Here is a 57,671-nt window from a genome sequence, read left to right on the forward strand (position 1 = left end):
TCTCGCGCGCGGTGTTCTTCATGGGCGCGGGGATCAGTTTCGTGCTGCTCGCCGCCACGCGGCTGCCGATCACCTGGGTGGTGCGCGATGTGGTGGGCAAGCGCTTCATGCGGCGCGTGCTGGTGGTCGACGGGCGCGCGGTCGACCTGCCCGCGACCTTCGAGCTGATCGACGCGGAGCGGATCGGCCTCGTGCCCGATGTGCACAACCCGATCATGCTGCACAATTTCTCCAGCCTGATCGCCGGCGCCGATCGGGTGATCGTGTCCTGTCCGCCGGAGCGGCGCGAGCGCTGGTCAGTTTACCTGAAGGGCGCCGGCTGCTGGGGCGAACTGCTCGTGCCCGAACTCCACGGCGTGGCCCCGCTCCACGACGAGCCCGATCTGGGCCTGGTCGGCATCCAGGTCTCGGCCGGCCCGTTGTCCTTGCGCAACCGGGTGATCAAGCGCATGCTCGACCTGGCGCTGAGCGTACCGGTGATCGTGCTCCTGACCCCCATATTCCTGGTGGTCGCGATCGCGATCAAGCTCGACAGCCGCGGACCCGTGCTGTTCCGGCAGCGTCGGATGGGGCGCGGCAACCGCCTGTTCGATGTCTATAAATTCCGCAGCATGCGTGTGGAACTGGCCGATAGCGACGGTGCGCGTTCGGCCAGCCGCGGCGACGATCGCATCACGCGGGTGGGGCGCTTCATCCGCGCGACCTCGATCGACGAGCTGCCCCAGCTCTTCAATGTTCTGGAAGGCGATATGAGCCTGGTCGGTCCGCGCCCCCATGCGCTGGGGTCGCTGGCGGGAAGCCAGCTATTCTGGCAGATCGACCAGCGTTACTGGCTTCGACACGCGATCAAGCCGGGCATCACCGGTCTGGCGCAGGTCCGTGGGTATCGCGGCGCGACCGATCACGAGGACGATCTGGCCAATCGTCTGCGCTGCGACCTTGAATATGTGGCGAATTGGACGCTCGTGCGCGACCTCACAATTCTGATCCGTACCGCGCTGGTACTGGTGCACAAGAACGCGTATTGATCGACGCTGGCGGGGGCCGCGCTCGGCGCAGGTGGGGGTTTAACATGAATCGGTTGGCGTTCGCATCCTTGGCGTTCATGGCGCCATTGGCGGTGACGGGTTGCGCGACGGGCACGTCCGCCCCGGTTTTGAGCGCGGCGGAATTCCAGCGGCAGCAGCCGATATCGGCGGCGACGCTCGGGCCTGGGGACCGGATCCGCCTGTCGCTTTATGGCGAGGATTCGTTCACCGGCCAGCATGATGTGGCGGCCGACGGGACGGTGTCGTTGCCGCTTATCGGCGCGGTGCGCGCGGGCGGGCTGACGATCGGCGACTTCGCCCGCGCGGTCGAGGCGCGTCTGTCGGAGGGCTATTACCAGTCGCCGCGTATCGCCGCCGAGATCGTCAATCTCCAGCCGATCTACGTATTGGGCGAGGTCAACAAGCCCGGCTCCTTTCCTTATGCGCCCGACATGACGCTCAGCAAGGCGGCCGCGCTCGCGGGAGGCTATACCTACCGCGCCCGGATGAACGCCGTCGCGATCCGCCGCGCGCGCGCGGGCGCCGAAGCGATCGTCGAGGCCGACCAGGCCCTGCCGCTCGCCCCGGGCGACACGGTACGCGTGCTCGAGCGCTACTTCTGAGCGGGATGTTCAGCTCGGCCCGGTTGACGCTCCCTGCCGGTGTAGGGGCGGGGGTCGCGGCCGTGTTCCTGGCCCCCGCCGCTCGGGCGCAGGATGTTCCCGATCCGGTCTATGCCGCGCAGGACGCGTTCGAGGCACCGGACGTCGCCGATCCCTTTTTGCGGCCCCAGCGTCCCGAACTGGCGTCGGTGGGCGTTCGCCTGGGCAGCTTCACGCTGCGGCCAAGCGTCGAGCTGAGCGCGATCGGCAACAGCAATGTGCGCCTGCTGTCGGTCGATCAGGGCGCCGATATCGGGCTGGTGGTGCAGCCGTCGGCGACGTTGACGTCGGACAGCGGGCGCTACCGCCTGCGGGCCTTCGCGACCGGCACGGCCGTCCGCTATGCCGGCAAGGCGACCGAGAATGTCGAGCAGCTGTTCGGCGGCGTCAGGATCGATCGGCCGCTCGGCCCGACCGCCGCGATCCGGGCGAGCATCGAGGGCGGGCGCTTCATCGAGGATCGCGCGGCGCTGTTCAGCCCGCGCGACAGCCGCTCTCCCATCGCGTTCGAGCGTGTGCTCGCGACGGTGTCGGGCATCGCCACCCCGGGGCGGTTCGTGATCGCTCCCTCGATCGAGGTCGACCGGCTCGCCTATCACGACAATCGCCGCGCGAGCCTGCCGACGCTCCTGCTGGAGCAGCGGACGCGCAGCTTCACCCGAATCACCCCGGCCGTCCTCGCGGGGTACACGCTGAGCGCCGATACGGCGGTGTATGTCGGGGGAGAGGTCAATAGGCGTGACTTCGACGTCCGGCGAGATATCGACCGGGACTCCCAGGGTTGGAGGGTCTATGCGGGTGCGCGGTTCCGGCCGACGCCGCTTACGCGGGTGGAGTTCGCCGCCGGCTATCTGAAGCAGGAGTATCGCGCACCGCTGCGGGGTCCGAGCGTGCCGTATTTTCGCGCCTCGCTCGCCTGGGTGCCGACCGGGTTGACGACGTTGCGCTTCGATATCCGGCGCGACAGTGCGGAGACGGGCACCGTGCTCGCGGGTGGCGCGATCCGGACCCGGCTTCGCGGCGAGGTCACGCATGAACTGCTCCGCAACCTGAACCTGGCGGCGCGGGTCGAGCATGCGCGCTTCAGCTATTCCACGCTCGACCGCGTCGACGATCGTACCTCCGCCGGCGTCGATGCGCGCTATGTCGCCAGCCGCAGGTTCGACCTGTTCGCGCGCGCCGACCAGGTCTTCGTGAGCACGGGCGACCCGGCGGCGGCGTTGAACGAGTTCAGCCGCACGCAACTGATCGTGGGGCTGGCGTGGAAGCTCTGAGCGGAATGACCGGTCCCGTTGTTCCGCGTCGCCACCGTATAGAAAGGCCGTTTCCGTGACGCTCGAATATCTGAAGGCCGTGGCACGGCGCTCGCTTCCCTTTATGCTGATCGGAATGCTGCTTCTGGGGGGTGCCGGGCTGCTGTACAGCCTCCTGTCCCCGCGCATGTACCAGGCCACCGCGCGCGTGATCGTGGAACCCCGCACGCAGAGCTTCACCGCCAACCAGGACGTGATGTCGGGCCTGCCGACCCGCGACGAGACAATCGTCGACACCGAGGTGGAGTTCCTCGAGTCGCGCTCGGTCGCCGCCCGTGTCGCGCGCGATCGGGGGCTTCAGGCGGATCCCGAATTCGGTGCCGGCACCTTCGACGCGGCCGTCGGCAAGTTCGAGGACGCGCTCGACATCCGCCGGGTCGGGTTGACGTTCCTGATCGACATCGCGGTCGCCTCGCGCTCGCCCGAGCGGGCGGCCGCGCTCGCCAACGCCACCGCCGTCGCCTACACGGAAATGCAGCGCGAGCGGAAGCGCGCCGCCACGGAGAGCGTCAACCGGCTGCTGCGTCAGCGTGTCGCCGGCATGGCGGGCGAGGTGCGCGACGCCGAGGCGCAGGTGCAGCAATTCCGGATCGGCAACAACCTGTCCAGCGCCAACGGTTCGAACCTGGCGGAGCAGAGCGCCGCCACCATCAACGACCAGCTGGCCACGGCGCGCGCGTCCGAGGCCGCCGCCGCGGGCGAACTCGCCGCCGCGGAGCGTGCGGGCTACAGCCTCGACACCGCCAACACTCAGGGTTCGCTCGGTACGTTGCGTGCCCAGCAGGCGACCGCGATGCAGGACATGAGCGCGGCCCAGGCGCGTTACGGCGTGCGTCATCCCAGCTACATCGCCGCGCAGCAGCGGCTCGCGCAGATCAACCAGGCGATCTCCGGCGAGACCGGGCGCGCGCGCGAGGCGGTCGCGGCCGGTCGTCAGCAGCGCCTGGCCGATCTGCGCGCACGCGCCGCGGCGGCGTCCAACCTCCGTCGCTCGCTCGAGTCGAGTTCGGGGTCGAACGCGGCGGGGCTCGATCGCAACAGTCGGGCCGCGACCCAGCTCGCCGAACTCGAACGCCGCGCCGCGGCGCTTCGCACGACCTACGAGACCTATCTCAACCGATATCAGCAGACCCAGACCCAGCTGGGGACCGAGCAGGCGGATTCGAGCGTGGTATCGGCGGCGGCCGTGCCGGCCGCGCCGTTCAAGCCGAACACCAAGCTCAACGTCGCGCTCGGGCTGCTCGCGGGGTTGCTCGCGGGCGTGTCGGTGGCCACCGCGCTGGCGATGTTGTCGCCGCATCTCTCGACCGCGCAGGAGATCGAGGAGCAATATGACCTCGAAGCGCTGCCATCGCTGCCGACGGCGCGCTCGGCCGGCCTGGCCGGCGCCGACCAGCGGGCCGGGTCGGCCGAACTCGTTCAGCGGATGATCGCCTCGCCGACGACCGCTTTCGGCGAGATGCACAAGAACCTGCTCGCCGCGATCAGCCGACCGGTCGACGGCAAGCCCAACCAGGTGATCGCGGTCACGTCCGCCCTGCCCAAGGAGGGCAAGACGACCGCGGCTTTGTGCCTCGCGGCGATGGCGGCGCATACCGGCCGCCGGGTCGTGCTGGTCGATTGCGATCAGCGCCGCCGCTCGGCGACGCGGGCGATGATGGGCGATCCGGCGGAAGGACTGCGCGAGATCCTGGCGGGGGGACGCGACTGGCGTTCGGTCGTGCTCCACTCGCCGGTCGCGGGGCTGGACATTCTGCCAGCCTCGCTGGCGCGCGACGCCGATGTCGATATCTTCGGCGGCGCGTCGTTCGCCGCGTTGCTCGCCGATCTGCGCGGCGCCTATGATCTGGTGCTGCTCGACTCGGCGCCGGTGCTGCCGATCGCCGACACCCGGCTGCTGGCGCCGCAGGTCGACTCGGTGCTGTTCGTGGCACGGTGGCGATCCACGTCGCGTCGCGCGGTGGAGGCGGCGCTCGACATTCTGGGCAGGGTCGGCGCCCCGATCGCGGGCGTGTCGCTGACCATGGTCGACCTCGCCAAGCAATCGCGCTTCGGTTACGGCGATCCGGCCTTCTATTATGCAAAGTACAAGGACTATTACACGGCCGCGACCTGACGCGATGATCCGCGTGAAGCTGCTTGGCGCGCTGGCGCTAAGTCTTGGTGTGCTCGCCGTTAATCACCGCCTTCCATCAAGCGTTCCGATTCCCTCGACTAATCACCCTCATACGGTTTCGAGGGGGATTACGATGACCGATACAATTCGGGCATTCGCGGGTGCAGAGGGTTACGGAGCGGGTACGGTCGGTGGACGGGGCGGCGCGATCGTCCATGTCACCAGCTTGAACGACTCCGGCGAGGGTTCGCTTCGCTGGGCATTGGAGACGGTTAAGGGACCGCGGATCATCGTATTCGATGTCGGTGGAACGATCAGCCTCAAGTCGCAGATCCTGGTCGAACACGGCCAGGTCACGATCGCCGGGCAGAGTGCGCCGGGCGAGGGCATCGTGATCGAAGGCGCGCGCATCCGCATCAAGGCGAGCGAAGTGATCATGCGCGGGCTGCATATGCGCCCCGGTGACGCGGTACAGGGCGAAGGTCCCGACGATCGCGACGGATTGATGATCGGCACCACCGATTTCACGGTAAAGAACGTCGTCATCGACCATAACAGCTTCAGCTGGGGGATCGACGAGAACGTCTCGATCAATGGCCGCGTCAAGGATGTGAGCTTCACCAACAACATCGTCGCCGAGGGCCTGAGCAAGAGCCTTCATTCCAAGGGCGAACACAGCAAGGGCCTGCTGATCTCCAACTGGGAGGGCGCGGCCGACGACGCCGCGCGCATCACAGTCGCCAAGAACCTGTTTTCCGACAACATGCAGCGCAATCCCGAGGTCCGCGCCGGCCAGGACATCGAGATCGTCAACAACTTCATCTACAATTACGGCCTGGGCCATATCGGCACCTCGATCGGCGGCGGCAGCCTCGGGACGCTCCTGACCAGCGTCGACGTGATCGGCAATGTCTACACGCCGGGCCTGTCGACCGGCGGCGTCAAGAACCCCGTCTACCTGGCGGCGACGGCAGCCGGCAGCACGATCACGCTGGTCGATAACGTGCTCACCTCGCGCGCGACCGACAGCGCGGGCAATCAGGCGCAGACGACCTTGTGGCGCACCGACCTTAAAACCCCGACCCATTCGGTCGATTACGTCCGCACCGGCGGCAGCGGGATCGCGGTGCTCGACTCGTCGCTCGTCCGTGCGACCGTGCTCGCCAGCGCCGGCGCGATCAACGGCTCGGGCCATGACGCGGTCGACCAGCGCATCATCGCCGAAGCGACGAACGGCACCGGCAAGATCATCGACAAGACGTCCGACGTGGCGAGCGTTTCCGTCTCGAAGGCGGCCGTATCCGGCGCCGCCGACACCGACCGCGATGGCATGACCGACTGGTTCGAGGACCTGTACGGCTTCAACAAGCGCGCGGCCGATCAGAACGGCGACAACGACCGTGACGGCTACACCAATGTCGAGGAATATCTGAACGGCATCATCAGCGGGTTCGACCTGGGCGCGACCAAGCTGGCGGGAACGCGTGTCGCGGGAACGGGTGTCTGGGCGATCGAGGCCGCGGCGGCGAGCGCGCCGATCGCGGTGACGGGCCTGCGGTCGGGCGACTCGATCGATTTGAGCGCGGTCGTCAAGGCATTCAACCCCGCGACCGCCAAACTCGCCGACTTCGTCGAGATCGCCTATGCCGGCGGCGACACCTATGTGTCGGTCGACACGGACGGGCCGGGCGGCTCGGCGGTCAAGACCCTGGTCGCGGTCGCTCGGGGAGCGCATCTGACGATGGCCGATCTGCGCGTCGACCAAAGCCGCATGACCGGTGGCGATGGCGGCGCCGGGAAACCCGATGTGATCGTGAAGGTGGCCGAGCCGGTCTACGACCCCAACAGCTATCTGGTCGGCACGATCAACGCCGACACTCATACCATCCGCAATGCGACCACCCGCATCCGCGAGGCGGCGGACGGTGGGCTCGACCTGGCCGTGGCCTATGTCGACTATACGCTCGACACCAATGTCGAGAACCTCTCGTTGAAGGGGCCGACCGCGGTCGCCGGTGTGGGCAACGGCCTGGCGAACAAGATGTCGGGTAATGAACTCGCCAATCGGCTCGACGGGTTGGGCGGCGATGACCGGCTGACGGGCGGTGACGGCAATGACCGGCTTTCCGGCGGCGACGGCAATGACTGGGTCGAGGGCAGTAACGGCAACGATGTGCTGTTCGGCAATCTCGGGGCGGATACCCTGGTCGGTGGCGCGGGGCGCGATGCGTTCTGCTTCGGGGTCGGGGACACGCTGGCCAGCGCCGCGGGCTGTCAGGACCGGATCGTCGATTTCGGTGCGGGCGACCAGATCTTCATCGCCGGCGCGATGGTGGACCTGTCCACGCTCGCTACCGGCACGATCAAGGGCGCCAAATATGCCGACGCATTCGCGGCCGCGTCCAAGATCGTCGCGGGCTCGGCCGACATGGCGCTCGTCAACGGGACCAAGGAGAGCTGGCTGTTCTGGGACACCGATGGCGATCAGTTGATCGACGCGGGCGTCATGCTGAGCGGCGCGGCCCTGACCCACGCCGCGTGGAGCGCGCCGTCGAGCGACACGCCCCTGATCTGAGGTAAAACTAGCGCGTCGACGAGCGTGTCGGGAAGGCCGGGGGGGTGAAGACCGGCCGGGGCGGGGTCTTCCCGGTCAACGGCACGATCCCCTCGCTCGACAACGGACCGGCTGGATCACGGATCGGCCGGTCCGTCTCCACGTCGCGCGTCGTCAGGCCGTCGAGTCCGGCCAGCGCCGGCGTCAGGAGCGGAATGTCGGCGCTGCGCGCGACCCGGTCGAAATTGGCGGTCGGATCATAGGACCGGATGTCAGGCACCAGCAACGGCGCCTCCAGCCGTCCGATGGTCGCCAACAGCTGGGCACGCGCCAGATATTCATTGGCTTCAGCGATGATGAAATTGGTGCGGACGTTCAACAGGTCGCGCGCCAGATCGAGCACGTCGAGCGTGGTGCGCGCGCCCGCCCGCTCCTGCTCGAGCGCGCCCTCATAGGCCCGCCGCGCCGCCTCGCTAGCCCGCGCATAATGTTCCAGCGAGGCCCGCGACGCGGTAAGCTGGTTCCACGCGCTCGCGACCGCCTCGCGCGTGTCGCGCAGCGCCTGATCGATCAGCCGCCAATCGGCGTCATTGGCCTCCTTGGCGGCGCGCAATTGCGAATCGCGCAGGTTGGAATCGATCAACGGCTGGGTCAGCGTGACGTTCGCGCTCACGCTGGTGGTGCGCAGATTGTCCGAATAGGGGGTGACGGTCCCCAGACTCCCCACCCCACGCAGGTCGAGCCGCGGCCCCATCTCGGCGCGCGCGGCTTCGATGTTCGCGCGCGAGATCTTCTCGCGCGACTGCGCGGCGCGGACCAGCGGGCTGTTGACCTCGGCATAGGCATAGGCGCCCGCGATGTCGGGAGCGGCGATCGGCAGGGGCGAGGGTTCGGCCAGCAGCGGCCCCGCCGGGGCGCCGACCGAATTCAGGAACTGGCTGCGGCTGACGCCCAGCTGCCCCTGCGCCTGGAGCAGCTGGGCGCGACCGAACTCGACCCGCGTCTCGATCTGCTGGAGGTCCGACGAGGTGATCTCGCGCACGCGGAACCGTTCGGCGCTGTCGCCATATTGGCGGGTGAGGAGGTCGAGATTCTCCTGCGCGATCTGGACGGACAGCACGTCGCGCTGCACGGCCACGAAGCTGCTGACCACGTCGAGCAGCACCTGCGCCTCGGTCAGCCGGAGCGAGTCGCGCCCCAGCAGGATCTGCGCGCGCGCCCCGCCCTCGCGCGCGCGGTTGCGCCCGAACGTATAAAGCGGCTGGTTGAGGATCAGCGACGCCGTGTTCGAGAAGCCCTGATTACCCAGGAACCGGTTGGGCACCAGCTCCCGGCGATCACGCTGATAGCTCTGGCTGGCCTGCAGATCGAGTGTGGGGCCATAGGCCGAACGGGCGATCGGCAACTGGTTGTCGGTCGAGCGCAGATTGGCGCGCTCCGCCAGGAGCTGCGGGTTCGACCAATAAGCGAGCGCGATCGCCTCGCGCAACGTGCTGATCGCCTGGGCGGGCGCACGCGCGGCGACGGCGGCGTCGGCGCCGTAAGGGAAGCTCGGCCTATAGACCGGCAGGCGCGCGTCCCGCGCCGGCGGGGCCGGGGAAGGGGGCGTCGTCTGCGCGTTCAGGCCGGCTGCGGCCAGCATGGCGCAAGAGGCCGTCAGCGCCGCCCGACGCGATATGATCCCCATCATTCCGTCCCCCAATCCCTCATCGTCAGCCGTCGTTGAAGGCGCGCGCGAACTGATCGCGCAGCGGCTTGGTGATGTAGGACAGCATCGACCGGTTGCCCGTTTCGATGAAGACCTCGGCCGGCATGCCCGCCACCAGCTTCATCTGCCGCTCGCGCGACAGCGCGCGCTCGTCGATCTCGACGCGCACCGCGTAGAAGCTCTGCTGCGTTTCCTGCTGCGTGGTGCGTTCGGGCGCGACCACCGCGACGCTGCCCTCGATCTCGGGCGTCGCCGTCGAGCTGAACGCGGTGAAGCGGATACGGGCGCGCTGGCCCGCCTGGACCTGGTCGATATCGGCAGGGCTGACCGCGGTCTCGACGACCATCCGATCGTCATCGGGAACGATCTCCATGATCGTCTCGGCCGGGCGCACCACGTCGCCGATCGTGGCGAAGGCGACCTTGTCGACCGCCCCCGAATAGGGGGCGCGGATGACGCTGCGCTCGAACGTGTCGCCCGCCGACACCGAGCGTACCTGCTGCTGGTTGAGCGTGGCGTTGACCTGGGCGAGCTGGGTGCCCGCTTCCGAGCGCCGGGTATCGTTCAGCTGGAGCATCTGTTCGCGCGCTTCGCTGATCCGCGCCTCGGTTTGCGCGATCTGCGCCTGGAGCGCGCCGATATTGCCCTGGAAATCGACCTGGGTGCGCTCCAGCTGGTTCAGGCGGCTGATCGTGACCAGGTCCTTGTCCCACAATTCCTTGACGCCCTTGCGCTCGGGCTCGATCAGCGCCGTCTGCTTCTGCAGCGCGTCGATCTGTGCGCGATAGCCCGCGATCTGCTGGCCATATTGGCGGATGCGCGCATCGAGCTGGGCCCGCATGCCCGCCTGCTCGCCGCGTCTGATCGCGAACAGCTTCTGCTCGTCGGCGATCGCCTTGCGCGCGCCGGCGTCGGTGCTCCCGCGCAGCTCGGGCGGCAGCGCCATGCCCGCCACGCCGAGCCGCTCCGCCTCCAGCCGGGCGCGCTGCGCCAGGAGCTGGTCGACCGACAGCCCGGAAAGCTGCGCGTCGGCGCCCGTGACGGTGTCGTCCAGGCGCATCAGGATGTCGCCCTTCTTCACCCGGTCGCCATTCTTGACGTAGATCGCCGAGATGATGCCGCCCGTCGGATGGGCGACGCGCTTGACGCGCGACTCGACGCCCACCTGACCGCTGCCGACCACGGCGCCGCCCATCGGCACAAAGGCGGCCGCGGTGCCCAGCCCGAAGACCAGGACGGCGATGGCGATCAGCGACAGGCGCAGCTTGGACTTGATGTTGTGATCGGGGTCATAGGGCACGATGCCGTAACGGGACTGGTCGCCCAGCAACGCGGGAAGGTTGGTCGCCATGATACGCCTTTCTACACCGCCGCCGCCGCGCCGCCGCCCGCGCCGGCCGCCTGGGGGCGGTTCGGATTGCGGAGCGGGACGGGCTTGGACGTTATCTTCTCGAGCACCTCGTCGCGCGGCCCGAACGCCTCGATCCGACCGTCGCGCATGAAGCACACATAATTGACCTGGGCGAGCGCGGAGGGCCGATGCGCGATCAGGATCGCGATCCCGCCGCGGTCGCGGATCGCGCGCACCGCGCGCTCCAGCGCCGCCTCTCCGGCCGCGTCCAGGTTCGAGTTCGGCTCGTCCAGCAGGATCAGGAACGGGTCCTTGTACAGTGCGCGCGCCAGGCCGATCCGCTGACGCTGGCCGGCGGACAGCTGCGATCCGTCGGAGCCGACCGGTGTGTCATAGCCTTGGGGCAGTTGCACGATCATCTCGTGGACGCCGGCGACCTCGGCGGCCGCGATCACCGCCGACGAATCGGGTTCGGGATCGAAGCGCGCAATGTTCTCGGCGACGGTGCCGTCGAGCAGTTCCACCGTCTGCGGCAGATAGCCGATGAACTCGCCCAGCGCATCGGGGTGCCATTGGTCGAGCGTCGCGCCGTCGAGCCGGACCGCGCCGCGCGCGGGGCGCCACACGCCGATCAGCGCCCGCCCCAGCGAGGTCTTGCCCGCCGCGCTCGCTCCGACCACGCCCAGCGCGTCGCCGGCCGCGAGCTTGAAATCGGCGTTCTGGACCGTCACGCGCTGGCTGCCCGGCGGCACGACCACCAGCCCCTGGACCGCGAGCTCGCTCTTGGGACGCGGCAGGATGGTCATGATCGCCTGCTCGCCGGGTATGCGTGCGAGCAGGTCGCTCAACCGCCGCCAGCCGATCCGCGCCGCCGCGAAGCCGCGCCAATTGGCGATCGCCGAGTCGACGGGGGCGAGCGCGCGACCCGCCAGGATCGACGACGCGAAGATCACCCCGCCGCTCGCCTTGCCGTCGATTACCAGGATCGCGCCGACGGTGAGGATCAACGACTGGAGCAGCAGCCGAAATATCTTGCTGGTCCCGCCGAGCACGCCGATCGTGCGCGACATGCGGTCGTTCGCGCCGAGATACAGGTTATTCACCTCGCTCCAGCGCTCCTGCATCCGGCTGCGCATCCCCAGCGCGGTCAGGACCTCGACATGACGCAGGTTGTTGTCGGCCATGCCGTTGCGCATGGCGGCGATCTGCGCCACCTGCCCCATCGGCTCGCGTGTCCGCCGGTCTGTCAGGACCGTCAGCACGAGCAGCACGATCGCGCCGATCAGCGCGGTCATGCCCAGCCAGAAATGCAGCAGGAACAGGATCGCCAGGAAGAAGACGATCCAGGGCAGGTCGATCATCGCCGACGGTCCCGGCCCGCCCAGAAAACCACGAACCTGGTCCAGGTCGCGCATCGCGGTCAGCCCGTCGCCGGGCATCCGTCCGCCGCGCAGGCTCGCTTCCGAAATGGCCGATTGGACGCGCTGCGACAATTGCCGGTCGAGTCCCGATGCGACGTCCGACAGGATACGCTGGCGCATGGTGTCGAACAGCCCCTGGAACGCGTAGATCACGACGATCATCGCCAGCAGCCCGAACAGGGTGGGCAGACTGTGGCTCGGCAGCACCGAGTCATAGACCAGCATCATGTATATCGACCCGCCCAGCAGCAGCACGTTGAGCACGCCGCTGAGGATCGCGACCGTGATGAACGCGGTACGATATCGCGATACCGCCGCGTGCAACTCGGTCCGCTTGCCGTCACCCACCAATGCAGCCACCAAACGCCCCCTTGGGCGAGCCGCGGGCCGACCCGCGCCTTACCCGCCACCCCCGTAAATCGTCGCGACCCACCCCTGTGAGCATCGTTCCCCGCCTGGTTTCCCGGTCGAAGAACGTCCTCGGACCGTCCCGCGACCGGAACGCCCATTCACCATCCCTGTCAGAATTGCCCCGGCTTTTCCAGCGCCATTCGCCGACATCCGCGAATGGCGCTGGAACGCGTCAGATCACCACGAAGTCGTCCAGGGTCGCGACGCCTTTGCCCGTGTTGCCGATCAATATGGCCGCGCCGGCACCCGATCCGTCGGCGTCCCACCAGAGCGAATGATAGCGGTCGAAGATGAACTGGCCATGGTCGCCCGTGGTCGCCAGATCATGCTTGCCCGCGGGCGTCACCGCGCCGGTGTCGGTGAACACGATCCAGTTGGCATCGAGCGATCCGGCCCCGAGCCCGAACACCGAGCCGACCAGTGCGAGCCTGTCGAGCCCGGCCTCGAAATCATGAACCTTGGAGAAGCCGGAGCCATTGGCGTATTCGAAGATGAAGGTGTCGGCGCCGGCGCCGCCGTACAGCGAATCGGCCCCGCCCTTGCCGCTGATCACGTTGTTCAAATCGTTACCGGCGATGATGTTGTTCAGCGTGTTACCCGTTCCGGTCACCGCCGGCCCGAACATCGACAGATTCTCGACATTGGCCGCAAGCGTGTAGCTGGTGGAGGCGAGCACCAGGTCGGCGCCTTCACCCGCGCGTTCGATCACCTGATCGCCGGCGTTATCGACGGAATAGATGTCGTTGCCGAGCCCGCCGATCATCTTGTCGTGACCAAGCCCGCCATTGATCCGGTTGACCCCGGCATCGCCGATCAGCGTGTCGTTGAAGCGCGAACCGATGATGTTCTCGAACCCGCTCAATTTGTCGAACAGACTGCCGCCGGTCCACTGCCAGCCGGTCAGGTTCAAGTCGACGCACACCGCCGCACAGGCATTGGCGTAGGACACGGTGTCGACACCGAGCCCTCCTTCAAGGCGGTCAAGCAGACCACCGCCGGAGATCACGTCGTTACCGCCTAGCCCCATGATATCGTTGAACAGTCGTGTGCCCGTCAACTGCTCTCCCGCCTCGGTCCCGAAGACCTCACCGTATAGACTGCCGAAAACGGCGTTCCAGTCGAATCCACTCATTGCAAGTCTCCCACCCGTTCTGATCGGGCGGAGTCATAGCAGCTGTTTCCGTCACCGGTCAGCGACGTAAATGTACAATTAACCTTGCGGTGTTCCGGATCGATACTGGAGTCGCCATTCGGCGACGGACCGATCGATCTTATGAATCCGAACGAAAAAGGCCGGGCAATTGCCCGGCCTTTCCGTTCATCCGATCGGACGGGGGATCAGATACCCGCCTGCGGAGCGTCGTTGACGATGCCGATATCGTTGCCCGTCAGGGCCAGGCCGCGGTCGAACTGCGCGATCAGGATCGCGGCATTTCCGCCTTCACCATCGGCGTCGTAATAAAGCATCCCGGTGGTGATGTCGTACACGCCCTGGGGCCCTGCGCCGACGGCCTCCGGGCCGAACGTGAACGTCGAAGCGGCGTCATAGCCGTCCGCCGTGTGGAATTCGAGCCGGTCGGAGCCGACCACGAAGCCGCGGATGCGGTCCACGCCATTGCCCGCGCCGGCCGAGTCGAACCGGAAGATGTCGGCACCCTCGCCGCCGGTCAGGTCGTCATTGCCGCCACGGCCGCGGATCAGGTCGCCGCCACCCAGTCCGGCAATCTTGTTCGCGCCCGCATTGCCCGACAGCGTGTCGCTGTTCGCGGTGCCCTCGAGATTCTCGATGTTGCGGATGAAGTCGCGACCAAAGCCGGTTTCCTGGGCGACGGTGATCGACAGATCGACCGTGGCGCCCTGGGTTCCCGCATCGACCTTGAACGTAATCTCGTCAGTGCCGTCGCCGCCGTCGATCAGATCGTTGCCGGTGCCGCCACTGATGATGTCGTCGCCTTCCAGCCCATAGATGCTGTCGTTGCCGCCCTTGCCCTGAAGCGCGTTGCTCACCGAATTGCCGCGGATGGAGTTGCTCAGGTCGTTGCCGGTGCCGTTGGTACGGCCGGCCGAGTCCACCGCCGCGCCCTCACGGAGCCGAAGAACCTCGACATTGTTGTCCAGCGCGTAGTTCGCCAGGGACGACACTACCGTGTCGGTGCCTTCGCCACCCAACTCGACGACTTGATCGCCGGAGTCCTCGGCATAGAAGGTATCGTCGCCGATCCCGCCGAACATGTTGTCATTACCGTCGCCGCCGCTCAACTGGTCGTTGCCCGCGCCGCCAAAGAGCGAGTCCTCACCGGCGCCGCCGTAAAGAACGTCATTGCCGTCGCCGCCGAAAAAAGTGTCATCACCGGCATAGCCGTACATCAGATCCCTGCCGGCGCTGCCGGTCTGGCTGTCTGAGCCGGGCGTTCCCTTATAATCAGGCATCGTAAATTCCCCTTCGTCGTCCCTAACCAACGCGGGCCCGCGCGCGCCCAGGGTGCGATTGCCCAGGTCGTCGACGCGTGTGCTCTGCGTGCTTTCTCGCGTTCCGTTAATACCATGGGAACCATAGTCCAAGTCAAGGCTTTCAGTCCCGAATCCGGCAAACTCGGGGTCAAGTTGACACAGTTCGTGGATAACGGCGCGAAAAATCACCTCTTTTTAAATGACTCGACGGCCCATGCGTCGAGCGCGATCCTGTGAATGCGCCAGAACTAAACACCGTCCCGCTGTCGCGGTCGCGACAGGATGAGTTAATTGGTTACCATAAACTCGATGATGTGCTTTGGGAGAGCCGCCCCAGAATAATCCCGTAACAGAGTTTGGCGTTACCGGAGCGGTGGCTGGTCGGGATCAAGGAGCGTGACCGACTCGATCGCACGAAGTCGTTCAGTCCGGGCTCAACATGTTGATCACGGGAACGAGCGCGGCGGCCCAGACGAGCAACGAAGCGGGGAGGGCGATCACCAGACCGCGCATGAACCTATAACCACCCGCCATGCCCGACTCCCAAACCGAACGCGGCTGATGCGGCGCAGGAGCGGCCACGTGCCTGTTCTATCAACATTTTAACGGTCACCGCGGGCCTTTGTTCCCGTTCACCACCGCACGGTCATGCCACCTGTCCGCCGATGCGGTAGCCTTTACGCCATGAACGCCGGTCAATTCGCTGATTCTCAACCGTTCCTTCGCAACCGTGCTTAACTTTCCCTTGACCCCGACCGGGCGGGCGGCCGATGATACTCGGGGTTGCGCGCGCTATGGGCGGGGGTCGATGCAGGTCGGGATGGCATGGGGGATGATCGCGGCGTCGGGACTTGCCATGGGTGATGCCGCGCCCCCGGTCGTGGGAGAGGCGCAACGCGCGTCGCTACCCGCCTTGTCGGTCCAGGGGATCGCGCGCGTCGCGATATTGTGTCTCGTCGTGGATCGGTCGCCCGATCGCCTCGCCCTGCAGGCCCGTCTGTGCGAGCAGGCTCGCCGCATCTCGGCGGAGCGCGCGACCGTACCGGTGGCGACGATCGGTTTCGGCGATCCGGCATTGCTGGCGCGCGACACGCTGGGCGTCCTCGTCCATGCCGCCATCGACCGCCGCGCCGGCCCTGCGGCCATGGTGCTGAGCGTACGACCTTACCGAGCGGACGCGACCCGCGGGGCATTGTTCGGCGCAACGCCGGTCGTCGCGCGCCTCGACGCGCGCGGCCTGGCGCCCGACGCGGTGCTCGCGGACGCGCTCGACCAGATTCTGCCATGGCGGATGGCCACGGCGCGATAGATCGCATTCTTTTACGACGAAGCAGGGGGAATTCAGTTGGGTATCGTCAATTACGAAGCAGAGCGCACCGATCTCGCGGCCGCCGATCCGGACACCGATTATCCGGGGGTTACGTTGCTCGATCCTTTGGCGATCAACGTCGACGGCACCGGTGGCACGATCAGGAACAAGCCTGTCCTAACGCTGGAGCAGGTGACCGACGTCATCAACCGCACCTCCTATCCAGGCACCGACATCGGCGGCCCCGGCTGGGACCAAGGCGAATATGGCGCGCAGACCAAGAGCGAGACGCCCGGCGTGGTCAGTTTCGCGTTCCAGACCGCGGCCACGATGTTCGCGCCGCCCTATGTCTATGTCAGCCCGACGACCGGGCGGCTGACCGGACGCACCGAATATTTCGGCTTTCAGGAATTCTCCGACGCGCAAAAGGCGTCCGCGCGCGAGTCGATGGGCATGTGGGACGAAATCGTCGCCTACACCTTCCTGGAGACGAGTGTCGCCAATGCGGACGTCACCTTCGGCAACTATACCAACCAGCCGGGTACGCAGGCTTATGCCTATCTGCCTTATGAATATGGCGGCATCTCGTCGGGGCTACAGGGCGATGTGTGGGTCAACGGCAACGAGGCCAGCAATCTCCAGCTTGGTTTCGGCGATTATGGTCCGATCACGCTGATCCACGAGATCGGTCACGCCATCGGCCTTCAGCATCCGGGCGCCTATAACGCCGCGCCGGGTGTGTCTTTCACCTATGCGAACAACGCCGAATATTATCAGGACAGCCGCCAATATACGGTCATGTCTTATTTCAATGCCGAGAACACCGGTGCGGCGCCGATCGACTGGAGCCGACTGCAGTTCGTCTATGCGCAGACGCCGCTGGTCCATGACATCGCTACCGCGCAGGCGATCTACGGCACCGACACAACGACGCGCACCGGCGACACCGTCTACGGTTTCAACAGCACCGCCGATCGCGAGGTGTTCGACTTCACGAAGAACGACATGCCGGTGCTGACGATCTGGGATGCGGGCGGCATCGACACGATCGACTTTTCGGGGTGGAACACGAATTCCACGATCAACCTGGCACCCGGCTCGTTCAGCAGCGGCGGCGGCAGCGGCGTCGTCCCGCTCGAGACGCTGAAGGCGCAAGGGCTGCTGCCCCCCAGCTATACCGAAGCGCAATATACCGCCTTTCGCCTGCGCTATAATGCGCTCGACGGGCTGCTCCACGACAATATCTCGATCGCCTATGGTGCCACGATCGAGAACGCGACCGGCGGCGGCGGCGACGATGTGCTGCTCGGCAACACCGTCGGCAACGTGCTCAAGGGCAATGCCGGCAACGACACGCTGCGCGGGCTCGGCGGCGACGACACGCTGATCGGCGGGGTCGGCAACGACATGCTCGACGGCGGCGAGGGCGTCGACACGGTCGACTTCGCCGATGGACCGCAGGGCGTCACCATCAACCTGGCGCGCGGCACCGTCACCGGCGCGGCGGGCACGGACACGCTGGTGTCGATCGAGAATGTCCGCGCCTCGCGTGGGGACGATATCATCACCGGCAATGCGGGCGCGAACCGCGTGAAGGGCGAGACGGGCAATGACCGGATCGACGGCGGTGCGGGTGACGACATCCTGTTCGGGGATGGCGGCGACGATACGATCATCGGTGGGCTGGGCGACGACGACCTGGCCGGCGGAGTCGGGATCGACACGGTCGACTTCTACGCCACGGGTGCGGCGGTCACGGTGGACCTGTCCGACACCAAGGCGCAGAACACGGGCGCCGGGCTCGACCGGATCACCGGGTTCGAGAATCTGCGCGGCTCGACGATGGGCGACACGCTGACGGGCAGCGCCGCGGCCAACCGCATCAAGGGCGAAGCCGGCAACGACCGGATCTTCGGGCTGGGCGGCGACGATACGCTGTTCGGCGACGGCGGCGACGACGTGCTGAACGGCGGCACCGGCTATGACGTGCTGGCCGGCGGCGCGGGGGTGGACCGGTTCGTGTTCGACAGCCTGAACGGCGACCTGGTGGCCGACTGGACCGCGGGCGAGAAGATCGACGTGTCGACGCTGGGCGTGGACGGCGTCAACATCGTCACCCGGTTCGGCAAGGCGACCGTGTCGTTCGATCTGGACGGCGACGGCCAGTTCGACGACGGCTTCTTCACCGTCAGCGTCGGATCGCAGAGCTTCACCGCCAACGACCTGGTCCTGATCTGAGCGGCCACCCGCCGCGGCTTCGGGCGCGGCGGACCCGATGGCAGCATGTGACATAGCCGAAAGGGGGCGGGAACCGTGGTTCCCGCCCCCCTTTTCTCTTCCGACAAGTCATGCCTTCCCCGACGAAAACGGCCCCGCGCGAGCGATCGCGCGGGGCCGTTGCCCGTTCGGCCGGGGCGCGTCGGCTCAGATGAGGACCGGCCCGCTGCTCAGCACGAAATCCTCCTCGGTCAGCGCCTTCGCGCCGTCGAGCTGGATCGCGAAATCCGCGCGGCCGTCGCCGTCCAGGTCGCCATAGACGAAGGTGAACCGTCCCTGGTTCTGATAGCGCAGCTCGGCGGTGCCTTGCGCGCCGAAGCCTGCCGTACCGATGAAGTCGAGCCCGCCCAGATCGACCAGGTCGATCACGTCGCCCCGGTTCACGTCGAAGTCGCGGATCGAATCGGGCTTGGCGACGGTCGCGAAGTCGCCGCGCGCGAACACGAATCGATCCGCGCCGGCGCCGCCCTCCAGACTGTCGCGCCCCGTGCCGCCGATCAGCACATCGTCCCCGGCGCCACCGACCAGCCGGTCGTCGCCCGCCAGCCCGCTCAGCCGGTCGGCGCCGCTGTTGCCGAACAGCGTATTGGCCAGCGCGTTGCCCGTACCGGTCGCGTCGGCCACCCCCTGGAACTGGAGCACCTCGACACCGGCGCCGAGCGTATAGCCGGCGAGGCTGGTCCTGACGGTGTCGACGCCGCCATCGGCGTCTTCCTCGACCCGGTCGCCGGCGGTGTCGACGAGGTAGGCGTCGTCGCCGGCACCCCCCTGCATCCGGTCGTCGCCCGCGCCGCCTTCCAGCGTGTCGTCGCCCGCGCCGCCGACCAGGATGTCGTCGCCCGCGAAACCGCGCAGCCGGTCATCGCCGCCCAGCCCTTCCAGCCGGTCGCGACCCGCGCCGCCCGTCAGCGTCTCCGACGCCGCCGTTCCCTCCCGGCGGACCACCGCCACCCCGATGTCGAGCGCGGCGAGCACGGGATCATGGTCGGACGCGAACTCGTCGCGGTTGATGTGGAGGATTTCCGTCGCCGCGCCCGCGCCGAGCGCGCCCGAGACGAGGATGTGATCGATCTGCTGGGCGTTGCCCTCGAACACATAGGAATAACGCTCGTTCGCCGGGAGCAGATAGGTCAGGTTCTGGAGCACCGCCGCGCCCGTTCCGCTGATCGCCGCGCCGTCGAAGGTGAGCTCGCCCGTGAGCACGCGGAGCGGCTCCTCGAACTGGAACTCGTTGAAGTCGCCCGCGACGATGATGTTGGCGTCCGCATCCGCCGCGAGCAGCGTGTCGACATAGTCGTTGACGACATCCGCCTGGGCGGCGCGCTTGGCCTCGCCGCCCGCGACCGAGGGCTGGATCGACCCCGACAGCGCGCTGCCGCCGAGCTTGGAGGTGAAGTGGTTGCCGATCACCGTCACCGTCTCGCCGTTGAAGACGAAATCGCCCACCAGCGGCGGGCGCGCGCCCGAAAAGGCCGAACCCGGCGTCTGCTCGGCGCCCGGCACGGTGCGCAGCGACCCTTCCTCGAAGGTCACGACATCGGCGCGGTAGAGGAAGGCGACGCGGATGTTGGTGCCCGGCTCGCCGCCGCTCGCGTCTTCGGTGATGAAGGGATTGTCGAGAAAGCTGTACCGCACCCCGGAGGCCGTGAAGATCGCGTCCACCAGCGTCTGCAACGTCACGCTCGCCGAGGTGACCGCCGTGTTGGCCGACCCGTCATCGTCCTGAACCTCTTCCAGCACCACGATCCCCGGCGCTCCCATGCGCACGCCGATATCGGTCGCGATCCGGGTGAAGCGGCCCTCGCCCAGGTCACGGTCGCCGTCACCATCGTTCGGGTCGAGGTTGAGGACGTTGTAGGTCGCGACGATCAGCCGCGAGTCGCTGCCCAGCAGCGTCGTGTCCTCGCCGGTCAGCGCGGCCGCGGCCGAAGTGACGGTCGGCGCCGACCCGGCGAGCACGGTATAGCTGCCCTGCCGGTACGAGACCACGCCCGTCACGTCGGCGAACTCGCTGCCCGCCGCGACGCTCGGCACCGCGCCCGACAGCGACCCGATCAGGATGCGTTCGGGATTGAAGTCGGAACCCGCGCCCGAATTGGTGACGCCGAGCCCGCCCGCGCCGCCGTCGATGACGACGAATCCGTCTTTCGACAGCCCGGTCGCGACCGGATCGTCACCGCCGCGGCTGGCGACGGTGTAGACCGAACCGCCCCTGCTCGGCGCGACCGCGACCGGCGTCTGGACCGTCACGCGCATGCCCTCCAGTGACTCGAAGAAGTCGAGGCCGTCGGTCGCGGGGTCATAAGAGGCGAAGCCGTCGTCCTCCAGATTCTCGGTCGGGGGACGCACGCCGTCCGGGCCGACCAGCACGGCCGTCGGCAGCGCGACGCCCGCCTCGATCAGCGTCACGGTCCGGGGCGAGATCTGCGTGATCGGCAGCGCGTCGGCGCTCCCCGCGAACTCGTCGATGCGGCCCGCGATCTCCAGCCGGTCGCCCACCGCGACGCCGGTCGGGGCGGAGCCGGTGAACACGAAGATCGCATCGGAGGTGCGCGTGTCGCCGTCGCCGGTCGCGTCCTGGAGATAATAGCCGTTAGATCCCAGCGCGGTGACCACGCCCGACGTGACCACCGTCTGCCCCTCGAACGCCGAGCGATGGCCGAGTCCCTGGATGTCGTGGATGGCGAGCCGGGCGAGGTCGTCGTTGACGATCGTGCCGGTCGCCTCGCCGTCGCCGATCGTCGGTCCGTCCGTCGGGCCGGAGATGCGCAACGTGAACCGCTCGTCCGGCTCCCCGACGGTATCGCTCGCGACGCGCAGGCGGATGGTGGCCTCGGACTGCCCGTCGTTGAAGAATATGAATCCGCCCGTGTCGCCGATGAAGTCGGCGGCGCTCGCCTGGCCTGCGCCCTCGCCGAACACGGCGTCGAAGCGCAGCGAGAAAGCGCCTTGCGCGCCGCCCGAACGGGTGACGGTGAAGGCGATATCGCGGAAGCCGTCGTCGCCCTCGGTCACGCTGGCGTCGCGGACGCGCAGCGTGCCCGCCGGGTTGGCGGCGATGAAATTCTGGTCCGCATTGATCTGGCCGAAGCTCGACGCGGTGCCGGCGGTCCAGGTGAAGGATTCGGCGTCGAAGCCGTCGCCCTTGAGTTGGAGCGAGACGGTGTTGGGCTCGGTGCCCGACTGGGCGATGCCGATATCGGTGCTGGTCAGCCCGTCGGCGGGGCCGCCGACCGCGGTGAAGCTGCCCTCATAGGACAGGAATTGCACCACGCGGCCGCCCGCATCGACCAGGACGATGCCGTCGGGTGCGCCGTTCTGGAGGCCGACCGCGTCGAACGCCAGCGCGCCCGACCCGTCGTCCTGGTTCGCGATCACGCCCGACAGCGCGATGGTGCGGTAGGAAGCGCCGCCATTGCCGTTATACAGCACCAGCGACCAGCCGGCGAGGTCGAGCCCGGCGGTGCCCGCGATCTCGACGCGCTCGTTCGTGTCGGTTCCAGCCGGATCGTAGAGCAGTTCGTTGATGAACGCGGTGCCGGCGACCGCGGGCGCGCGGTCGTCATTGGTGATCGTGCCCGTCGCGACCGCGTCGTCGAGCGTCGCGCCCGCCGCGCCCGACAGGGTGACGGTGAAGCTCTCGTCGCGCTCGACGACGGTATCGCCCGCGACTTGGATGGTGAGGGTGGCCATATCCTGGCCGGCGGCGAAGGTCACCGTCCCGGTGATCGCGCCCGACAGGTCGTCGGCGGTCGCGGTGCCGAAGGCGACGGCGTAGTCGGCCGACGACGCGCCGCTCAGGTCCCCTGAGCGCGTGACGGTGAAGGTGAGGGCGGTCGTGCCCGCATCGCCCTCCGCCACGCTCGCATCGGCGATCGACAGCGTGGGCGCGGCGGCTGCGGTGCCGAAAGTCTGGCCGGCATTGATCGCGCCGAAGCTGTTGGGCGCGGCCGGCGCCCAGCTGAAATCCTCATAGGTCGTGCCCGTGCCGGTGAGGCGCAGCGACGATCCGACGGCCGTGCCGTTCGTTTCGGAAACGCCGATGTCGATGCTGGTCAGCCCGGCGGCGGGGCCGTCGGCGGCGCGGAGCACGCCTTCATAGGACAGGAACTGGACCACGGCGCCGTTCGGGTCGATCAGCGCGAAACCATCGGGCGCACCGTTCTGGATCGCGTCGACGGGCAGGGTGAAGCCGATCGCGCCAAAGCCGTTCTGCTGGTCGGCGATGATGCCCGCCAGGTCCACGATGCGGTACTGGACGGCATTCTGGGCGGACGCCGCGGTCGTGCCGCCATTGTAGAAAGCGACCTTCCACCCTGCCAGGTTCGTTCCGGCCACGCCCGCGACCTCGAAACCCTCGCCCGAATCGGCACCGGCATTGTCGTAATGGAATTCGTTAATGAAGGTCGTCGTGGCCACGCGAATTTCCCCCGAAAGCTGAATGACTTGGTTGCCGAAGCGTTAACCCGGCCGAGCGCTAGACGCGATAGGTGACGGGGTGATGACGAAACAGCCCGATGTCCCGAACCGGAACGGGGGAGCTAAGCCATTGCGATAACGGCCGATCCGGGCTATCCCTATACCTTTGCGGGGCACGGGTCGGGGGACCCGATGGAGGGGATCAGGGGGCGTGGCGCACTACCGGGTATATAAATTGCGCGAAGCCAAGGGGCGGATCGTCAAAGGCAAGGACGTGGACGCTCCCGATGACGGGGCGGCACTGCGCGCGGCGAAGGCCGATGCCGATTGCCCGGTCTGCGAGGTCTGGCGGGGGCCGAAGAAGGTCGGCGACGTCCACTGACGCCGCCGACACAGGGCTTCAGCCCGCGACCGCGGCCTTCAGCCGATCGACCAGGTCGGTCCGTTCCCAGGTGAAATAGCCGCCCTCGGCTTCGCGCCCGAAATGCCCATAGGCCGCGGTGCGCTGATAGATGGGCGCGTTGAGCTGCAGATGCTCGCGAATGCCCTTGGGCGTCAGCCGCACCAGCGACGGCAGCACGCGCTCCAGCACGTCTTCCGCCACGGTGCCGGTGCCATGGGTGTCGACATGGACCGATAGCGGCTCGGCCACCCCGATCGCATAGGAGAGCTGGATCGTGCAGCGATTGGCCAGGCCTGCCGCGACGACGTTCTTGGCCAGGTAGCGCGAGATATAGGCGGCCGAACGATCGACCTTGGTCGGGTCCTTGCCGCTGAACGCGCCGCCGCCGTGCGGCGCCGCGCCGCCATAGGTGTCGACGATGATCTTGCGCCCGGTCAGCCCGGCGTCGCCGTCGGGCCCGCCGATCTCGAACGCGCCGGTCGGGTTGATGTACATCTTAGTCTCGGGCGTGATGAAGCCGTCGGGCAGGACATCGTGGAGCACGGCTTCGACATAGGAACGCAGCTCGGCATAGAGTTTGGGGTCGGCATTCTCGCCCTTCTCGCAATAACCCGCCTTGTGCTGGGTCGACACGACCAGCGCGGTGGCGGCGACGGGGACGCCATGCTCGTAGCGGAGCGACACCTGGCTCTTGGCGTCGGGCTCCAGGAACGGGGCCGCGCCCGAATGGCGGTCGGCGGCCATGCGCTCCAGGATCTTGTGGCTGTAATAGAGCGTGGCGGGCATCAGGCCGGGGGTCTCGTCGCTGGCATAGCCGAACATGATGCCCTGGTCGCCCGCGCCCTCGTCCTTGTTGCCGCTTTCGTCGACGCCCATCGCGATCTCGGCGGACTGGCCGTGAAGGTTGTTCGAGAAGTCGAAGGTCCGCCAGTGAAAACCCGACTGCTCGTAGCCGATGCGCTTCACCGTGGCGCGGACCGCCGCCTCAATCTCGTCGGTGACGCCCGGCGCCCATTCGCCCCGCTCGTACACGCCCTTGCCGCGGATCTCGCCCGCCAGCACGACCTTGTTGGTCGTGCACAGCGTCTCGCAGGCGACCCGCGCCTGGGGGTCCTTGGACAGGAACAGGTCGACCACCGCGTCGGAAATCTGGTCGGCGACCTTGTCGGGATGGCCCTCGGACACGGATTCGGACGTGAAGGTGAAGGAATTGCGCATGCGGTCGATGTTCCCGGACATATAAAGAAAGCTTTATATGTCCATTAGCGCCGCCGTCCGCGGATGGCAATCGCGCCCGCCAGCAGCATCGCGGCGACGAGTCCCGCCACGAGATTGCCCCAGCGCGCGAACAGGGTCGGCGGCAGCGCCTGGGGGATCGCCACCTCGATCGCGCCCGCGCGTTCGTGCGGGATCGACGCCAGCAGCCGCCCGTCGGCGGCGATCACCGCCGAGATGCCCGTCGGCGTCGCGCGGACGATCGGCAGCCCTTCCTCCATGGCGCGCATCCGGGCCTGGGCCAGATGCTGGGGCGGACCCCAGCGCCCGAACCACGCGTCGTTGGACGGGTTGAACAGGAAGCGGGGCCGCGCGCGGCGATCCACCACCTCGCCCGAGAAGATGATCTCGTAGCAGAGCTGCATCCCGACCGCGCCGAAGCCGGGCAGGACGAGGTTGCGTGGGGCGGGCCCCGGCGAGAAGTCGAAATCGCCCGGCACCAGCCGCCTGAGCCCCAAAGGCTCGAGCAGCCATTTCATCGGCAGATATTCGCCGTAAGGCACCAGATGCGCCTTGTCGTATCGCCCGCGCAGTCGTGCCGCCGCGTCGACCGCGAACACCGAATTGGTCGCCGCCGCGATATCGCCCGCCGCGTCGAATGTCAGCGCGGTGCCGCCGGTCAGGACGAGGTCGCGGGGCCCCAGCACGCTCGCGATCCGGCGGCGCATGATGCCCGGCAACCGGTCGCCATAGATATAGCGCGGGTAACCGTCCTCCAGCAGGTCGCGCACGACCCCCTCGGGCCAGACGACGAGGCGCGGCACGGGGCCGGGCTCGCCCGACCGCGCGAGCAGCGCGCGCAGCACCCGCTCGCCGTCATCGGGGCCGCGTTCCTCCTGGCCGATATCGGGCTGCACCACCCGCACCAACGCGCCGCCCGGCGCCCCGTCGGGCGCGCGGGTCAGGGGAGCGGACAGCGCGGCGAGCGCGACCGCTCCCCCCGCGATCGCCGGAAAGGCCCAGCGCCGTGCGGGAAGCGACAGGAGGCCCACCGCCGCGACCAGCGTCAGCCCCGACAGCGCATAGGTGCCGATGAACGCCGACATCCGCGCCACCCCCGGCACCGGCACCCAGATCACCCCCAGCGGGTTCCAGGCATAGCCGGTGAACATCACCGCGCGCAGCCATTCGGTCGCGATCCACGCCGCCCCGAAGGCGAGCGCATAGCCCGCATCGGGCAGCCGACCGCGAAACCGCCACGCGATCCCCGCCGCCATCGCCGGATAGACCGCCAGATACAGTGCGAGCGCCACCGCGGCGAAATAGCCCAGCACCGGCGGCATCGCGTCCTGGAAGTCGAAGGCGTGCTGGAACCAGTTGTTGTTGACGGTGAAATGCCCGACCCCGAACGCGTAACCCAGCCACAGGGCGCGCTTGAGGCTGGGCGCGCGGTGGACGAGCCATGCCCAGCCCGCGACCGCGAGCAGCGTCAGCGGCCAGAGCTGGAGCGGCGCGAACCCGCAGGCGGCGACCGCGCCGAGGAGGAGCGAGAGGAGAGCGGGATGGAGAAACACGCCCGCAGCTATGGTGCGGCACGCCCCGCGGTACAATCCCGCCCGGATCAGCGCGGCTTGGGCGGCCCCTTGGGCGCACCGCGCGGGCCCGGCGGGCGGCGCTTGGTCTCGACGACGGGCGGCTTGCCCGGCGCGCGGGGGGCGGGCCGGGGTCGCGGCGGGGCGGCCGGACCCGTCGGCCCGCCCCCGGCCGGCGCGATCACATAGCCTTCCTTCTGCAACCGCGTGAACGCCGCGCGGACGCCCCCGGTGATCGCGGCACGCACCTCGGCGGGCAGGTCGGCCAGCGTCGTATTGGGGTGGACCGCGCCCAGGTCGCGCAGCAGCGCGTTCGGCACCCCCCTGGACGCGGTCTTGAACGCGACCACCGCGTCGATCGCGGCGGCGGCGACGATGTCGCCCATGATGTCGGTTGCTGACTTGCTCATGACGGTCCCAACGCGCGGGCGCTGTTCCGTCTCCCGTCACGCGTATCGAGCTGCTAGAAGCACCGCATGACGCTACGCCCCTTTCATCTCGCCTTCCCGGTCCACGACCTCGCCGCCGCCCGGCATTTCTACCGCGACACGCTCGGTTGCGGGGAGGGGCGGTCGAGCGATCACTGGATCGATTTCGACCTGTTCGGCCACCAGATCGTCGCGCATCTCGATCCCGCGGCCAGGCCGGTCGCGGTCACCAACGCGGTCGACGGGCACGATGTGCCGGTGCCCCATTTCGGGGTGGTGCTCGCCATGGCCGACTGGCGCGCGCTGGCGGACCGGGTGACCGCGGCCGGCATATCCTTCGGGATCGAACCCCATGTCCGCTTCCCCGGCCAGGCGGGCGAGCAGGCGACGATGTTCTTCCGCGACCCCAGCGGCAACGCGCTCGAGTTCAAGGCGTTCGCCGATGACGCCATGATCTTCGCCACCGAGCTCGTCCCCGCCCATTCCACCCCCGCAGAGGTGACCGCATGACCGCTCCCGTCGAAGTCGACCTGCCCCACAAGCTCGGCCAGGCCGAAGCCCGCCGCCGCGTCGAACAGGGGTTCGGCAAACTCGCGGGCTGGATTCCCGGCGGACAGGTCTCGCGGCACGCCTGGGAAGGCGACACGCTGCACTTCACCGTGGAGGCGATGGGCCAGCGCGTCGACGCGCGGCTCGACGTGCGCGAGACCTCGGTCCATGCGCGCCTCGAACTGCCGGCGATGCTGGGGATGTTCGCGGGGCAGATCCAGGCGGCGCTGAAGGCGAACGGGCCGAAATTGCTGGAGTAGCCCGCACGCGGGTAGCGCAGCTATTCGCGAGACGGCGCGAGCCCGGCCGGCGGTCGGCCCGGCCGAACCGTCCGACGGCGCGGCTTTGCCGCGTCGCTCCCACCCCAAGACGTATCCGCCGCGGCGAAGCCGCCCTTGGACCGCCTGCCAAGGCAGGCGCTCAGGACAGGCTTTGTCGGTCCTAGCCGGCGCTGGGCCGGCCGGGCTTGGGCGTCTCGCCCGCGAGCCGCGGGTGTGCGCCTTGCGCCTGCGCCGCCACCCGCCACACCACATTTCCCACATCGTCCGCGACCAGCAACGCGCCCGTGCGGTCGCCGATCACGCCCACCGGCCGCCCGCGCGCCTTGCCCTCGCCGTCGAGGAACCCCGCCAGCAGGTCGACGGGCTTGGCGCCCGGAACCGGGAAGCCGTTGGCGCCGAAGGGTACGTAGACGACCTTGTATCCCGACACGGGCTTGCGGTTCCACGACCCGTGCTCGCCGACGATCGCGCCGCTGGCGAAGCGGTCGCCCAGCTTCAGCCCGTCGGTGAAGGTCAGCCCCAGCGCCGCGACATGCGGCCCCATCGCGTAATCGGGACGCTTGGAATATTGCTGGAGCGGCGCGTTACCGGGCTCGACACGGCGGTCGGGATAGCCGCCCCAATAGAACCACGGCCAGCCGAAATGATCGCCGAACTCGACCTGGGTCAGGTAATCGGGGGCGAGGTCGGAGCCGAGCATGTCGCGCTCGTTGACCACGGTCCAGGGCTGCCTGGTGACCGGGTTGATCGCCATGCCGACCGGGTTGCGCAGGCCCGCCGCGTAGACGCGCCAATTCTTGTCGGGCCAGACCTGGAGGATGTTGGCGCGGTATTTCTCCGCCTCCAGGCCCTTTTCCGCGATATTCGATGCCGATCCGACCGATACCAGCAGCGTCTCGCCGTCGGGCGCGACGATCACGCCGCGCGACCAGTGATTGCCCGCCGGGTTGAGCTTGACCACCAGCTCGGGCCTGGCGGTGATCCGCGTTTGTCCCTCGACATAGGGTACACGGACGAGCGCGTCGGTATTGCCGATGTAGAGCTGCCCCTTGTGGAGCGCCATGCCGAAGGGCGAGTTGAGCCCGGTCATGAACGGCGTCTTCACCTCGGCGGTGCCGTCGCCGTCCGCGTCGCGCAGCAGGGTGATGCGGTTGGCCGAGGGAACCCCGGCGCCCGCGCGGCCGAGCAGCCAGCCCATGATGATGTCGGTGATCCCCTTTTTCGGCCGGGGCGGCGAGTTGGTCTCCGCCACCAGCACGTCGCCATTGGGCAGGCGATACAGCCAGCGCGGATGGTCGAGCCCGGTGGCGAAGGGCTGGACGGCCAGCCCGGCGGCGGCGGTCGGGCGCCCGCCGCCCCAGCCGACGACCTCGGCGATCTCGACCGTGGGCAAGGTCTGGACGCGCGGCGCCCCGATGGTGGGCCGCTGTCCCTGCACCGCCTCGATCGGCAGCGTCGCCTCGTCGGGCCAGGCGAGATAGGTCACCCCCGCCGCGACGACGAGCGCGAGAAGGCCGAGAACGATCAATATGGGTCTGAGCATGGCGGGAAGGTAAGGCAGCGCGCGCGTCCCGACAATCCTACCCGCGCGGGCGCGGCGAAAGCCGTCGCTCTACTCGTCCGGGTCCTCGGGTTCCGGCCTGGGCGGGTGGAGCCGCAGCCGGTTGATGCGGCGCTCGTCGGCCTCGACCACCTCGAGGCGCCAGCCCGACGGATGGTCGACGCATTCGCCGACCCGCGGTACGCGACCGGCGAGCACCGCGGCCAGCCCGCCGAGCGTGTCGACATCCTCCTCCGCCTCGCCCAGCCGGGGATCGATCAGCAGCGCCGCGTCCTCCAGCTCGGCGCGCGCATCGGCCTCCCAGGCGCCGCCTGCCAAGGGCACGATCAGCGCCTGGGGCGCCTCGTCATGTTCGTCCTCGATCTCGCCGGTGATCTCCTCGATCAGATCCTCGATCGTGACCAGCCCCTCGGTCCCCGAATATTCGTCGAGCACGACCGCCAGGTGGACGCGCTTCTGGCGCATGTCGGCGAGCAGATCGAGCGCGCCGCGCGACATGGGCACGAACAGGGGCTCGCGCATCAAGCTGGTGATGGTCGGCGGCCTGGCGGCGCCGGTCGCCAGGATCGCGAACACGTCCTTGATGTGGATCATGCCGACGATATGGTCGAGCTTGCCGCGATAGACGGGCAGGCGGCTATGCCCCGCCTCGGCGAAGATGCGCACCAGTTCGGCGAAGCTCGTGCCTTCCTCCACCGCGATGATATCGGCGCGGGGCACACCGACATCGCCCGCGTCGCGCTCCCCGAAATGCAGGAGGTTCCGGACCATCTGTCGTTCCAGCGGCGACAGGTCGCCCGCCGCATCGGGGCTGGGATCGCCCTCGTGCCGGTCGATCGCTTCCTCCAGCTGGTCGCGAAGCTTGTCTTCGGGCTGGTCGCCGAAAATGGCGCGCTTCAGCCCGCCCCAGATACTGTCCGCGTCGGTGCTACTGGGGCCGTCGGCCATGTCGGTGGTCAGTCCTCGCGTATCAGATAGGGATCGGGCAGACCCAGGGACGAAAGCGCCTCGCGTTCGATCCGTTCCATCGCTTCCGCCTGCCCGTCGTCGATATGGTCATAACCCAGCAGATGCAGGACGCCATGCACGATCAGATGCGCCGCGTGATCGGCGAGCGCGATCCCGCGCTCGGCCGCTTCGCCCGCGCACACGCCGTGGGCGAGCACGACGTCGCCGAGCAACACCTCGCCATCGTCCGAATTGAGCGTGACCGTCTCGAGGAGGTCGGGCTGGATCATCGGAAAGGACAGGACGTTGGTCGGCTTGTCCTTGCCCCGATATTGCCGGTTGAGCTGCTGCACCTCGGCATCCGAGGTCAGGCGCACCGATATCTCGATCGCGGCACGCGTGGCGATCAGCTCGCCGTGCGGCGTCCGCTCCACCGCCGCCCGCGCCGCGCGCTCGGCAAGCCCGTCCCAATCGGCGTCCGGCCAGGGCTCCTCGCGGGAAAGCGCGATCTCGATCACGCTCCTGCGCCCGCGTCCGCGCCCTCATAGGCCTCGACGATCCGCCCGACGATCGGGTGGCGCACCACGTCGCCCGAGGTGAAGCGCGCCATGGCGATTCCCTCCAGCCCTTCCAGCCGCCGCACCGCGTCGGCCAGACCCGATGCGGACACGCCGCCGGGGATGTCGACCTGGTTGGGATCGCCGCAGATCACCATGCGGCTGTTCTGGCCGAAGCGGGTCAGGAACATCTTCATCTGCGCGGGGGTGGTGTTCTGCGCCTCGTCGAGGATCACGAACGCGTCGGCGAGCGTCCGCCCGCGCATGAAGGCGATCGGCGCGACCTCGATCTCCCCGCTCGCGATCCGCCGTTCGACCTGCTCGGCGGGCAGGCAGTCGTAGAGCGCGTCGTAGAGCGGGCGGAGATAGGGATCGACCTTCTCCTTCATGTCGCCGGGCAGGAAGCCCAGCCGTTCGCCCGCCTCGACCGCGGGGCGCGACAGGATCAGCCGCTGGACGGAGCCGGTGATGAGCTGCGCCACAGCCTGCGCGACGGCGACATAGGTCTTGCCCGTCCCCGCCGGCCCCAGCGCGAAGATCATGTCGTTCGCGGTCAGCGCGCGCATGTAATGCGCCTGGGCGGGGGTGCGCGGCACGATCGTCTTCTTGCGGGTGCGGATCATCACGCCCGGCGCGCGGAGGCTGCCCGCATCGGCGCGGACGATGCCGTCGAGCACCGGTTCCGACGCCATCGCGATCGCCGCGTCGACCAGCCCGGTATCGACCTCCTCGCCGCGCCCGATCCGCGCCTGGAGATCGTGGAGCACGTCGCGCGTCAACGCCACCTGCTCGGCCGACCCCTCAAGCTGGACGCGGTTGCCGCGCGCGGTGATGTAGACGCCCAGCCGATTCTCCAGCGCCACGAGGTTCTGGTCATACTGGCCGAACAACGCCGCGAGCGTCTGGGGCTTGTCGAACACCAGTTCGACGCGGGAACGGTCGCCGGCCTGGGCCGGAACGGGTTTACGGCTCATGCGCCTCCTGGGATTGCCACGGTCATCGTCGTCGACATGGGAACGATCGGGCAAGCGGAAAAGGTGCGCGGCTCACTCGGCGGCGAGCGCGAAGGGGCTACCCGTCAGCGAATTGGGTCCGGCCGCCGTCAGTTCGACCTCGACCAGGTCGCCGATCGCCGCGCCCGTCAGCAGGTGCACCGATTGCAGCCAGGGCGACTTGCCGAGCATCTGGCCGGGCAGCTTGCCCCGCCGCTCGACCAGCACGTCGCAGCTGCGCCCCACGGTGGCGCGGTTGAACGCCTGCTGGTCGCGGTTGAGCGCGGCTTGGAGGCGTTGCAGCCGATCGTCCATCACCGCCGGCGCGATCTGCGCCGCGATCGCGGCGGCGGGAGTGCCGGGGCGCGGGCTGTATTTGAACGAGAAGGCCTGGGCATAGCCGACCGCGTCGACCAGGCTCAGCGTTTCCGCGAACTCGGCCTCGGTCTCGCCGGGAAAGCCGACGATGAAGTCCCCCGACAGCGCTATGTCGGGCCGCGCCGCGCGCACCCGGTCGAGCAGCCGCAGATAGGAGGCGCGGTCATGGCTGCGGTTCATGGCGCGCAACACCCGGTCGGACCCCGCCTGGACCGGCAGATGCAGGAAGGGCATCAGCTTCCCGACATCGCGGTGCGCGTCGATCAGCCCCTGCGTCATGTCGTTGGGGTGGCTGGTCGTGTAGCGGATGCGCGCGAGGCCCGGCAACCGGTCGAGCGCGCGGATCAACCCGTCCAGCCCCTGGATACGCCCCGCCTCGTCCTCGCCCGTCCAGGCGTTGACGTTCTGCCCCAGCAGCGTGATCTCGCGCGCGCCGGCGTCGACCAGCGCGCGCGCCTCGTCCATCACCTGGCCCCAGGGCCGCGAGACCTCCGCGCCGCGCGTATAGGGCACCACGCAATAGGTGCAGAATTTGTCGCACCCCTCCTGCACCGTCAGGAACGCCGACGGCCCCACCTTGCGCCGCGCGGGCAGCGCGCCGAACTTGCTCGCGATCGGCATGTCGGTGTCGAGCGCGGGCAGCCCCGTCGCCGCACGGGCGACGAGGCCGGGCAGGTTGTGATAGGATTGCGGCCCGACCACCACGTCGACCTTGGCGCGGCGGACGATCTCCTCGCCCTCCGCCTGCGCGACGCAGCCCGCCACCGCGATCATCGGCGTGCGGCCCTGTTTCCCGGCGTCCTTGCGCAGCCGCCCGATGTCCGAATACACCTTTTCCGTCGCGCGCTCGCGGATGTGGCAAGTGTTGAGGATGACGAGATCGGCCGCGTCCGCCTCGGCCGCGACGAGCCCCTGCGCCGCCATCAGCTCGCCCATGCGCTCGCCGTCATAGACGTTCATCTGGCAGCCGAAGGACTTGACGTGAAAGGTCTTGGGGTCGGATTTCATGGCCGCGCCCATAGCGACAAAGGGCGGCTCACGCGACCCGTATGCGCGACCCGGCGGCTCGCAGGGCGGCGGTGATCCGATGGCGGACTTCCGCGGCGATCGCCTTGCGATCACCGACCACGGCCGGATCGAAGGGCTCGAGAAAGTCGATCGTGACCGGAACCGTTCCGCGTCGGCCCAATATGCCGAGCGCGTTCTCGATGCCGTTCTCGCCCTTGTCCTCGGCCCAGGCGACCTCGGGCGCGGCGGTGCCGTAGTCGAGGAATACGGGCTGCACGCATATGCCGGGGGGCGCAGGATCGAGCGCGCTCAGCAGCGCCGGCTTGAACGGCAGGAGGACCACGCCGTCGCTGGTCGTGCCTTCGGGAAAGACCACCACCGGCCCTTCGGCCAGCGCGCCGCGCAGCTGCGCTACCTGATCGTGGATGGCGCGGCGATCGGCGCGGTCGACGAACAAGGTGCGGTTGGTGCGGCACAGCCGGCCGATGAGCGGCACTCCCTGCAGATCGCCCCTCGCGACGAACGCAGCGCCCGTCGCACCGCCGAGGACGAGGATGTCGAGCCACCCGCAATGGTTCGATAGGATCAGGCTGCTCGCGCGTGGCGGACACCCGCGGACCCGCACGCGGGCGCCGCATATCCAGGCCGCCGCGCCAAGGAAACGCCGCGGCCATGGCGAGGGAAGGCGCAGGAGACGCCACGCCCCGTGCAGCGCCAGGCTGCCGAGAAGGAGGCCGATCAACCCCGTCAGCCGGGCGGCGATGCGTAGCGCCTTCACGCCTTCCGGTCGAGACTGACCCCGTACAACTCCATCCGGTGATCGACGAGGCGAAATCCCAGTTTCTCCGCGATCGCCTTTTGCAGCTGCTCCAGCTCCGGGTCGACGAACTCGATCACGCGGCCCGTCTCGACGTCGATCAGATGGTCGTGATGCGCCTCGGGCGCGGGTTCGTAGCGCGCGCGGCCGTCGCCGAAATCATGCCGGTCGAGGATGCCCGCCTCCTCGAACAGGCGCACGGTACGATAGACGGTGGCGATGGAGATGCCGGGATCGATCGCCGACGCGCGGGCATAGACCTTTTCCACATCGGGGTGATCCTCCGCCTCCGACAGCACGCGCGCGATCACGCGGCGCTGCTCGGTGATGCGCAGACCCTTCTGGTTGCAGAGTGTCTCGAGGTCGATCTTGCGCGCCATGCTGCCGGTCCAATCCAGGTTGCGCGTCCCATAGGCGTTCAGGCTTGTTGCGAAAAGCGCAATCGATTCTCAATAGATCATCGGCAGCGACAGGCTGTAGCTGTGCGCGTCGTGAAGCAGGCCGTCGACGCCGCGATAATAGCCGCGCCGCTCGCCGATCTTGGCGAACCCATGGGCGAGGTAGAGCCGCGTCGCCGGATTGCCCGCGCGCACTTCCAAGTGCAGCTTGTCGCAGCCCCCCGCCGTCATCTCCGCCGCCGCCGCACGGAGCAGCGCCCCGCCGACCCCGTGCCCGCGATGCTCGGGCGCGACCGCGAGCAGCAGCAGTTCGGCTTCGTCGAGCACCCGCCGCGTCATCGCGAAGCCCGCCGCCTCGTCCTCCACCTCGGCCATCATCAGCATGACGCCCGGCATCGCCAGCACGCCCAAGCACTGGCCACGCGTCCAGGCCTCGCCGTAGCGCGGGTCGAAGGCCTGCCCCATCAGCGCGTCCACCGCCCCGATGTCGCGCGCGCCGGCGAGGCGCAGCGTGAGGGCGCGGGTCGCCACGTTCAGCGCGGGGCCACGCCCGCGACCTTCGCGTCGGGCGCGCGGCCGTAAAGCGGGCGGGGGGCGAGGGCGGCGCGCGTGTTCGGCAACCGCCACGCCTGCGCCGCGTCGGGGAGCATGTCGGTCGCGTCGAGTCGCGGATCGACCGCGAGCAGGCGCGCGGCGCCCGACCCAAAGGCGGGCACGCCGTCCAGCCGCGCCAGCGCCGCCGCGGGCGTCAGGCTGGCCAGGTCGCCGAGCGGCAGGAGGGTCGCGTCAAAAGCCTGCATGAAGACCTCACCATGTCCCCCTTCGATCACCGCCGCAACCCGGCGAAGATCGGGCCGCGCCCCAAGCGCCGCCGCCGCAACGAGCGCGAGCGAGGAATAGCCCACCACCGGCACGCCCCAGCCTAGCGCCAGCCCGCGCGCCGCGGCGATGCCGACGCGAATTCCCGTGAAGCTCCCCGGCCCGCAATCGACCAGCACCCGCGCCGCCCGGCCGCCGTCCGGCAGCTCGGCGATCATCGGTATCAGCCGCTCGGCATGGCCCCGCCCGACCAGCTCGTGCGTCCGCGCCACCACGCGCCCGTCTGCGATCAGCGCGACCGAACAGGCCGCCGTCGCGGTCTCGATGACGAGCGTCGGCACCCGGCTGATCAGACGATCCGGTTGAACTTCTCGAACGCGGGACGCGGGCTGCGTCCGAAGATCGTCGCGTGATCGGCATAGCCGAGCGTCGCGATGAAGTTGGTCGTGACGCGGGGCTGGTCGGCGAAGAAGGCGCGGTCGACCGCGGCGGCGTCGAACCCCGACATCGGCCCGGTATCGAGCCCCAGCGCGCGCGCCGCCAGGATCAGATACCCGCCCTGCAGCGTCGAATTGCGGAATGCCGACGCCTCGCGCAGGGCCTGGTCGCCGGTGAACCAGCTGCGCGCATCGGCATGGGGGAAAAGCTCGGGCAGATGTTCGTGGAATTCCAGGTCCATGCCGATCACCACCGACACCGGGCCCTGGCGGATCTTGCCGCCGTTGGTGCCGCTGGCGCAGGCGGCCAGCCGCTCCTTGGCCTCGGCCGACACGCACCAGACGAAGCGCGCGGGGCTCTGATTGGCCGAGGTCGGCCCCATCTTGACCAGATCGTAGAGCGCGCGGAGCTGGTCCTCGCTCACCGGCTCGGACGTATAACCATTGGCCGATCGGGCCTCGCGGAACAGCCGGTCGAGCGCGGCGTCGGACAGGGGCTGCCGCATCAGACCGCCCGCACTTCGGTGACTTCGGGGACGTAATGGCGCAGCAATTGCTCGATCCCGTTCTTCAGCGTGGCCGAGGAGGAGGGGCAGCCCGAACAGGCGCCCTGCATCTGCAGGTACACCTTGCCCTTGTCGAAGCCCCGGTAGACGATATCGCCGCCGTCGTTCGCCACGGCGGGCCGCACCCGCGTGTCGATCAGCTCACGGATCTGCGCCACGATGTCGGCGTCGGCGGGATCGTCGTTCTCGCCCCCGATATCGGCCGGCACGCTGATCCCCGCCGCGCTGCCCTGGCGGAACAGCGGCATCTGCGCGGAGAAATGGTCGAGCAGCAGCCCTAGGATATCGGGCTTGAGAATCGCCCAGTCGGTTCCCGGCGCGGCGGTGACCGACACGAAGTCGCTGCCGAAGAACACCCCCGTCACGTCGCCCAGCGCGAACATGGCCTCGGCCAGCGGGCTCGCCTCCGCCTCCTCGGGCGTGGCGAAGTCGCGGGTGCCCATGTCCATGACGGTCCTGCCGGGCAGGAATTTGAGCGTCTGGGGATTGGGGGTGGTTTCGGTTTCGATGAACATGGCGCGCATGTGGCGCGGCGGGGAGGCGGGATCAAGCGGCGCGATCAGCGATGCCCATATCCCGTGTCCGTCTGGCGGCGTTCATATTGGATCGCTACATGGGGCGGATATGGCGTTCTCCCCGCGCGTGCTCCGCGTCTCGCTCCTCCCCATCCTTCTCGGCCTCGGGCTTCCCGCTACCGGTCAGCAGGTCGCGCCCGCGCAGAGCGTGGCGTCCGCCGCCGCGCCGCCCAGGGCCGCGACCCCGCCCGGCGTCGATCCCGCGCCCTGGCTCTACAAGGGGTCGGACATCACCCCCGATCCGGGCTGGTCGTTCGGAACGCTGCCCAACGGCGTGCGCTACGCCGTGCGCCGCAACGGCGTGCCGCCCGGCCAGGTCGCGGTGCGCGTCCGCATCGATGCGGGCTCGCTCCACGAGACCGACGGGGAGCGCGGCTTTGCCCACTTCCTGGAGCATCTGAGCTTTCGCGGGTCGCAGCACGTCCCCGACGGCGAGGCCAAGCGGGTGTGGCAGCGGCTGGGCGCGACCTTCGGGTCGGATTCGAACGCGCAGACGACGCCGACGGGAACGCTCTACAAACTCGACCTGCCCGGCGCGACCGTCACCGGGCTCGACGAGAGCCTGAAGATCATGGCGGGGATGATGGCCGCCCCCACGCTGACCGAGGCCAGCGTCTCCGCCGAGCGCCCGATCGTGCTCGCCGAACAGCGCGAACAGCCCGGGCCCCAGGTGCGCTTCGGCGACCTGATCCGCTCCACCTTCTTCGCGGGGCAGCCGCTCGCGGATCGCTCGCCCATCGGATCGGTCAAGACGCTGGAGGCGGCGAACGCGCGGACGGTTCAGGCTTTCCATGACCGCTGGTATCGCCCCAGCCGCACCGTGGTGGTGATCGCGGGCGACATGGATCCCAGTGTCTTCGCCGCCGGCATCGCCAAGCATTTCGGCGGCTGGAAGGGCGTCGGCCCTGAGCCGCGCGACCCGGATTTCGGCCGTCCCGACCCGTCCAGGCCCGCGACCGCGACCCTGGCCGAGCCCGGCCTGCCGCCGATCGTCGCCACCGCCACGATCCGCCCCTGGACCTACCGGGACGACACGGTGATCTTCAACCAGCGCCGCATGGTCGACACGGTCGCGGGCCGCGTGATCAGCCGCCGGCTGGAACAGCGCGCGCGCGGCGGCGGCAGCTTCCTCCAGGCGAGCGTGACGCTCGACGACGTGTACCGGTCGGGCAACGTCACCTCGGTCAACATCGTGCCGGTCGGCGACGACTGGGCGGCGGCGCTGAAGGACGTGCGCGCGGTCATCGCCGACGCGGAGAACGCCCCGCCGACGCAAGGCGAGATCGACCGCGAACTCGCCGACTACGACACCGCGCTGCGCACCCAGGTGGAGACCGCGCGGGTCGAGGCGGGCGGACGCCAGGCCGACGACATCGCCGAGGCGCTGGAGATCCGCGAGGTCACGACCGCCCCCGACACCTCCTATCGCATCTTCACCGACGCGCGCGCCAAGGGCATGTTCACGCCGGCCGCCGTGCTCGCCTCGACCAGAAAGCTGTTCGAGGGCGTGACCCGCGCGGTGGTCAATACCCGCACCCCCGATCCGACCGCCCAGGCCAAGCTCGACGTGGCGCTCAAGGCCGATGTGGCGGGGCTGGCCGGCCAGCGCCGCCAGTCGCGTGACGTCACTTTCGCGCAGCTTCCCGCTTTGGGCAAGCCCGGCACCGTCGCCGGCCGCGTCAAGGCGCAGGGGCTGGAGCTGGAGACCGTCACCTTCGCCAACGGCACCCGCCTGCTGCTGTTTCCGAACAGTGGCGAGACGGGGCGCGTCTATGTCCGCGTCCGTTTCGGCGGCGGGCAGAACGCCTTGCCGACCGACCGCGCGACCCCGGCCTGGGCGGGCGACCTCGCGCTCGTCGCCAGCGGGATCGGCAAGCTCGACCAGAATGACCTCGAAGCCCTGGTGGCGGGCCGCCGCGTGGGGTTCGATTTCAATATCGAGGACGACGCCTTTTCGTTCAACGCGATGACCAATCGCGCCGATCTGGCCGACCAGCTCCGCCTGTTCGCGGCCAAGCTCGCCCAGCCCGGCTGGGACCCCGCGCCCGTCAACCGCGCCCGCGCGGTCGCGCTCGCCGCCACGCGTGGATACGATGCGTCGCCGGGCGGCGTGATCGGGCGCGAGCTGGACGGGCTGCTCCGCGACGGCGACCCGCGCTGGGCGGCGCCCGGTCCCGAGCTCATCCAGAAGCTCGACGCGGGCAGCTTCCGCCGCCTGTGGGAACCGCTGCTGAAGACGGGGCCGATCGAGGTGTCGATCTTCGGCGACACGACCGCCGAGGCCGCGATCGACGCGGTCGCGCGCAGCTTCGGCGCGATGAAGCCGCGCGGCCAGGCGCTCGCGAGCCCCAAGCCCGTGCGCTTCCCCGCCCATGTAGCGACCCCGGTGATGCGCACGCATAGCGGCCCGGCCAACCAGGCCGCGGCGGTCATCGCCTGGCCGACCGGCGGCGGGATCGAGGGGATCGCGGAATCGCGCCGCCTCGATGTCCTGGCCCAGGTGTTCAGCGACCGGCTTTTCGAACGGCTGCGCCAGGCGGCGGGGGCGAGCTACAGCCCGCAGGTGCAGAGCCAATGGCCCGTCGGCCTGCCCGGCGGTGGGCGGTTGCTCGCGGTCGGCCAGGTCGCGCCCGACGGCGTGCCCTTGTTCTTCCGCATGTCGCGCGAGATCGCCGCCGACCTCGCCAAGACCCCGATCGCCGATGACGAGCTTCAGCGCGTGCTGCGCCCCATGACGCAATATATCCTGCGCGCGTCGAGCGGGAACCAGTTCTGGCTCGGCCAGCTCGGCGGCGGCGCGTTCGACGAGCGTCGCGTGGAGGCGACCAGGCGGATCGCGGAGGACTATGTCACCATCACCCCCGCGCAGCTTCAGGAGACGGCGGCGAAATATCTGCGTCCCGACCGCGACTGGACCTTCGCGGTGCTGCCCAAGAGCGGCGCGAAGTAGCTCCCGTCCTCCCTCTCCCGGCGGGAGAGGGAGCCGGGACGCCTACCCCCGATACAGCCCGTTCAGCCGTGCGCCGTACACTTCCTTCAGCACGTGGCGCCGGATCTTGAGCGACGGGGTCATCTGCTCGTTCTCGATCGTGAAGGGTTCGTCGGCGATGACGAAGCGGCGGACGCGTTCGATGACCGACAGCTCCTTGTTGACCCGCTCCACCGCCGCCGACAGCGCGGCGCGGTATGTGGGGTCGTCCGCCAGGCTCGCGAAGCTGCACGGGGCGCCGCCGGCCGCGCAATATGCTTGCGTCCATTCGGGATCGGGCACCAGCACCGCGACCATATAGGGTCGCCGGTCGCCATGGATCATCGCCTGGGCGATCTCGGGCTGGAGGGTGAGCATCCCTTCCACTTTTTGCGGCGCGACATTGTCGCCCTTGTCGTTGACGATCAGGTCCTTCTTGCGGTCGGTGATCTTCACCCGGCCCGCCTCGTCGATCACGCCGATATCGCCCGTGTGGAGCCACCCGTCCTTGAGCACCCGCGCGGTTTCCGCCTCGTTGCGCCAATAGCCGTGCATGACCAGCTCGCCCCGGCACAATATCTCGCCGTCCTCGGCGATCCTGACCTCGGTGTTCAGCAGCGCGGGGCCGACCGTGTCCATGCGGATGCCCGCCTTGGGCCGATTGCACGAGATGATCGGCCCGGCCTCGGTCTGGCCATAGCCCTGCAGCACCAGCACCCCGATCGAATGGAAGAACACGCCCACATCGGGATTGAGCGGCGCCCCGCCCGACACCATCGCCTTCAGGCGCCCGCCGAAGCGCCTGGCGATCTTCGGCTTGAACAGCGTGTCCACCAGCAGCTTGGTCGGGCGGTCGACGATGCGAAGCGTGCCGTGATAGTCGCGCGCGCCCACCGCGATCGCCTGCTCCAGCAGCCAGTTGGACAGCCGGCCCTGCTTGGCGACGCCCTTGCTGATCCGCTGGTGAAGCACCTCGAACAGGCGCGGCACGACGAACATGATCGTCGGGCGCGCTTCCTCCATGTTGGCGGCGAGCTTCTCCAGCCCCTCGGCATAATAGATCTGCCCGCCCATGCCGATCGGCAGAAACTGCCCGCCGGTATGTTCATAGGCGTGCGACAGCGGCAGGAAGGACAGAAAGGTCTCGTTCTCCTCGATCCCCAGATCCTCGCCGATCGCGTCGATGCACGCGGCGGCGCAGTGCAGGATCGCGCCGTGATGCTGGCGCACGCCGCGCGGGGCGCCGCCGGTGCCGCTGGTGTAGATGATGCACGCCAGGTCGCCCCGCGCGAAATCCGCGCGCTGCTCCGCCTCGGCGGGATCGGTCGGGTGCCGGGCGATCAGGTCGCGCCAGCCGTGGAAGTCGACCCCGGTCCGCGCCACGCGCATCTCGTCGATGCCGATCACGATCTGGGGCGCCGACGCGCGCAGCACGGCGGGCATCAACGTGCGCGCGAGCTTGTCGGTCGACACGATCACCGCGCGCGCGCCCGAATTCTCCATGACGTGCGCATGGTCGCGCTCGGTGTTGGTGACATAGGTCGGCACCGTCACCGCGCCCGCGGCCATGATCGCCAGGTCGGACAGACACCATTCGGGCCGATTCTCCGACACCAGCATCACCCGGTCGCCGCGTTCGATGCCGATCGCGGTCAGCCCCGCCGCCAGGCTCGCCACCTGCCGCGCCGCGTCCGCCCAGCTCGTCGATACCCAGGCGCCGTTCTCCTTGCGCCACAGGAACGGCCGGTCCCCGCGTTCCCGTGCCCGCGTGAAAAACATCGTCACCAGATTGGGGAACGGCTCCAGACTCCGCATCATTCTCTCCCGCGCCCGTTTCGCCGGGCGTCAATCACGCGCACGCCTATTCGCCCAGCGCCGTCCCCACGCTGCGCGGATCGGCCGCGCCGCGCCAGCCGGCCGGCGTCCGCTCGGCCGCGTTCGCCTTCAGCCCCAATTTGCCGATCACGACCTTGTGGCCCAGCCGTTCCAGCTCGGGCTTGAGCGCGGCGCGCGCTGTGCCCTCCTCCAGGATCACGCCATCGCGCCCGAAATAGACCAGCCCCTCGCCCAGGGCGGCACGCGCGGGCAGGCCCCAGTCGAGATGCGCGATCAGCGCCTTGGCGACCTGCATGATGATCGTCTTGCCCCCCGCCGCGCCGACGGTGAAGACGGGCCGGCCCTTGGCGTCATAAACGATGGTCGGCGCCATCGACGACAGCGGCCGCTTGCCGCCTTCGACCCGGTTGGCGACGGGGGCGCCGTCCCGCTCGGGCGCGAAGGTGAAATCGGTGAGCTCGTTGTTGAGGGCATATCCGCCCAGACCCTCGCCGACGACGAGTTGGCTCCCGAACGGCCCTTCGATCGTCGAGGTCATGGACGCGACATTGCCCTTCGCATCGACCGCGACGAAATGTGTCGTTCCCGCCACCTCGCGCTGTACCGCCGGGGTGCGGGCGGGGGCGCCGGGCGGGTTGCCCGCCGGATAGGCGCCGAGCGCGCGGAGCGGCGAGATCAGCCCCGACCGCCGCCGCAGATAGGCGGGATCGATCAGCCCCGCGACCGGCACCGCCACGAAATCGGCGTCGCCCAGATATTTCTCGCGATCGGCATAGGCGAGCTGCATCGCCTCGGCGATCAGGTGCCAGGATTGCGCCGACGCAGGGCCCAGCGCCTTGAGATCGAACCGCTCGAGCATCCCCAATATGCCCAGCACCGTCGTCGCCCCGCTCGACGGCGGGCCCATGCCGCAGATGCGCCACGCGCGGTAGCGTCCGCACACCGGCGCGCGCTCCTTCGCGCGGTAGCCCGCCAGGTCGGCGGCGGTCATATCGCGGGGCGAGCCCACGCTCCCGTTCACCGCCGCCAGCAGCGCGCGGGCATTGGCACCGGTGTAAAAGGCGTCCGCGCCCTCGGCCGCGACACGGCGCAGCAGCGCGGCGAGCGCGGGATTGCGCACCGTCGCGCCCTCCGTGACCGGCTTGCCGCCCGGCGCGTAGAGCGCGGCGGTCGCGGGGAAATCGCCCCAGGCGGGTTGGAGGTTCGCCGCCGCGCCCGCCAGCGGCCGGGTCACGACATAGCCGCCCTGCGCCAGCCGGATCGCGGGCTCGAACAGCCGCGCCCAGGGCAGGCGCCCCCATTTCCGGGTCGCCAGCGCCATCAGCCGCAAATTGCCCGGCACCCCGACCGACCGCCCGCCGCCGACCGCCTGGCGATAGGGCAAGGTCTGCCCGTCCGGCCCCACGAACCGCGCCGGCGTCGCCGCGCGCGGTGCGGTCTCGCGACCGTCGATGGTCTGCAACCGGCCGCCCGCCGAATGATGGACCAGGAACCCGCCCCCGCCGATGCCCGAGGATTGCGGCTCGACCACCGTCAGCGCGAGCATCATCGCCATCGCCGCATCGGCCGCCGAACCGCCCTGGCGCAGGATCGTCTGCCCCGCCTCGGTCGCCCGCGGATCGGCGGAGGTCACCGCGCCTTGCGCGAACGCAGAGGCGGGCAGAAGCAGCGCGAAGAGCGCGAGAAGGTAACGGATCATCGCGCCGGACCCTAGCGCCGCGCCGCGCCCGTGCAAGCGGTCAGCGTCCGCCCGCCCCTACGGCCTCCGCGACGGTGTCGAACCCGTCCCGCGCGAGAAGTGCGTCGAGCTCCCGCGCGATCCGACGGAGCAGCCCCGGCCCACCGTAAACCAGCCCCGTATAGAGCTGCACCAAGCTCGCGCCCGCCCGGATGCGGGCATAGGCCTCCGCCCCCGTATCGATCCCGCCCGCCGCGACGAGCGGCAGCGCGCCCCCGGTCGCGCGCGCGAAGTCGGCGAGCCTGCGCGCGGCCAGCTCGCGTAGCGGCCGGCCCGACAGCCCGCCGCCCTCCGCTGCGTTGGGCGAACGCAGCCCCGGTCGCGTCACCGTCGTGTTCCCCACCACCAGCGCGTCGACGCCCCGGTCGATCGCCGCCCGCGCGATGTCCTCCACCGCGTCCCACTCCAGATCGGGCGCGACCTTCAGGAACAAGGGCGCCCCCCCGCGCGCCTCGACACAGGCCGCGAGCAGCTCGTCGAGCGCCGCGCCGTGCTGCAGGTCGCGCAGGCCCGGCGTGTTGGGAGAACTGATGTTGACCGTGACGTAATCCGCGACCCGCGCCGCCGCGCTCACGCCCGCGACGTAATCCGCCACCCGGTCGCCCGCATCCTTGTTCGCGCCCACATTGATTCCGAGCACCCCGGCGCGTGTCGCCTCGGTGGCGCGCGCGATGCCCGCGTCCAGCCCGCCATTGTTGAACCCCATGCGGTTCACCACCGCCCGGTCCTCGACCAGCCGGAACAGCCGTGGCCGGGGATTGCCGGGCTGGGGCAGGGGGGTCAGCGTCCCGATCTCGACCGACCCCGCGCCCAGCGCGAACAGCCCCGCGATCGCGCGCCCGTCCTTGTCGACGCCCGCCGCCACCCCGACCGGGTTGGGAAAGGCGACCCCCGCGACGACGGTCGCCAGCCGTTCCGACCGCACCGGCCCGCCCGCCAGCGGAGCGCCCACACGGCCCCATGCCTCCAGCCCGGCGATCGTCACCGCGTGCGCGCGCTCCGCCGGCAGCGCGAAGAGCAGGGGGCGTAGCGGATGGACCATGTCACTCCGGCCATCGCATCGATGCGGGCGCCCGTCAAAAGCTGCCGTCGCCCGGTTCCGCACAATCGTACAATAATGTCGCGTCGGAGCCTGCTATGCGGACGCCGCGACCCGAAGGACGCATCGGTTTCACCTTTTCGTCCTTTGACTTGAACGGCCCGGCCTGACCTCAGGCCGGGCCGCTTTTTCGTCGCGCTGCTAACGACTCGCAGCAAGGCGTCGGCGGTTGACGCGCCAGCCGTGCACGACCATCTGCAATCGGACCGATATACTCCGATTTGAGAAGCCGTTCCTTGCGCCTGTCGAGCCTTGCCGATTACGCGATCGTGTTGATGTCCGCCGCCGCCCGCAGCTGCGGCGCGGCGCCGCTCAACGCGACCCTGTTGTCGGCACGGACGGGCGTGCCCCTCCCCACCGCGCAGAAGCTCGTCGGCCGGCTCGCGAGCGCCGGGCTGCTCATCAGCGCGCGCGGGTCCGGCGGCGGCTTTCGCCTCGCGCGGCCGGCGGCGGCGATCAGCCTGGCCGACATCGTCGAGGCGGTGGAGGGCCCGATCGCGCTCACCACTTGCGTCGACGACGATCGCGACCATTGCGCGCTCGACGGTCATTGCCTCGTCAAGCCGCATTGGGGCGTCGTCAACCAGGCGGTCCGCGCGGCCCTGGACGGCGTCAGCCTGATCCACCTCTCCCAGCCCGCACCCGATCCGGTGCGCGTGAAAGTAGACGCATGATGGCCACCAAGAACGCCGAAGCCTATGCCGCCGTCGCCAAGACGTATGAATGGGGCTTCTCCTCCGATATCGAACAGGACTTCGCGCCCAAGGGGCTGAGCGAGGACACCGTCCGCTACATCTCCGCCAAGAAGAACGAGCCGCAATGGATGCTCGACTGGCGCCTCAAGGCGTTCGCGCTGTGGAAGACGATGGAGCATCCCGACTGGTCGAAGCTCAACGTCCCGCCGATCGACTATCAGAATGCCTATTATTACGCCGAGCCCAAGGCGAAGCCCAAGCTGGGCAGCCTGGACGAGGTCGATCCCGAGATCCTGCGCGTTTACGAGAAGCTCGGCATCCCGATCCAGGAGCAGAAGATGCTGGCTGGTGTTGTTGAGGGGGGCGTCGTCGAGGAGGAGGGCGCGGAGCCCAAGCGCCGCGTGGCCGTCGACGCGGTGTTCGACAGCGTCTCGGTCGCGACCACCTTCCGCAAGGAGCTGGAGGCCGCCGGCGTCATCTTCCGCTCGATTTCCGAGGCGATCCGCGAATATCCCGACCTGGTCCGCAAATGGCTCGGCCGCGTCGTGCCCCAGCGTGACAATTATTTCGCGACGCTCAACTCGGCGGTCTTTTCCGACGGCACCTTCGTCTACATTCCCGAGGGCGTCCGCTGCCCGATGGAGCTATCCACCTATTTCCGCATCAACGCGGAGAATACCGGCCAGTTCGAACGCACGCTCATCATCGCCGACAAGGGCAGCTACGTCTCGTATCTGGAGGGCTGCACCGCCCCGATGCGCGACGAGAACCAGCTCCATGCGGCCGTCGTCGAGCTCGTCATCCTCGACGATGCCGAGATCAAATATTCGACCGTCCAGAACTGGTATCCCGGCGACGAGAACGGCGTGGGCGGCATCTACAATTTCGTCACCAAGCGCGCGCTTTGCCAGGGGAAGAACAGCAAGGTCAGCTGGACCCAGGTCGAGACCGGGTCGGCCGTCACCTGGAAATACCCCAGCTGCGTCCTCGCGGGCGAGGGCAGCGTGGGCGAGTTCTACTCGGTCGCGGTGACGAACAACCGCCAGCAGGCCGACACCGGCACCAAAATGATCCATCTGGGCAAGAACACCCGCTCGACCATCGTGTCCAAGGGCATCAGCGCCGGCCGCTCCGACAACACCTATCGCGGGCTGGTGCGGGTCGCGCCGGGCGCGGAGGGCGTCCGCAACTTCACCCAGTGCGACAGCCTGCTCCTGGGCGACCAGTGCGGCGCGCACACCATCCCCTATATCGAGGTCCGCAACCCGTCCGCGCAGATCGAACACGAGGCGACGACGTCCAAGATCAGCGACGACCAGATGTTCTACGCCATGTCGCGCGGGCTGGACCCGGAGGCGGCGGTCGCGCTGATCGTCAACGGCTTCGCGCGCGAGGTGCTGCAACAGCTGCCAATGGAGTTCGCGGTCGAGGCGCAGAAGCTGCTGGGGATCTCGCTTGAGGGGAGCGTGGGGTGAGCCGTGCCCGGTCCATATTAGCGTTTATCGTATTTGCGGCGTCCGGCTTGTGGGCCTTGGCTGCGCTATTCCTCGTGCCGATCAGCCTACCACTCGATGCGAAGATCACTGGTGCGCCGCTGCAAACCTACCTGCGCGGGTTGGCCGACATTCTGCTCCCGATCATAATCATGGTGCTCGCGTTTCGACTGCGGCGCTCAAGGAAGATTGATGCTCAAGATTGAAAACCTTCACGCCGAGATCGATGGCACCGAAATCCTCAAGGGCCTGACCCTCACCGTCAACGCGGGCGAGGTCCATGCGATCATGGGACCCAACGGCGCGGGCAAGTCGACGCTCGGCTATGTGCTCGGCGGCCGTCCCGGCTACGAGGTCACCGCCGGATCGGTGACGTTCGGTGAGGTCGACCTGCTCGACCTCGCCCCGCACGAGCGCGCCGCCGCCGGCCTGTTCCTCGGCTTCCAATACCCGGTCGAGATCCCCGGCGTCTCCAACGTCCAGTTCCTGCGCGAGTCCTTGAACGCCCAGCGCGCGAACCGCGACGAGAAGCCGCTGTCCGGGGGCGAGTTCCTCAAGCTCGCCCGCGCCGAGGCGGCCAAGCTCGACATGGACGCAGAGATGCTCAAGCGCCCCGTAAACGTCGGCTTCTCCGGCGGCGAGAAGAAGCGCAACGAGATGGTGCAGATGGGGATCATCCAGCCCCGCCTCGCCATCCTCGACGAGACCGATTCCGGCCTCGACATCGACGCGCTGCGCATCGTCGGCGACGGCATCAACCGCATCATGCGCGAACCGACCAAGGCGGTGATCCTTATCACCCATTATCAGCGGCTGCTCGACTATGTGGAGCCCGACTTCGTCCATGTCCTCGCCGACGGGCGGATCACCCGCACCGGGGGCAAGGAACTGGCGCACGAGCTGGAAGCCCAGGGTTACGGCGCGGTGGCGGCGTGATTGAGCTCCGCGCCGAAGGCGCAAGCATGTCGGGACCTGTTCTTTGCGCCTCCACGCGCGAGAAGAAGCTGATGTTCACGCGGAGGCGCGAAGGCGCGGAGTTGCGTTCGGCGCTCCCGTCCTTGTTCTCATCTCTTCGGCTCACGATCCGCCCGGTGCGTTCTAAGGCCGCTGACGCGGTAGGGCACCATCTCCGCGTCTCCGCGCCTCCGCGCGAACCAGCCTTCTTGTCGCGGAATAATCAAGCCCCGAACGTGGGAGCGGCCCGGTGACGCTCCTCACCCTCCCTTCCAACCGCGAGGAGGCGTGGCGCTGGGCCGACACCGCCGCCATCGCCGGCGCGGCGGGCTCCGCGCGCGTGGGCGGCGATCCCGTCCATGACCATTTCCTCGACCTGCCCGGCGATCGCCTGCTGTTCGTCGACGGCGCGCTCCACGCGTCCTCGACGCTCCTGCGCGCCGAGCCCGCGCGCGTCGCGGCGACCACCCATGCGCTCGGCGGGCGGGCGACCGATAGCGCCTGGGCGCTCCGCCTCGCTCCGCACGCGGTCGCCGATCCCGTCCAGGTGGTCCACCTCTCCACCGGCGGCGAGAACCATGCCGCCGCCGAGATCGTCCTCGCCGACGACGCCGCGGCGACCGTCGTCGAGACTTTCGTCGGCGCCGGCTGGACCAACCGCTTCACGCGGCTGAAGCTGGGCAAGGCCGCGCGGCTCCAGCGCGGCGTCCGCCTGCTCCAGTCCGAGGGCTTCACTTCCACCCGCGACGAGGCCGAGCTGGGCGTAGGCGCGAGCCTGGTGTCGATCTTCCTGGGCGCGGGGGCCGCGGGCAGCCGCATCGACGGCCAGATCGTGCTGGCGGGCGATGCGGGCTATGCCGAATATGGCGGCGTCCTCCTGACCCGCGCCGAGCAGCGCCAGGAATGCGCGGTCGCCGTCCGCCATGCCGAGCCCAACGGCCAGAGCCGCCAGGTCTGGCGCGCGGTCGCCGCCGACCGGAGCCAGGCCAGCCTCGCCGCCCGCGTCGAGGTCGCCCGCCACGCGCAGAAGACCGATGGCGAGCAATCCTTGCGCGGTCTCCTCCTCGACCGCACCGCCGCCGTGAACCTCAAGCCCGAGCTGGAAATCTTCGCCGACGACGTGAAATGCGCCCACGGCGCGACGGTGGGCGAACTCGACGCCCGCGCGCTCTTCTACATGGAGTCGCGCGGCATCCCCCGCCCGCGCGCCAAGGGCCTGCTCACTCACGCCTTCGTCGCCGACGCGCTCGACCGGATCGGCGACGAACAGGTGCGTGAGGCCTTCCTGGCCGATGCGGGCGCCTGGCTGGAGCGGGCATTGTGACCGATCTCCTCACCCTGGAACGCCCGCTCGATACGGTCGCCGACTTCCCCGCCATCCCCGATGGCTGGGCCTATCTCGACACCGCCGCCACCGCGCAGAAGCCGCGGGTCGTCATCGACGCGATCGCCCGCGCCTATGACACGACCTATGCGACGGTGCACCGCGGCGTGTATGCGCGCTCCGCCGACATGACGCTCGCCTATGAGGCCGCCCGTGGCCGGGTGGCCGGGTTCATCGGCGCGGGTTCTTCCGACGAGATCATCTGGGTGCGCGGCGCGACCGAGGCGATCAACCTGGTCGCGACCTGCTGGGCGGGCACGCAGCTCAAGGCGGGCGACCGCATCCTGCTGTCGCTGCTCGAACATCATTCCAACATCGTCCCCTGGCAGATGGCCGCCGAACGTGTCGGCGCCGCGATCGACGTCGTCCCGCTCACCCCGGACGGCCGCATCGATCTCGACGCGATGGAGCGGATGATCACCCCGGCCCACAAGATGGTCGCGCTCAACCACGTCTCGAACGTGCTCGGCTCGGTTCTCGACGGCAGGCGGGCAAGCGACATTGCGCACTCCGTCGGCGCGAAGATCCTGCTCGACGGCTGCCAGGCGGTGCCGCGCATGGCCGTCGACGTCGCCGCGCTGGGCTGTGACTTCTACGTCTTTTCGGGCCACAAGCTCTACGGCCCGACCGGCATCGGCGCGCTCTGGGCCCGGCCCGAACTGCTCGACGCCATGCCCCCCTATCAGGGCGGCGGCGCGATGATCGACCGGGTCAGCTTCCAGCGCACCACCTATGCCCCCCCGCCGGGCCGGTTCGAGGCGGGGACGCCGCATATCGTCGGCGCGCTGGGGCTGGCCGCCGCGATCGACTATGTCGAGGGCATCGGCCTGGACCGCATCCACGCGCACGAAGCCGCGCTGGTCGCGGACGCGCGCGAGGCGCTGTCGCAGTTCAACAGCGTCCGCCTGCTCGGCCCGGCGGATTCGGCGGGGATCGTCAGCTTCACGATCCAGGGGGTGCACCCCCATGACATCGGCACCATATTGGACGAGGGCCGGGTCGCGATCCGCGCGGGGCATCACTGCGCCCAGCCGCTGATGGAGGCGCTGGGGATCGACGCCACGGCGCGTGCGAGCTTCGGCGTGTACAACGGCCCCGGCGACATCGCGGCGCTGGTGCGCGGCGTCGAACGGGTGACCAGGATCTTTGGGTAGGGATATTCGGATGAGCGACCGGTTCGTCGTGGAAGAAGTCGACAGCGTGGAAACCCCGCCCAAGGCGCGGGTCGAGCAGGAGGACGCGCGCGCGACCTTCGAGCGCAAGCGCGACTATCTCGACGGCTTTCTCGCGCAACGCCCGCGCGAGGAGCCGGTCGGCGAGCCCGGCGGCGCGCTCTACGAGGCGGTGGTCGAGGCGCTGAAAGAGATCTTCGACCCCGAAATCCCCGTCAACATCTACGATCTGGGGCTGATCTACGGCGTCGAGGTGACCGAGGGCGGCCATGCGGCGGTCAATATGACCCTCACCACTCCGCATTGTCCGGTCGCCGAGTCGATGCCCGCCGAGGTCGAGCTGCGCGTCTCGGCGGTGCCCGGCATCGCCACCGCCGAGGTCAATCTGGTCTGGGACCCGGCCTGGGACCCCCAACTCATGTCCGACGAGGCGAAATTAGAATTGGGAATGTTGTGATGGCGACCACGCTTCGGCAACGCCCCGCGGCCCTCAACCTTACGCCGTCGGCCCATGCCCGCATCGCGGACCTGATGGGGCGCGCGCCAGCCGAGGCGGTCGGGGTCAAGCTGTCGACGCCGCGCCGCGGTTGTTCGGGCCTGGCCTATTCGGTCGATTATGTAACGGAGGCCAAGCCTTTCGACGAGCGCATCGACACGCCCGGCGGCACCCTGTTCGTCGACGGCGGGTCGATCCTATACCTCGTGGGCAGCACGATGGACTGGGTGGAGGACGATTTCACCGCCGGCTTCGTCTTTCAGAACCCCAATGCCAAGGGGGCCTGCGGCTGCGGCGAGAGCTTCACCGTCTAGGACTGATCGACATTCGACGTGGCTTCGTGACGAGGTTCACGTGAAGGCGCGAAGGCGCGAAGATGAGGGATGGACCGGGGTCGCGGCTTGAGTGCACCCGACGGTCGGCGAGTCTCGGCGTCCTCAGCGCCGCCGCGCGACCCGAATCTTCGCGCCTCCGCGCCTCCGCGTGAACATTCTGCCCGACGATGATACCCATCCGATCGTTCGGATGAATGACGATCCGGCCTAGGGGCTGAGCGCCGCGTCGTCGGCGTCGTCGATCTCCTCCTCGTCGATCTTGTCCTCGTCGAAATCGTCCTGGAGGTCGTCCTCGTCCATGTCGTCCTCGTCCATGTCGACATCGTCGTCGGTGGTGCCGACCTCGCCGTCCTCCATGTCCAGATCGTCGATCGGCTCGCTCTCCGGATCGTCGAGCCCCAGATCGGGCGCCATGTCGGTCAGGATCGCGCCGTCCGAGGGACCGTCGCCGGTCGCCTCCAGGATCTCGGCGCGCTGGCTCTCGTCATAGCCTTCCTCGTCGAAGGTGTCGTCGCCCGATCCCATGCCGGGCATCCGCGTTCCTGCCATCATCGCCTCCATAAAATCTTATGCCCGGACGAACCCCGGGCGGGGCGCGGCGGTTCCACGGACGGGCTCAGCGCCCGAACAGCCGGCCCCGTTCGGTCCAGGCGACCAGCCCCAGCGCGACGACGCCCGCCGCCATGAAGCCGATCGTCATCGGCGCGGCGGTGCCGTTGAACGCCTGGCCGATGACGGCGCCGGTCATCGCGCCGGCGGTGACGTTGGCGAAGCCCTGTACGCTGGACGCGGTGCCGGCGATCGCGCCCATATTCTGCATCGCCATGGCCATGAAGTTCGACGTCGCCAGCGCCATGCAGGCCATGGTCAGCGCCTGCAGCACCGTGAAGCTCCACAAGCCGTCCCGGCCCAGCTCGACCAGCACGAGATGCAGCGCCGCGACCGCGATCAGCCCCAGAACCGCGCCGTGCCCGATCAGTCGCGTGCCGAGCCGCATCACCAGCCGCGCGTTGAACAGGTTCGCCGCCGCCATCGTGGCGGCCGTCGCGGCGAACACGCCGCCCAGCAGCTCGGCGCGGCCGAAGCCGTCCACCACCTGCTGGATGGAGTTCAGATAGCCGTAAAGCGCGCCCGTCATCGCGGTCGCCGCCAGCGTATAGCCCAGCGACAGCCGATCCCCCGCCGTCCGCCGCCAGCCCGCGATCACCGGCGCGGGCCGGATCGGCCGGCGGCGGTCGGCCGGCAACGTCTCGGGCATGCGCGCCCAGAACCACAGAAACAGGACCGCCGACAGCCCGGCGATCCCCCAGAAGATCGCGCGCCAGTCCGCGACCAGCAGCACCGCCTGGCCGATGGCGGGGGCGACGATCGGCGCGATCATGAACGCCAGGAACGCGATGGACATGACCCGCGCCATCGCCGGCCCATGATAACAGTCGCGCACCATCGCGGTGGTCGCGACGCGTGTCGCGGCGATCGCCATCCCGCCCAGTACCCGCGCCGCGATCAGCAGCGCGAAGCTCCCCGCCAACGCGGCGGCGATGTTGGCGGCCGCATAGGCGCCCATCGCCCAGAGCAGCACCCGCCTGCGCCCGAACCGGTCGGCGAGCGGGCCGTGGATCAGATGCGCCACGCCGAACCCGCCCAGAAAGGCGCTGATCACGAACTGGCGCGCATTCGGGTCGGCGACGCCCAGCTCCGCGCCGATCGCGGGCAGCGCCGGGAGCATCGCGTCGATGCCGAGCGCGCCCAAGGCGAGCAAAGCCGCGACGAGCGCGACGAACTCGGCGAAACCGATCGGGGCGCCGATCTGGGCGGGAGGTTGGTCGGCCATGCTGCGGTGCACCTAGACCTTTATGGCACCGGAGGCATCCCGCTTGTGCACATCGGCGGCAACCGATAGCGTGTTGGTAACACAATACAGCTGGAGCCCCGCCATGCGCCGTCCCGTCCTGCTTCTCGCCCTGTTCGGCCTCGCCGCCTGCGACCGGCCGCAGGAGGGGACGAGCGTGTCGATCGACGATGGCGGCGGCAATGTGCTGGGCGCGGTCGACGGCAGGACGGGCGAGGTCAAGATCGACGTGCCGGGCTTCCAGGGCTCGCTCAAGCTGCCGCGGTTCAAGCTCGACGCGGACGATGTCGATCTGAACGGGGTGAAGCTCTATCCCGGATCGACGATCGACGGCATCGACATCCGGGGCGACGAGAAAGGCGCCGGGGGCGGCGAAGAGGGCGTGCGCCTCAGCTTCACCAGCCCCGCCGCGGCCGCCACCGTCCGCGACTGGCTGGGCGAGCGGCTGAAGGAGGCGGGCTTCACCGTCACTCCGAGCGGGGAGGGGCTGAGCGGCACGACCGACGACGGCAAGCCCTTCCGCCTGGAGATGCGGCCCGGTGACGCGGCGGCCTCGACGGGCGTGATCGTGCTGGGCGGCTAGTCCGGTCTGTTCGGGGCGTGGGGAAACGCCTATATCGCGGCTTCCCCACCCCAACCGGACGCGAACCCCATGCTCGATACGCCGCTCGCCCAGGTGCCGACCCTTTCGCTGCGCGACCAGGAGGGCGATCCCGACGGCTTCGCCGCGGCGCTCGGCCAGTCGTTCCGGCGCTTCGGCTTCGCGATCGTCGCCGATCACGGCATCCCCGACCCGCTGATCCAGCGTGCCTGGGCCGAGACGCAGGCGCTGTTCGCGCTGCCCGAGGCGGAGAAGCGCGGCTATCACGTCGCGGGCGGCGGGGGCGCGCGGGGCTATACGCCGTTCAAGACCGAGATCGCCAAGGACGCTAGCGTCGTCGACCTGAAGGAATTCTGGCATGTCGGGCGCGAGCTGCCCGCCGGGCATCCCTACGCCGCGCAGATGGCGCCCAATATCTGGCCCGCGCGGCCGGAGGGGTTCCGCGACACTTTCATCGAGCTGTTCGCGGCGTTCGACCGGGCGGGGGATCGGCTGTTGTCGGGGATCGCGCGGCATCTGGGGCTGGCGCCCGACTGGTTCGACCCGGCGGTCGCGGACGGCAATTCGGTGCTCCGCCTGCTCCATTATCCCCCCATCGCGCCCGATGCCGAGGGGGTGCGCGCGGGCGCGCATGAGGACATCAACCTCATCACCCTGTTGCTGGGCGCGGAGGAGGCGGGGCTGGAACTGCTCGACCGCGAGTCCGGGCGCTGGCTGCAGATCAAGCCGCCCGAGGGGGCGATAGTGGTCAATGTCGGCGACATGCTCCAGCGGCTGACCAACCACGTCCTGCCCTCGACCACCCACCGCGTCACCAACCCGCCCCCCGAGCGGCGCGGCCATTCGCGCTATTCGATGCCCTTCTTCCTCCACCCCGCGCCCGATTTCCTGATCGAGACGCTGCCGGGGACGATCACCGCCGACAATCCGAACCGCTACGCCCAGCCCATCACCGCGCACGACTATCTCCACGAGCGGCTGGTCGAGATCGGGCTGATCAAGCCCTGAGGCATGGCGGGACGGGTCCGGCGCAAGCTCGGCCTGCAAGAGGCCGAGGCGCTGGCGGCCCGCGCGGCCGAGCCGGAAAGGTGCGTGCTGTGCGGCCGCCCGCTGGGAGCCAAGGTCGAATGGCACCATCTCGTCCCCAAATCGGAGGGCGGGCGGGAGACCGCGCCCGTTCACCCGATCTGCCATCGCACGATCCACGCGCTGGTCGCGAACGGCGAGCTGGCGCGCGACTTCGCCGATGTCGAAATGCTTCGCAGCCGGGCGGACATGGCCCGCTTCCTGCGCTGGATCGCCGACAAGCCCCCCGACTTCCACGCGCCGACCAGGCGGGCGCGGGCGGGGGAGGCGTGAGGACGATGCCCGACGGGCGGAAGGTCACCAAAGGTCACGCCAAGAACGCCGGGCGGCGATGCGCGTAACGCTGGTCGCGACATGAATCTCAACCGATTGCGCCGGGTATCGTGCAAGCGTGACGGCGACTGGTCGTCCGGCCGATGATGTCAAAGAACATCGACGAGGCTGGCAGGCGGTTTCCGACATCGCAAGCTCGGCCGTCCGGGAGACGGGCAGCGGCGGCCCGACTCACGCCCGACTCGCTTCGTCGCACGGCGCGAGCCGAACGTCGGGATTCTCAACATTTCGTTAGGCTGTCGCGGCACAGGGGCGAGGGCGTGTCCTATGTCGTTGATTCCACTCGCCTCACCGGTCGCGGTCGCCCGAGTCGGCGGCGGCGTTGCCGGTCGGGCGGCCGCCTGCGCGCGTTGGCGCTGGGCGTCGCGATCGGGCTGATATGGCCGAGCGTGCGCGCCCGGGACTGGGCGGGGATGATACCCGCCGATCTGGGAATGATCTTCCCGCAAGGCCTGCGCATCGGCCTGCCCGACGGGGCCGGCTGGTCGCTGCCCCCGGGCTGGCCGCGGGTCGCCCGGAAGACGGACGAAGCCGTGCCCGTCACCGCCGCTCCAGCGCGGCGATCTCGCGGCTCCTGACCCACCAAAAGGCGGCGAACACGTATACGCCCGCCGCCTCGACCAGGAACAGGACGGGCGAGTCCTCCCGCCGCGGCGACAGCGCATGGACGGCCCAGAGGGTGAGCGGAAGCAGGACCATCAGCTGCCCAGCAGGCGATAGGTCGCGCGAAAGGCCGCCGCCTGGCTCTCGTCGCGCAGGAGGCGGAGCGTGTCGCCCGATCGGAACACGCGCATCTAGGCGATGAGGAGGAAGAACCCGATCGCGGCGGCGGCGTGGAGGCGGCCGGTCAGGGTAGCGGGGGCGCCCGTCGGCCAGCCCATCGGCGCGACCGCGACCAGCACGGCGGCGAGCCCCACGCCACCCAGCGCCAGGTCCTCCCGCCGGGAATAGCCCTCGTAGAAATACAGGAACGCGCCGAGCGCCCAGAGCGCCCCCACCAGCACGTCGCGCATCCGGCCGTCCGCATGGTGGTAATAGGCGCTGGTCGACCCCTGCAACCGCCCCGGCCCGCCGCCGAGCCACAGGGCGACGGGCAGCGCGAAGGCGATCAGCGCCATGCCGCGACGCAGGTGGAAATAACTGGCGGAGATGGAGGTGGCGATGGCCTCCGCGGGCTGTAGGTCGGCGGGCGGGGGCGCGTCGGGGCGGGCAAGGGCGGCGTGGACGTCTTCGGGGGTCATGGCGTGTACTCAGGCCGACTTGCGTCGGGCTGATCTTCATCGCGAAAGCCGTGCGTGTCCACACTCCACCTCGTCCAAGTTCCGACCTTCGCGATCACCCCGGCCCTGTACGTAGATGACGGCGAGCCAACGCCGGAGCAGATCGCGTAAGCTAAAACCGCACCTAACGCCGACGAGTGAGCCTCAGCACATTGTAAGCCTCTTATTCCGCCGCTTCCTGCATCCCGCTGTTATGGGCGTAGGTGGCCCAATCAGGCTTGTACCCGTCATCGGCTTGGTCGCCCCATACGGTCCAGCCGGGGCGCACCCCTCGGCTGAACAGCTCCAGGCGCGGACCCCAGGAGCAGGACTCGATCACGTCATATTGCTCGTCGGGCTTGCGGCTGTGCTCGCGCTTGCGGGTCTGGAGCATGTTGACCTGACTGCGGCCGGGCGGGAGGGTGCGGGCGTTCTTGCCACGTACGCCGAAAAGAAGAATTTCGGTGACGTTGCGGAAGTAGAAGCCGACGCCGCGCCCGTCCGATCCGCCGTCCTTGCGCACCTTGTGCCAGATGATGTTGGAGATGTAGCGGAACCCCCACGCCTCCATGACGGACAGCCCCTCGGGCAGCAGCGCGTTGGGCACCCAGAGATACAGGTGCGCCGGGTCCGCGGCGACGTCGGCCACCGGCAGCGCGCGAATGTCGTCGAGCGTCATGGTGCCGTAGCGGTTCAGCCGCTTATGCTCGGGCGCAATCTTGCCCGTGCGGTTCTGGAACTGCCACGGCGGATCGGCGAGGATCGTGTGGAAGCGAGAGCCTGTCGCGGTTCTAAGCAGGTCAACGCTGCCAAATGGGTTGATCGTGAGCATAAGGATCTGAATCAGATCGGATCCGTAATGTGGATCCCTCGCGAGTCGAGCCGTGCGAAGAACAAGTTGAACGGAGTTCCTAATCCATTGCTCTAACCAGATCGTTATAGAGTCGCGTCTCCCCAGATGTTCCAGGTGGGTAGTTGTCGGTGTTGAAATCGCCATCAACCAAATTGACACGATTGAACACCGACGCAAACTGCTGGGTAGTTACCACGGACCCTGGAACGGCCAAGAAATTGTAAGCGACTCTGAAAAACTTAATCAAAGCACGGAAGCCGTTTGTTCGTGGCAGCATGCGGCCAGTACCGGTGGGAGTCCAAGCCTGCGGCCAGCGTTGTGCAACTGCCTCGAAGTAATTCCACAGTAGCTCCGAGAGATCGGTTTGACGCGACTCAAGAAAGAACCTGCGCAAGACAAGTCGTCGAGCCTCTTCGTCGGAAATAGGATCAAAGCCTCGCCCTCGCCTTGCCCAGTCTCTATCTTTGATAAGCTGCTGCTTGTTGGACACCATATGAGATAAAATGCCCTCCACTACTGTTGCTTGGGAGAGCGGCTCGGGATTCGACCGACCTGGCGTTGCTGTTCCTAAGCGCTTAATACGGCGCTCTAACGGACTTCCCGGAGCCTGATCTAGAGCGATACATACAGCATGGGCAATCTTTTCAGGAGAGTCGGTTGTACTATAACTAAAAAGATCGTAAACTAAACTCTTGCTTACTTTAGTTTGAGCTAGATTCACGATAGCAAAAACACGAGCCTGATCTTCAATATCGGCATCTACCAAGATTGCAACATTAACGTCAAAGTCAGCTATGCCCGACCGTCGCAATCCTTCGATGCGATGCTGCCCATCTATTACGCGCGCAACCCTCTCATATGAGAATAGGCCGCCTTCCTCGACTACTTCCTCGCTCCGAAGCTCCATCTCCATGCAGCCGTCAGATCGCTCCGTGATGTCGATACAGTCAGTTGAAATTGCAAGAACAACCGC

General features: G+C 68.6%; 51 protein-coding genes (2 of these 51 only partly in view). 22 read left to right on the forward strand and 29 right to left on the reverse strand.

The genetic code is table 11. From position 1 onward, the window contains the following. The 5 genes from VF592_RS02375 to VF592_RS02395 all read left to right on the forward strand — a co-directional run. Nucleotides 1-1,028 carry the 3' portion of a sugar transferase gene (locus VF592_RS02375; protein ID WP_331003995.1) on the forward strand. The gene continues 391 nt to the left of window position 1, outside the view, so the window shows 1,028 of its 1,419 coding nt (coding positions 392-1,419); the start codon falls outside the window, past its left edge; its stop codon occupies nt 1,026-1,028. A gap of 44 nt (nt 1,029-1,072) precedes the next feature. Beyond that, nucleotides 1,073-1,651, forward strand: a complete 579-nt coding sequence (locus tag VF592_RS02380) for a polysaccharide biosynthesis/export family protein (RefSeq protein WP_331003996.1) — start codon at nt 1,073-1,075, stop codon at nt 1,649-1,651. 5 nt (nt 1,652-1,656) lie between these two features. After that, the gene (locus VF592_RS02385) at nt 1,657-2,964 is read left to right on the forward strand and encodes an outer membrane beta-barrel protein (RefSeq protein WP_331003997.1); all 1,308 of its coding nucleotides are present in this window, start codon (nt 1,657-1,659) and stop codon (nt 2,962-2,964) included. A 55-nt stretch (nt 2,965-3,019) separates the two neighbouring features. Further along, on the forward strand, nt 3,020-5,119 hold the full coding sequence (locus tag VF592_RS02390; RefSeq protein WP_331003998.1) for a GumC family protein: 2,100 nt from the start codon (nt 3,020-3,022) through the stop codon (nt 5,117-5,119). Between the two features lie 133 nt (nt 5,120-5,252). Next, complete coding sequence (locus VF592_RS02395; RefSeq protein ID WP_331003999.1) at nt 5,253-7,694, forward strand: type I secretion C-terminal target domain-containing protein; 2,442 nt, start codon at nt 5,253-5,255, stop codon at nt 7,692-7,694. Between the two features lie 7 nt (nt 7,695-7,701). Here VF592_RS02395 and VF592_RS02400 read toward each other — a convergent pair whose 3' ends face one another. The 5 genes from VF592_RS02400 to VF592_RS02420 form a co-directional block, all read right to left on the reverse strand. Then, the gene (locus VF592_RS02400) at nt 7,702-9,315 is read right to left on the reverse strand and encodes a TolC family protein (RefSeq protein WP_331004000.1); all 1,614 of its coding nucleotides are present in this window, start codon (nt 9,313-9,315) and stop codon (nt 7,702-7,704) included. A 70-nt stretch (nt 9,316-9,385) separates the two neighbouring features. After that, entirely contained in the window at nt 9,386-10,732 is a 1,347-nt protein-coding gene (locus VF592_RS02405; RefSeq protein WP_331004001.1) for an HlyD family type I secretion periplasmic adaptor subunit, read from the reverse strand. Nucleotides 10,733-10,743: 11 nt separating this feature from the next. Next, complete coding sequence (locus VF592_RS02410) at nt 10,744-12,513, reverse strand: type I secretion system permease/ATPase (protein ID WP_331004002.1); 1,770 nt, start codon at nt 12,511-12,513, stop codon at nt 10,744-10,746. Nucleotides 12,514-12,736: 223 nt separating this feature from the next. Then, a complete protein-coding gene (locus VF592_RS02415) occupies nt 12,737-13,696 on the reverse strand; it encodes a hypothetical protein (protein ID WP_331004003.1) in 960 nt (319 codons plus the stop codon). Nucleotides 13,697-13,902: 206 nt separating this feature from the next. Further along, nucleotides 13,903-15,204: a calcium-binding protein gene (locus VF592_RS02420; protein WP_331004004.1), complete on the reverse strand. Its 1,302-nt coding sequence runs from the start codon at nt 15,202-15,204 to the stop codon at nt 13,903-13,905. 619 nt (nt 15,205-15,823) lie between these two features. Here VF592_RS02420 and VF592_RS02425 point away from each other — a divergent pair. Both VF592_RS02425 and VF592_RS02430 read left to right on the forward strand, forming a co-directional pair. After that, nucleotides 15,824-16,324 carry a hypothetical protein gene (locus VF592_RS02425; protein ID WP_331004005.1) on the forward strand — a complete coding sequence of 167 codons (501 nt, stop codon included), beginning with the start codon at nt 15,824-15,826 and terminating at the stop codon, nt 16,322-16,324. 36 nt (nt 16,325-16,360) lie between these two features. Then, on the forward strand, nt 16,361-18,562 hold the full coding sequence (locus tag VF592_RS02430; protein ID WP_331004006.1) for a M10 family metallopeptidase C-terminal domain-containing protein: 2,202 nt from the start codon (nt 16,361-16,363) through the stop codon (nt 18,560-18,562). A gap of 186 nt (nt 18,563-18,748) precedes the next feature. On the opposite strand, the gene VF592_RS02435 is transcribed toward VF592_RS02430, so the two are convergent. Then, nucleotides 18,749-23,020 (reverse strand): Calx-beta domain-containing protein, encoded by a 4,272-nt coding sequence (locus VF592_RS02435; protein ID WP_331004007.1) that lies wholly within the window; start codon nt 23,018-23,020, stop codon nt 18,749-18,751. A gap of 211 nt (nt 23,021-23,231) precedes the next feature. Between VF592_RS02435 and VF592_RS02440 the strand changes: the two genes are divergently transcribed. Further along, nucleotides 23,232-23,402, forward strand: coding sequence for a hypothetical protein (locus tag VF592_RS02440; RefSeq protein WP_331004008.1), 171 nt, complete (start codon nt 23,232-23,234; stop codon nt 23,400-23,402). A gap of 18 nt (nt 23,403-23,420) precedes the next feature. Here the strand turns inward: VF592_RS02440 and metK are convergent, their stop codons facing one another. The 3 genes from metK to VF592_RS02455 are packed head-to-tail and all read right to left on the reverse strand — an operon-like array spanning nt 23,421 to nt 26,640. After that, on the reverse strand, nt 23,421-24,641 hold the full coding sequence (metK, locus tag VF592_RS02445; protein WP_331004009.1) for a methionine adenosyltransferase: 1,221 nt from the start codon (nt 24,639-24,641) through the stop codon (nt 23,421-23,423). 44 nt (nt 24,642-24,685) lie between these two features. Next, nucleotides 24,686-26,212, reverse strand: coding sequence for an apolipoprotein N-acyltransferase (lnt, locus tag VF592_RS02450; protein ID WP_331004010.1), 1,527 nt, complete (start codon nt 26,210-26,212; stop codon nt 24,686-24,688). Nucleotides 26,213-26,259: 47 nt separating this feature from the next. Next, nucleotides 26,260-26,640, reverse strand: a complete 381-nt coding sequence (locus VF592_RS02455) for a hypothetical protein (RefSeq protein ID WP_331004011.1) — start codon at nt 26,638-26,640, stop codon at nt 26,260-26,262. 66 nt (nt 26,641-26,706) lie between these two features. Between VF592_RS02455 and VF592_RS02460 the strand changes: the two genes are divergently transcribed. Together VF592_RS02460 and VF592_RS02465 are read left to right on the forward strand one after the other, a co-directional pair. After that, complete coding sequence (locus tag VF592_RS02460) at nt 26,707-27,168, forward strand: VOC family protein (RefSeq protein ID WP_331004012.1); 462 nt, start codon at nt 26,707-26,709, stop codon at nt 27,166-27,168. Next, nucleotides 27,165-27,467 carry a polyhydroxyalkanoic acid system family protein gene (locus VF592_RS02465; RefSeq protein WP_331004013.1) on the forward strand — a complete coding sequence of 101 codons (303 nt, stop codon included), beginning with the start codon at nt 27,165-27,167 and terminating at the stop codon, nt 27,465-27,467. Before VF592_RS02460 ends, VF592_RS02465 begins: the two co-directional genes overlap by 4 nt. 181 nt (nt 27,468-27,648) lie before the next feature. Here the strand turns inward: VF592_RS02465 and VF592_RS02470 are convergent, their stop codons facing one another. From VF592_RS02470 to VF592_RS02520, 11 genes are all read right to left on the reverse strand, one after another. Beyond that, nucleotides 27,649-29,031, reverse strand: a complete 1,383-nt coding sequence (locus tag VF592_RS02470; RefSeq protein WP_331004014.1) for a PQQ-dependent sugar dehydrogenase — start codon at nt 29,029-29,031, stop codon at nt 27,649-27,651. A 69-nt stretch (nt 29,032-29,100) separates the two neighbouring features. Beyond that, nucleotides 29,101-29,997: a hemolysin family protein gene (locus VF592_RS02475; protein ID WP_331004015.1), complete on the reverse strand. Its 897-nt coding sequence runs from the start codon at nt 29,995-29,997 to the stop codon at nt 29,101-29,103. 8 nt (nt 29,998-30,005) lie between these two features. Beyond that, complete coding sequence (gene ybeY / locus VF592_RS02480; protein ID WP_331004016.1) at nt 30,006-30,515, reverse strand: rRNA maturation RNase YbeY; 510 nt, start codon at nt 30,513-30,515, stop codon at nt 30,006-30,008. Beyond that, the gene (locus VF592_RS02485) at nt 30,512-31,528 is read right to left on the reverse strand and encodes a PhoH family protein (RefSeq protein ID WP_331004017.1); all 1,017 of its coding nucleotides are present in this window, start codon (nt 31,526-31,528) and stop codon (nt 30,512-30,514) included. Before VF592_RS02485 ends, ybeY begins: the two co-directional genes overlap by 4 nt. A 72-nt stretch (nt 31,529-31,600) precedes the next feature. After that, nucleotides 31,601-32,932: a tRNA (N6-isopentenyl adenosine(37)-C2)-methylthiotransferase MiaB gene (gene miaB, locus VF592_RS02490; protein WP_331004018.1), complete on the reverse strand. Its 1,332-nt coding sequence runs from the start codon at nt 32,930-32,932 to the stop codon at nt 31,601-31,603. 28 nt (nt 32,933-32,960) lie between these two features. Beyond that, nucleotides 32,961-33,710 carry a lysophospholipid acyltransferase family protein gene (locus tag VF592_RS02495; RefSeq protein ID WP_331004019.1) on the reverse strand — a complete coding sequence of 250 codons (750 nt, stop codon included), beginning with the start codon at nt 33,708-33,710 and terminating at the stop codon, nt 32,961-32,963. Further along, nucleotides 33,707-34,129 (reverse strand): Fur family transcriptional regulator, encoded by a 423-nt coding sequence (locus VF592_RS02500; RefSeq protein WP_331004020.1) that lies wholly within the window; start codon nt 34,127-34,129, stop codon nt 33,707-33,709. The genes VF592_RS02495 and VF592_RS02500 overlap by 4 nt, the downstream gene beginning before the upstream one ends. Nucleotides 34,130-34,198: 69 nt before the next feature. Next, nucleotides 34,199-34,678 carry a GNAT family N-acetyltransferase gene (locus tag VF592_RS02505; RefSeq protein WP_331004021.1) on the reverse strand — a complete coding sequence of 160 codons (480 nt, stop codon included), beginning with the start codon at nt 34,676-34,678 and terminating at the stop codon, nt 34,199-34,201. A gap of 2 nt (nt 34,679-34,680) precedes the next feature. Further along, on the reverse strand, nt 34,681-35,307 hold the full coding sequence (gene tsaB / locus VF592_RS02510) for a tRNA (adenosine(37)-N6)-threonylcarbamoyltransferase complex dimerization subunit type 1 TsaB (protein WP_331004022.1): 627 nt from the start codon (nt 35,305-35,307) through the stop codon (nt 34,681-34,683). A gap of 8 nt (nt 35,308-35,315) precedes the next feature. Then, nucleotides 35,316-35,909, reverse strand: coding sequence for a malonic semialdehyde reductase (locus VF592_RS02515; protein ID WP_331004023.1), 594 nt, complete (start codon nt 35,907-35,909; stop codon nt 35,316-35,318). Then, nucleotides 35,909-36,484, reverse strand: coding sequence for a NifU family protein (locus VF592_RS02520; RefSeq protein ID WP_331004024.1), 576 nt, complete (start codon nt 36,482-36,484; stop codon nt 35,909-35,911). The genes VF592_RS02515 and VF592_RS02520 overlap by 1 nt, the downstream gene beginning before the upstream one ends. 109 nt (nt 36,485-36,593) lie before the next feature. Between VF592_RS02520 and VF592_RS02525 the strand changes: the two genes are divergently transcribed. Next, nucleotides 36,594-39,494: a M16 family metallopeptidase gene (locus VF592_RS02525; protein WP_331004025.1), complete on the forward strand. Its 2,901-nt coding sequence runs from the start codon at nt 36,594-36,596 to the stop codon at nt 39,492-39,494. Between the two features lie 42 nt (nt 39,495-39,536). Here the strand turns inward: VF592_RS02525 and VF592_RS02530 are convergent, their stop codons facing one another. The 3 genes from VF592_RS02530 to VF592_RS02540 are packed head-to-tail and all read right to left on the reverse strand — an operon-like array spanning nt 39,537 to nt 44,128. Further along, entirely contained in the window at nt 39,537-41,327 is a 1,791-nt protein-coding gene (locus tag VF592_RS02530; RefSeq protein WP_331004046.1) for an AMP-dependent synthetase/ligase, read from the reverse strand. Nucleotides 41,328-41,373: 46 nt separating this feature from the next. Then, the gene (ggt, locus tag VF592_RS02535) at nt 41,374-43,047 is read right to left on the reverse strand and encodes a gamma-glutamyltransferase (RefSeq protein WP_331004026.1); all 1,674 of its coding nucleotides are present in this window, start codon (nt 43,045-43,047) and stop codon (nt 41,374-41,376) included. 40 nt (nt 43,048-43,087) lie between these two features. Further along, nucleotides 43,088-44,128, reverse strand: coding sequence for a quinone-dependent dihydroorotate dehydrogenase (locus VF592_RS02540; RefSeq protein ID WP_331004027.1), 1,041 nt, complete (start codon nt 44,126-44,128; stop codon nt 43,088-43,090). 293 nt (nt 44,129-44,421) lie between these two features. Here VF592_RS02540 and VF592_RS02545 point away from each other — a divergent pair, with 293 nt between their 5' ends. The 8 genes from VF592_RS02545 to VF592_RS02580 all read left to right on the forward strand — a co-directional run bounded on the left by VF592_RS02545 (nt 44,422) and on the right by VF592_RS02580 (nt 50,693). Continuing rightward, nucleotides 44,422-44,859, forward strand: coding sequence for an Rrf2 family transcriptional regulator (locus VF592_RS02545; protein ID WP_331004047.1), 438 nt, complete (start codon nt 44,422-44,424; stop codon nt 44,857-44,859). Further along, nucleotides 44,859-46,355 carry a Fe-S cluster assembly protein SufB gene (gene sufB / locus VF592_RS02550; protein WP_331004048.1) on the forward strand — a complete coding sequence of 499 codons (1,497 nt, stop codon included), beginning with the start codon at nt 44,859-44,861 and terminating at the stop codon, nt 46,353-46,355. The genes VF592_RS02545 and sufB overlap by 1 nt, the downstream gene beginning before the upstream one ends. Then, nucleotides 46,352-46,579, forward strand: a complete 228-nt coding sequence (locus tag VF592_RS02555) for a hypothetical protein (protein ID WP_331004028.1) — start codon at nt 46,352-46,354, stop codon at nt 46,577-46,579. The genes sufB and VF592_RS02555 overlap by 4 nt, the downstream gene beginning before the upstream one ends. Next, complete coding sequence (gene sufC / locus VF592_RS02560; RefSeq protein ID WP_331004029.1) at nt 46,566-47,309, forward strand: Fe-S cluster assembly ATPase SufC; 744 nt, start codon at nt 46,566-46,568, stop codon at nt 47,307-47,309. The genes VF592_RS02555 and sufC overlap by 14 nt, the downstream gene beginning before the upstream one ends. 268 nt (nt 47,310-47,577) lie before the next feature. Next, nucleotides 47,578-48,651, forward strand: coding sequence for a SufD family Fe-S cluster assembly protein (locus VF592_RS02565; protein WP_331004030.1), 1,074 nt, complete (start codon nt 47,578-47,580; stop codon nt 48,649-48,651). Next, nucleotides 48,648-49,865, forward strand: a complete 1,218-nt coding sequence (locus tag VF592_RS02570) for a cysteine desulfurase (RefSeq protein ID WP_331004031.1) — start codon at nt 48,648-48,650, stop codon at nt 49,863-49,865. The genes VF592_RS02565 and VF592_RS02570 overlap by 4 nt, the downstream gene beginning before the upstream one ends. Before the next feature lie 10 nt (nt 49,866-49,875). Then, nucleotides 49,876-50,340, forward strand: coding sequence for an SUF system Fe-S cluster assembly protein (locus VF592_RS02575; RefSeq protein WP_331004032.1), 465 nt, complete (start codon nt 49,876-49,878; stop codon nt 50,338-50,340). Beyond that, on the forward strand, nt 50,340-50,693 hold the full coding sequence (locus VF592_RS02580) for an iron-sulfur cluster assembly accessory protein (RefSeq protein WP_331004033.1): 354 nt from the start codon (nt 50,340-50,342) through the stop codon (nt 50,691-50,693). Before VF592_RS02575 ends, VF592_RS02580 begins: the two co-directional genes overlap by 1 nt. 228 nt (nt 50,694-50,921) lie before the next feature. On the opposite strand, the gene VF592_RS02585 is transcribed toward VF592_RS02580, so the two are convergent. After that, complete coding sequence (locus VF592_RS02585) at nt 50,922-51,263, reverse strand: DNA primase (RefSeq protein ID WP_331004049.1); 342 nt, start codon at nt 51,261-51,263, stop codon at nt 50,922-50,924. Between the two features lie 67 nt (nt 51,264-51,330). Then, a complete protein-coding gene (locus VF592_RS02590) occupies nt 51,331-52,548 on the reverse strand; it encodes a multidrug effflux MFS transporter (protein ID WP_331004034.1) in 1,218 nt (405 codons plus the stop codon). A 103-nt stretch (nt 52,549-52,651) separates the two neighbouring features. Between VF592_RS02590 and VF592_RS02595 the strand changes: the two genes are divergently transcribed. The 3 genes from VF592_RS02595 (at nt 52,652) to VF592_RS02605 (ending at nt 54,526) form a co-directional block, all read left to right on the forward strand. Beyond that, nucleotides 52,652-53,149, forward strand: a complete 498-nt coding sequence (locus VF592_RS02595) for a hypothetical protein (RefSeq protein ID WP_331004035.1) — start codon at nt 52,652-52,654, stop codon at nt 53,147-53,149. 69 nt (nt 53,150-53,218) lie between these two features. Then, the gene (locus VF592_RS02600; protein WP_331004036.1) at nt 53,219-54,175 is read left to right on the forward strand and encodes an isopenicillin N synthase family dioxygenase; all 957 of its coding nucleotides are present in this window, start codon (nt 53,219-53,221) and stop codon (nt 54,173-54,175) included. Nucleotides 54,176-54,178: 3 nt separating this feature from the next. Next, a complete protein-coding gene (locus tag VF592_RS02605) occupies nt 54,179-54,526 on the forward strand; it encodes an HNH endonuclease (protein ID WP_331004037.1) in 348 nt (115 codons plus the stop codon). Nucleotides 54,527-55,126: 600 nt separating this feature from the next. Here the strand turns inward: VF592_RS02605 and VF592_RS02610 are convergent. The 4 genes from VF592_RS02610 to VF592_RS02625 all read right to left on the reverse strand — a co-directional run. Then, on the reverse strand, nt 55,127-55,285 hold the full coding sequence (locus VF592_RS02610; RefSeq protein ID WP_331004038.1) for a hypothetical protein: 159 nt from the start codon (nt 55,283-55,285) through the stop codon (nt 55,127-55,129). Nucleotides 55,286-55,380: 95 nt separating this feature from the next. Then, nucleotides 55,381-55,827 (reverse strand): hypothetical protein, encoded by a 447-nt coding sequence (locus VF592_RS02615; RefSeq protein WP_331004039.1) that lies wholly within the window; start codon nt 55,825-55,827, stop codon nt 55,381-55,383. 202 nt (nt 55,828-56,029) lie between these two features. Further along, complete coding sequence (locus VF592_RS02620) at nt 56,030-56,677, reverse strand: MT-A70 family methyltransferase (protein ID WP_331004040.1); 648 nt, start codon at nt 56,675-56,677, stop codon at nt 56,030-56,032. Between the two features lie 79 nt (nt 56,678-56,756). Further along, nucleotides 56,757-57,671 carry the 3' portion of a DGQHR domain-containing protein gene (locus tag VF592_RS02625; RefSeq protein WP_331004041.1) on the reverse strand. It continues 234 nt past the right edge of the window, so the window shows 915 of its 1,149 coding nt (coding positions 235-1,149); its start codon lies off the right edge, out of view; the stop codon is at nt 56,757-56,759.

The organism is Sphingomonas sp. (assembly GCF_036388435.1).
Classification (GTDB): domain Bacteria; phylum Pseudomonadota; class Alphaproteobacteria; order Sphingomonadales; family Sphingomonadaceae; genus Sphingomonas.

Excerpts from the sequence above, each read along its gene's own strand:
- VF592_RS02380 (WP_331003996.1), top strand. The coding sequence starts at position 1,073 with ATGAATCGGTTGGCGTTCGCATCCTTGGCGTTCATGGCGCCATTGGCG.
- VF592_RS02385 (WP_331003997.1), top strand. The coding sequence starts at position 1,657 with ATGTTCAGCTCGGCCCGGTTGACGCTCCCTGCCGGTGTAGGGGCGGGG.
- VF592_RS02395 (WP_331003999.1), top strand. The coding sequence starts at position 5,253 with ATGACCGATACAATTCGGGCATTCGCGGGTGCAGAGGGTTACGGAGCG.
- VF592_RS02400 (WP_331004000.1), bottom strand. The coding sequence starts at position 9,315 with ATGCTGGCCGCAGCCGGCCTGAACGCGCAGACGACGCCCCCTTCCCCG.
- VF592_RS02405 (WP_331004001.1), bottom strand. The coding sequence starts at position 10,732 with ATGGCGACCAACCTTCCCGCGTTGCTGGGCGACCAGTCCCGTTACGGC.
- VF592_RS02415 (WP_331004003.1), bottom strand. The coding sequence starts at position 13,696 with ATGAGTGGATTCGACTGGAACGCCGTTTTCGGCAGTCTATACGGTGAG.
- VF592_RS02425 (WP_331004005.1), top strand. The coding sequence starts at position 15,824 with ATGCAGGTCGGGATGGCATGGGGGATGATCGCGGCGTCGGGACTTGCC.
- metK (WP_331004009.1), bottom strand. The coding sequence starts at position 24,641 with ATGCGCAATTCCTTCACCTTCACGTCCGAATCCGTGTCCGAGGGCCAT.
- VF592_RS02455 (WP_331004011.1), bottom strand. The coding sequence starts at position 26,640 with ATGAGCAAGTCAGCAACCGACATCATGGGCGACATCGTCGCCGCCGCC.
- VF592_RS02460 (WP_331004012.1), top strand. The coding sequence starts at position 26,707 with ATGACGCTACGCCCCTTTCATCTCGCCTTCCCGGTCCACGACCTCGCC.
- VF592_RS02465 (WP_331004013.1), top strand. The coding sequence starts at position 27,165 with ATGACCGCTCCCGTCGAAGTCGACCTGCCCCACAAGCTCGGCCAGGCC.
- VF592_RS02470 (WP_331004014.1), bottom strand. The coding sequence starts at position 29,031 with ATGCTCAGACCCATATTGATCGTTCTCGGCCTTCTCGCGCTCGTCGTC.
- VF592_RS02475 (WP_331004015.1), bottom strand. The coding sequence starts at position 29,997 with ATGGCCGACGGCCCCAGTAGCACCGACGCGGACAGTATCTGGGGCGGG.
- VF592_RS02485 (WP_331004017.1), bottom strand. The coding sequence starts at position 31,528 with ATGAGCCGTAAACCCGTTCCGGCCCAGGCCGGCGACCGTTCCCGCGTC.
- miaB (WP_331004018.1), bottom strand. The coding sequence starts at position 32,932 with ATGAAATCCGACCCCAAGACCTTTCACGTCAAGTCCTTCGGCTGCCAG.
- VF592_RS02500 (WP_331004020.1), bottom strand. The coding sequence starts at position 34,129 with ATGGCGCGCAAGATCGACCTCGAGACACTCTGCAACCAGAAGGGTCTG.
- VF592_RS02515 (WP_331004023.1), bottom strand. The coding sequence starts at position 35,909 with ATGCGGCAGCCCCTGTCCGACGCCGCGCTCGACCGGCTGTTCCGCGAG.
- VF592_RS02520 (WP_331004024.1), bottom strand. The coding sequence starts at position 36,484 with ATGTTCATCGAAACCGAAACCACCCCCAATCCCCAGACGCTCAAATTC.
- VF592_RS02525 (WP_331004025.1), top strand. The coding sequence starts at position 36,594 with ATGGCGTTCTCCCCGCGCGTGCTCCGCGTCTCGCTCCTCCCCATCCTT.
- VF592_RS02530 (WP_331004046.1), bottom strand. The coding sequence starts at position 41,327 with ATGCGGAGTCTGGAGCCGTTCCCCAATCTGGTGACGATGTTTTTCACG.
- ggt (WP_331004026.1), bottom strand. The coding sequence starts at position 43,047 with ATGATCCGTTACCTTCTCGCGCTCTTCGCGCTGCTTCTGCCCGCCTCT.
- VF592_RS02540 (WP_331004027.1), bottom strand. The coding sequence starts at position 44,128 with ATGGTCCATCCGCTACGCCCCCTGCTCTTCGCGCTGCCGGCGGAGCGC.
- sufB (WP_331004048.1), top strand. The coding sequence starts at position 44,859 with ATGGCCACCAAGAACGCCGAAGCCTATGCCGCCGTCGCCAAGACGTAT.
- sufC (WP_331004029.1), top strand. The coding sequence starts at position 46,566 with ATGCTCAAGATTGAAAACCTTCACGCCGAGATCGATGGCACCGAAATC.
- VF592_RS02575 (WP_331004032.1), top strand. The coding sequence starts at position 49,876 with ATGAGCGACCGGTTCGTCGTGGAAGAAGTCGACAGCGTGGAAACCCCG.
- VF592_RS02580 (WP_331004033.1), top strand. The coding sequence starts at position 50,340 with ATGGCGACCACGCTTCGGCAACGCCCCGCGGCCCTCAACCTTACGCCG.
- VF592_RS02585 (WP_331004049.1), bottom strand. The coding sequence starts at position 51,263 with ATGGCAGGAACGCGGATGCCCGGCATGGGATCGGGCGACGACACCTTC.
- VF592_RS02590 (WP_331004034.1), bottom strand. The coding sequence starts at position 52,548 with ATGGCCGACCAACCTCCCGCCCAGATCGGCGCCCCGATCGGTTTCGCC.
- VF592_RS02595 (WP_331004035.1), top strand. The coding sequence starts at position 52,652 with ATGCGCCGTCCCGTCCTGCTTCTCGCCCTGTTCGGCCTCGCCGCCTGC.
- VF592_RS02600 (WP_331004036.1), top strand. The coding sequence starts at position 53,219 with ATGCTCGATACGCCGCTCGCCCAGGTGCCGACCCTTTCGCTGCGCGAC.
- VF592_RS02605 (WP_331004037.1), top strand. The coding sequence starts at position 54,179 with ATGGCGGGACGGGTCCGGCGCAAGCTCGGCCTGCAAGAGGCCGAGGCG.
- VF592_RS02610 (WP_331004038.1), bottom strand. The coding sequence starts at position 55,285 with ATGGTCCTGCTTCCGCTCACCCTCTGGGCCGTCCATGCGCTGTCGCCG.
- VF592_RS02615 (WP_331004039.1), bottom strand. The coding sequence starts at position 55,827 with ATGACCCCCGAAGACGTCCACGCCGCCCTTGCCCGCCCCGACGCGCCC.
- VF592_RS02620 (WP_331004040.1), bottom strand. The coding sequence starts at position 56,677 with ATGCTCACGATCAACCCATTTGGCAGCGTTGACCTGCTTAGAACCGCG.